Source organism: Vibrio sp. JC009 (genome assembly GCF_029016485.1).
Taxonomy (GTDB): domain Bacteria; phylum Pseudomonadota; class Gammaproteobacteria; order Enterobacterales; family Vibrionaceae; genus Vibrio.
Genome location: NZ_CP092106.1, coordinates 1,956,723 through 2,014,393, shown reverse-complemented (window position 1 = coordinate 2,014,393; position 57,671 = coordinate 1,956,723). Strand labels below are relative to the sequence as shown.

The following is a 57,671-nucleotide window of genomic DNA, read 5'->3' as shown; positions in this document are numbered from 1 at the left end:
CGCGAAAGAGCAGGACGTGCTGCTGTCGCTGCATATGAAGGCGACCATGATGAAGGTTTCCGATCCGGTTATCTTTGGTCATGCGGTAAAAGTCTACTACAAAGACGTATTTGCCAAATACGGCGAGCTTTTTGATGAGCTTGGTGTGGATGTGAACAATGGTATTGGCGATGTTTACGCTAAGATTGAATCACTTCCGCAGGAGCAGAAAGAAGAGATCGAAGCGGCGCTTCAGGCTGTCTATGAAACTCAGCCAGCACTGGCTATGGTTGACTCAGATCGTGGTATCACCAACCTTCATGTTCCGAGTGACATTATTGTCGATGCTTCAATGCCTGCGATGATTCGTGCGTCGGGCCAGATGTGGGGCCCGGACGGCAAACAGAAAGATACCAAAGCAATGATTCCTGACCGCTGCTATTCAGGCGTTTATCAGGCGGTTATTGAGTTCTGTAAGGAAAATGGTGCCTTTGATCCGACGACCATGGGCAGTGTGCCTAATGTTGGTTTGATGGCGCAGAAAGCAGAAGAGTACGGCTCACACGACAAGACCTTTATCATACCGGAAGCGGGTAATGTTCGTGTCATTGATCAAGCAGGTACTATCCTGATTGACCAGCCGGTGGAGCAGGGCGATATCTTCCGTATGTGTCAGGTGAAAGATGCACCGATTCTGGACTGGGTGAAGCTGGCGGTTTCACGGGCAAGAGCAACGGGTGTACCAGCGGTATTCTGGCTTGATGAAAACCGTGCGCACGACGCAGAGCTGATCAAGAAGGTAAATGCATACCTGCCTCAGTTTGATACTGACGGTCTTGAAATCAAAGTTATGTCTCCGGTTGATGCAACACTGTTCTCTCTGGAGCGAATCAAGCAGGGACTGGATACCATTTCCGTAACAGGCAATGTTCTGCGTGACTACCTGACGGATCTGTTCCCGATCCTTGAGCTGGGCACATCAGCTAAGATGCTTTCTGTGGTGCCTCTGATGAACGGTGGCGGCCTGTTTGAGACCGGTGCCGGTGGCTCTGCGCCTAAGCATGTTCAGCAGGTTGAGAAGGAAAACCACCTGCGCTGGGACTCATTGGGTGAGTTTCTGGCACTGGCGGCTTCTCTGGAGCATTTAAGCAGTGTGACCAAGAATGCCAAAGCGAAAGTACTTGCAGATGCGCTGGACAAAGCGACAGGCAAATTCCTGGATAACAATAAGTCACCTTCACGCAGGGTGAACGAGCTGGATAACCGTGGCAGCCATTACTACCTGGCGGCTTACTGGGCTCAGGAACTGGCTGTTCAGTCAGAAGATGCTGCAATTGCTGAGCAGTTTGCGCCTGTTGCAGAAAAACTGGCTGCAAACGAGCAGGTGATTGTTGCTGAGCTGAATGATGCTCAGGGCGTGAAGGGGGAAATGGGTGGCTACTATGCACCAAGCGATGACCTGACTTCAGCGCTGATGCGTCCGAGTGCAACGCTAAATAGTATTGTTGATGCTGTTTAATTGCCTGCTTTGTGGCTGCTATTCTCGCAGCTAAATAATATCATCCCCGCGGAAGCGGGGATCTACTTTCTACGTATGATATTCCGGATCTATCCAGCTCCGCAGCCAGGACATAAGGCTTCTTGCTTGTCTTGGACAGGTACATGGCCTTATCAGCCTTGCTGATCAGTGTTGCCAGATCTCTGTCGTCAAAGGGCATAATACCGATACCAATGCTGACTCCGACATTTAACTCCCGGTTGAGTTTTTCGATATAAATCGGCTTTTCAATTATCTCATGTACTTTACTTCCGACCACGGTAAGCTTCTGTTCATAATTATCCGGGTTGTTAATGCCAAACAGCAGTAAAAACTCATCCCCACCAAGGCGGAAGCTAAGGTCACCGGTACGCATCTGTTTTTTTAGCCGCCCTGCAATTTCTATCAGCAACTCATCACCGACATCATGACCAAAGGTGTCATTAATCGCCTTAAAACCATTCAGATCCAGATAAGCCACACCGAATACAGGCGAGCCGTTAATTTCCGTATTATGGTTGCTGGTAATATTTTCAAGGTGGCGTTTGTTAAATAGCCCGGTCAGAGAGTCCGTGCATGCTTCACTGGCGAGTTCGTTAATCACGGACTGAACGGAGGAATAGTCCTGAATAGTGGCAATGCCGCACTGTTTCCCTTTGAACTCTATGTTAGCGATAGAGATCCGGGCGTTGAACTCATGACCTTCGGCATTGAGACAAGGCATTATTTTCCTTGCCATCATAACCTTAGCCCGGGACTGGTTCCTGATAAAACCGGCTACCTTTTGACTATGATTATGGCTCTGGATACCTGTTGCCATCAGGTTATCTATTTTCAGGGTTAGCAGAGTACTCTTATCGTAGCTAAAGAGCCGGGCACATGAGCTGTTGGCAAATAGGATATTTGATTTATCATCAACAATAAGGATGGCATCAGCAAGGTAATCTAAAAAACGTTCAATTTCTGTATATGTATCCACACTACTTACCTGATTTAACAAGCTTATTAAACAAATGATACATATTGGCATCACCAATAACAATGTTGCTTGTCTCAAAAGGAATATGTTTCACTGCGTAACCCGTATACGCAAAGAACCCGCCGGCTGGCGGGTTCCTGTCTGTAAAATTAACGTCTATTGGCAGCGTTATTTAGCTGGCTGGGCCTCAACCGGTACCACAGAGCTGGCGTGGAAACCTTTAGGTCCTTGTTCAACTTCGTATGTGACGGTTTGTCCTGCTTTCAGAGTTCTGTATCCATCCATCTGAATCGTTGAGTAGTGTGCAAAAATATCACCGTCCTCACCTTCAGGGCAAATAAACCCGAATCCTTTAGCGTTGTTGAACCATTTAACTGTACCTGTAGCCATGCTTTACATCCTTCTGCATTTTTTAACTGATGTTGCTACCAGCAAGCCAACCCAACTGACTTACTGAGAATCGAGTGAATACAAATTCAGGCGCTGCCAAATTCCTAGTCACTACAGAACACAATTTAGTCAATCAATATGCACAGTCAATAGACAAAGAGGCTAAAAAGCAACATTTCTCTAAAGAAATCAGTTTTGAGATTAACAAATTCCTAACTTTGTGATCCATTATGCAAACCTATGAAACAAATTTTATTCTGTTCAAACCTGGTTAGGTATTGAGCACTTAGAAGCAGTGTGCACTCAAGATGGTAATGTTTGATTTGCAGGGATACAATTAGTGCATTAGTCTCTAAGTTAAAGAAAAGTTATTTTTCAAAGTGCTCAGCAGAGTGCTGTGATCGGTTTTGAATAACTTTTCGTATAGAAGATGTAGAAATGGGCAAACAATACGAATGGATAACTCCGGATTCTGACTTACTGGAGCTAGAAAAAACTAAAGTCAAGCCACCATCGCTGTATAACGTCGTACTGAATAACGATGACTATACGCCAATGGATTTTGTAATTGATGTACTTGGGCGTTTCTTTTCAATGGATTTGGAAAAGGCAACTCAAGTCATGTTGAAAGTTCACTATGAAGGGAAGGCAATTTGCGGCACTTATTCCGCAGAGATTGCAGAAACAAAGGTGATGCAAGTAACCATGTACTCAAGGGAAAACGAGCATCCGTTGTTATGTACGATGGAAGAAGCTTAAGACGAGTAGCCATCTCATAGGGTGTTCACTGCGGAGGTACCTATGCTTAACAAAGAATTAGAGACGAGCTTAAATGGCGCATTTGCGCGGGCGAGAGATAAGCGACATGAATTTATGACAGTGGAGCACCTTCTGTTGGCTCTGCTGGACAATGATACTGCCCGCGAAACACTCAGAGCATGCAATGCTGACATTGATGTGCTTAAGTCCGAGCTCGATAAGTTTATCGATCAGACCACACCTCTTATCCCAGAAACCGATGAAACCCGGGAAACCCAGCCAACACTGAGTTTTCAGCGGGTTCTGCAGCGCGCTGTTTTTCATGTTCAGTCCTCAGGTAAAAACGAGGTATCGGGTGCGAATGTGCTGGTTGCTATATTCAGCGAACAGGAGTCTCACGCCGCTTATCTGCTGAAAAAGCACGATATCAGCCGACTGGACATAGTCAATTATATTTCCCACGGCATTACCAAAGGTCCGGGCGACAAAGAAGAGGACTCTTCCTCTGATATGTTCAGCAATGATTCTTCTTCGGATGAAACGCCGGCAGAAGAGCGTCTGGAAAGCTTTGCCACCAACCTGAATCAGGTTGCTAAGCAGGGTAATATAGACCCGCTGATTGGCCGTGACAAAGAGCTGGAACGTACCATTCAGGTATTATGTCGCCGGCGTAAAAATAACCCATTGCTGGTGGGTGAAGCGGGCGTGGGTAAAACCGCAATTGCTGAAGGGCTTGCCTGGAGAATCGTTGAAGGTCAGGTGCCTGAAGTGATTAAAGACAGCGTTATCTATTCGCTGGATATCGGTTCACTGCTTGCGGGAACAAAATACCGTGGTGATTTCGAGAAGCGCTTTAAATCGATTCTTAAGCAGCTCGAAAAAGAAGATGACGCCATTCTGTTTATCGATGAGATCCACACCATTATTGGTGCTGGCGCGGCTTCCGGTGGCCAGGTGGATGCGGCGAACCTTATTAAGCCACTGCTAAGCAGCGGTAAGCTTCGCTGTATCGGTTCAACCACTTATCAGGAGTACAGCAACATCTTTGATAAGGAGAGAGCGCTGTCACGCCGTTTCCAGAAAATCGATGTGGTTGAACCGTCGCTGGATGATACAACCAAGATCCTGATGGGGCTGAAACCGAAATACGAAGCGCACCACGAAGTGCGTTACACCAATAAGGCGCTGCGTGCGGCTGTTGAACTTTCAGCTAAATATATCAATGAAAGACACCTTCCGGATAAAGCCATTGATGTTATCGATGAAGCCGGTGCCAGAAGCCGTCTTGCTCCTGCGAGCAAACGTAAGAAGACAGTTGGTGTGGGTGATATTGAAGCCATGGTGGCTAAGATGGCCCGTATTCCTGAAAAGTCCGTATCTTCTTCAGACAAAGATGTGCTTCAGTCTCTGGACAGAAAGATGAAGATGCTGGTATTTGGTCAGAACAATGCCATCGATGCCCTGTCTGAAGCGATTAAGCTGACACGTGCCGGGCTAGGTGCAGATAACAAACCTGTCGGCTCCTTCCTGTTTGCAGGCCCGACCGGTGTGGGTAAAACCGAGGTGACCGTTCAGCTTGCAAAATTGCTGGGCATTGAGCTTCTGCGCTTTGATATGTCTGAATATGGTGAAAGACACTCCGTAAGCCGTCTGATTGGTGCGCCTCCGGGTTATGTGGGCTACGATCAGGGCGGTCTGCTCACCGATGCCGTTATCAAGCATCCGCACGCAGTTGTGCTGCTGGATGAGATTGAGAAAGCACACCCGGATATCTTTAACCTGCTGCTTCAGGTGATGGATAACGGTACGCTGACAGATAACAATGGCCGTAAGGCAGACTTCAGAAATGTTATTCTGGTGATGACCACCAACGCAGGTGTGGCTGAGACAGTTAAGAAGTCTATTGGTCTTATTCAGCAGGATCACAGTCACGACGCCATGTCGGAAATTAAGAAAGTGTTTACACCGGAATTCAGAAACCGTCTGGACAACATTATCTGGTTCAATAGCCTGGATGAAGAAGTGATTCATCAGGTGGTGGACAAGTTTGTTGTTGAACTTCAGGCGCAACTTGACCAGCGTGGAGTATCGCTTGAGATTTCTGAAGAGGCTCGCCACTGGCTGGCTCTGAAAGGCTATGACAAGTCCATGGGAGCCCGTCCGATGGGCCGTGCGATTCAGGAGAACCTGAAGAAGCCTCTTGCGAATGAGCTGCTGTTTGGTTCACTGGTGGACGGCGGTACGGTCCGTGTCGAGCTTGAGGATGATGAGCTGCGCTTTCATTATCTGAATAAGCAGGAAGAGGCGGTTCACTAATACCAATACCAGTAATTAGCTGTTCAGTGATTGCGCAGGAAAAATCGCTAAGAGCAAGGCAAAATTTGCAGTAACTAGTGGGTCTAATTACAAAAATTTTAACGCAGCTATTAGCGATTTTGACAAGCAAGGATGAACAGATAATTGCTGGGATTGGTATAAGGTTCGTGCAGGCAATAAAAAACGGAGCATTAAGCTCCGTTTTTTGTGTCCGGTAAATCAGTATTGATTAACGAGCACGGAAGACGATGCGGCCTTTTGAAAGGTCGTATGGAGTCATCTCTACAGTTACTTTGTCACCAGTAAGAATACGGATGTAGTTTTTACGCATTTTACCAGAGATGTGAGCAGTTACTACGTGGCCGTTTTCAAGTTCAACGCGGAACATAGTGTTTGGCAGAGTGTCAAGGACAGTGCCTTGCATTTCAATTACGTCTTCTTTAGCCATTTAATCCTCTTTAGAAATTAGGCGCTTATCAATGGGCTTAGTGCCACTGATGTGTAATACAATAAAAGTTGGGGCGTATTCTACCCTTGCCACAGGTGATTTACTAGCCTTTGATGACGATGAAAGCGAACTTTGTAATTCATCGCCGGGCATTCGTCTATTTGATAGCCTAAATAGAGCCATTGTTTGAGCTGTTTCTGGCAGAATTCAATTTGGCACAAAACCCCAAGTGTACCAAGGGAAAGCGGATAATCCGGGTCAAAAAAAGTGTAGAAGGCACTGGCACAATTGTCCATCACATCGGTAACCGCAATCAGGATTAATTTTTCTTCATCATAGAGGTGAAGAAAGCGGGTATCTAACCAGTCGCAGTGAGCAAATTTAAAAAACTCTTTCTCCTTTGGCGGATACATCGAACCGGAGGAATGTCGTTTGGTGATATAACGGCTGTAAAGATCAAACCAGTTTTCATCCATCTCAGTTTTTAATTCCCAGCGCAAATGCTTTGCTTTGCTCAGCAGCCGTTTCTGGCTTTTTGATAGTGCAATGTCGCCGATAGAGAGTCTGATAGCCTGACAGGCGCTACAACTGGTGCAGTGTGGGGTATAGATGGTTCCGCCACTGCGCCTGAATCCGTTTGCCAGCAAAAGCTCATAGCCCTGATTACAGTGCAGCACCTCATCCAGAGCCACCGCCACTCTCTCTTCCTCGCTTTCCAGATAATTACATGGATTAGTGGTAGAGAGGCCTATTCTTATCTGCTGCACTTCAGGGATCATTGCGTATTCTCTTTGGATAGACTCAGCCACTGTCTGCTAAAACAGCCTGGTGTGAGTCTGTGTTCTTTTAATTCTTTAAGCTTTTTCAGGTATTCAGAGCGGGCAATTTCCTGCGCTCCCAATGACGCTGTATGTGGATTAATGATCTGACCGTCAACCAGCTCACCTCCGCAACGGGTAAAATGCTGACAGAAAAGCCACATGGCTATCTTTGAGGCGTTGGTTTTTTTACTGAACATAGATTCGCCGCAAAAGACGGAGCCCACAGCAATACCGTACAGGCCGCCAATCAGCTCTCCATCTTCCCACACTTCTACCGAATGACAAAAGCCCATCTCAGACAGTTTCTGATAGGCCTTTACCATATCGGAAACAATCCAGGTCTCTTCCAGCGGTCTTGATTCTGAACAGAGTCTTATCACATCCTTGGTTGCGTGATTCACGCTGACCTTATAGTTCGATTTCCGGTAAAACTTTTTCAGACTTTTCGAAGGCTTATATTCATCTGGAAAGAATACCGCACGCGGAGACGGGCTCCACCAGAGAATAGGTTCACCCGGTGCATACCAGGGAAATATGCCTTTGCCATAGGCACTTATTAACCGCTCCGGAGACAGGTCTCCACCCATAGCCAGAAGTCCGTTGGGATCTTTTAATGCTTCGTAGGGTTCCGGAAATTTAAGGGCGTTGGCGTCTAACTCTGGTAGATAAATGGTCATATCAAATGAAATTACTGCTCGGTTAGAGAAAGTATATACGCCACAGGCGTGATAGGACTAGCCTTAAGTATTATTTTTAGTTAGTCTGCGTGTACGAAGAATTATATAGCTCGTCATAGGGAAAACGGGCTTCTATAGGATAATAAGTTTCAATGGAAAGCTTAACGCTACAACCAATTCATCAGGTAAATGGTGAAATTAATCTGCCGGGCTCAAAGAGTGTATCAAACCGCGCATTGCTGCTTGCTGCTCTGTCTAAAGGCACAACCCGCCTGACTAACCTTCTGGACAGCGATGATATCCGTCATATGCTGAATGCGCTGACAAAGCTTGGTGTGACTTACAACCTGTCTGACGATAAGTCTGTTTGTGAAGTTCAGGGGCTGGGTAAGCCGTTTGTGGCTTCGCAGGCTCAGGAGCTGTTCCTTGGTAATGCCGGTACAGCGATGAGACCACTTGCAGCAGCACTGTGTCTGGGTGAAGGTGAGTTTGTTCTTACCGGTGAGCCACGAATGAAAGAGCGTCCGATTGGTCACCTTGTAACTGCGTTAAAAGAAGCGGGTGCTGACATTGAGTACCTGGAGAATGAAAACTATCCGCCTCTGAAAATCAAAGGCACGGGACTTAAGTCCGGTACGGTTTCAATTGATGGTTCAATTTCCAGTCAGTTCCTGACGGCATTTCTGATGTCTGCTCCTCTGGCTGAAGGTGAAATCACCATTAAAATTGAAGGTGAGCTGGTATCTAAGCCGTATATCGACATTACCCTGCATATCATGAAACAGTTCGGTGTGAACGTAATCAATAACAACTATGAAGAGTTCGTTATTCCTGCGGGCCAGGGTTATGTTTCTCCGGGTGATTTTCTGGTAGAGGGTGACGCTTCTTCTGCATCTTACTTCCTTGCAGCGGCTGCAATCAAAGGTGGCGAAATTAAGGTTACCGGCATTGGCAAAAACAGTATTCAGGGCGATATTCAGTTCGCTGATGCACTGGAGAAAATGGGCGCTGAAATCGAGTGGGGTGATGATTACGTTATCTCGCGCGTTGGTGAGCTAAAAGCCATTGATATGGACTTTAACCATATTCCTGATGCGGCAATGACCATTGCAACAACCGCGCTGTTTGCCGAAGGCACAACGGCGATTCGTAACGTGTACAACTGGCGTGTTAAGGAAACAGACCGTCTGGCTGCGATGGCGACGGAACTTCGTAAGGTTGGCGCGCAGGTTGAGGAAGGTGAGGACTATATTATCGTTACACCTGCCAAAGAGCTGAAGCACGCTGCGATTGATACTTACGACGACCACCGCATCGCAATGTGTTTCTCGTTAGTAGCGCTGAGCGATACGCCTGTGACTATCAATGATCCTAAGTGTACTTCCAAGACATTCCCGGATTACTTTGAGCAGTTGGAAAGGCTGAGTAAGTAAGGTCGTTTATATCCCCTTAACTTGCGGCCTATTATGCATAAGTTGAAGGGAATAAAGAACCGCTCCTCCCCTTAACTTCGGAAGGTTGGTTTTTCGAAGGAGTTACATCGAAGGGGAGGTTGGGTGGGGTTGTTTCGATAAACTGTAACTTATTGATTAAAATAAGTTATAACCAACCCCCTCTAACTCCCCCTTCTATTAACTTCATCAGCCACTTAGGTTTTTCACTTAAGGGGGAGAATGTTTTGTTGAACGCTTGGAGATTGGCACTAAGAACTTTTAGTTACGCCAAGACAGTGAAAACTACTTCCCTTCCAGCGTAAATTCTTTCGACAGGTGATGAGCCAAATATTTAAACATATTAAATACCGCCGTCGTCTGAGGCGTCGGCAGACCTTTCTCATCTAAAAAATAGTTACCTTTAAACACCAGTACATCGTCTTTCTCTTCTACCGAATCTGCGCGCATTCCCTCTATATAGTCTTCATGTTCCTGAATAATCTGGTTCGCGATAATAATCAGATCTAGTTCGGAAATTACTTTTCTCTCACTCATTATTAGTTCCTGCTTTTTGTGATGGGGGGTAGTTTATTGGTTTTTTTTGGGGGAGTCGATAGTAGGCTTGGCTATGGGGCTATGGGGCTATGGGGCTATGGGGCTATGGGGCTATGGGGCTATGGGGCTATGGGGCTATGGGGCTATGGGGCTATGGGGCTATGGGGTGTAGATGATTTGCTATTGGAGTTGGTTTTGTGACTTGTCGCAGAATTCGTGGGTTGTTGTTGTGTACATTTGTCTGGCCATGGATAAGATGTGCTGCCTGAAATCTGGGGTTGCGAGATTGGTGATAACTCGACCAAACAAAATATTTAATTTAAAAACTGGTTGACACTGCAATAAAACTCGCTCAATAGTAAAAAAAGAAGAATGTATTGCATGGCGTGAAAGATAGCCATCGGAAACTGAGGACGTCTGGTTCAATTATGGGTAAGTCACTCGTTATAGTGGAGTCGCCGGCAAAGGCTAAAACTATAAACAAATATCTGGGAAAAGACTTTATTGTTAAGTCTAGTGTCGGCCATGTGCGCGACCTTCCTACCGCCGGCCAAAGCAGCGGGCAGAAAGCAGCAGCGATTTCTACAAAAGGTATGAGTCCGGAAGAGAAGGCTCGTATCAAGAAAGAGAAAGAGAAAAACGCGCTAATTAAAAAGATGGGTATCAACCCATACGACGGTTGGGATGCGAATTATCAGATTCTGCCAGGCAAGGAAAAAGTGGTTGCCGAGCTGCAGAAACTGGCGAAAGACGCGGACAACGTCTATCTCGCAACCGATTTGGACCGCGAAGGAGAAGCTATCGCCTGGCACCTTCGTGAGATCATCGGTGGTGATGAAGAGCGATATAAGCGCGTTGTTTTCAACGAAATTACTAAAAATGCCATTCAGCAGGCTTTCCAGACACCTGGTCACCTGAATATGGATGGCGTGAATGCGCAGCAGGCGCGACGCTTCCTGGACAGGGTTGTGGGCTTTATGGTCTCACCTCTGCTATGGAAAAAAGTGGCGCGTGGTCTTTCTGCCGGGCGTGTGCAGTCGGTGGCGGTTAAGCTGCTGGTTGAGCGTGAGCGTGAGATTAACGCATTTATCCCGGAAGAGTTCTGGGATATCCATGCTGATACCAAAACTCAGGACAAAACCGATTTCCGTCTGCTGGTTGCTCAGAAGGATGGCGGTGCATACAAGCCATCTAACGAAGATGAAGCAAAGCAGGCTCTGGCGACTCTGGAAAAAGCCGCTTACGAAGTCTGCAAGCGTGAAGACAGACCGACTTCAAGTAAGCCATCTGCGCCTTATATCACCTCCACACTGCAACAGGCAGCAAGTACCCGCCTTGGTTATGGTGTGAAAAAGACCATGATGCTGGCTCAGCGCCTCTATGAGGGTGGTTACATCACTTATATGCGTACTGACTCCACTAACCTGAGCAGCGAGGCTGTAGAGGCCGTACGTGGCTTTATTGGTTCTGAGTTCGGAGACAAGTACCTGCCGGCGAAGCCAAACCTGTATGGCAGTAAGGCGGGAGCTCAGGAAGCGCACGAAGCGATTCGCCCATCGGACGTGGACGTAAAAGCGGATGATCTGCAGGGTATGGACGCGGATGCGCACAAACTGTATCAGCTAATCTGGAACCAGTTTGTTGCCTGTCAGATGACGCCTGCGAAGTACGACTCAACAACAGTGAGCGTAAAAGCAGCCGAGTATACGCTGAAAGCCAAAGGCCGTATTCTTAAGTTTGATGGCTGGACTCGTGTACAGCGTCCGGTTGGTAAGAACGAAGATCAGATTCTTCCGGCAGTTCAGGTGGGTGATAAACTTGACCTGCAAGCGCTGGATCCTAAGCAGCACTTCACCAAGCCACCGGCACGCTTTACCGAAGCGGCTCTGGTTAAGGAGCTTGAGAAGCGTGGTATCGGCCGTCCGTCAACTTACGCATCTATCATTTCGACCATTCAGGATCGTGGCTACGTTAAGGTAGATCAGCGCCGTTTCTACGCTGAGAAGATGGGCGAGATTGTGACAGACCGCCTGGATGACAGCTTTAACGACCTGATGAACTATGACTTCACCGCTCGCATGGAACAGCAACTGGACCAAATTGCCGAAGGTGATGCGAACTGGAAAGGCGTTCTGGATGATTTCTTTAGTGACTTCACCGGTCAGTTGGAAACCGCTGAGATGGATGAAGAGCAGGGCGGTATGAAGCCAAACAATATCGTACTGACTGATATTGAGTGTCCGACCTGTGGTCGCCCAATGGGCATCCGTACTGCTTCAACAGGTGTATTCCTGGGCTGTTCTGGGTATGCTCTGCCACCGAAAGAACGCTGTAAGACAACCATTAACCTGGGTGACGAAGAAGGCATCATCAATGTTCTGGAAGAGGATGTTGAAACAGCGGCACTTCGTGCTAAGAAGCGTTGTCCTAAGTGTGAAACCGCAATGGATGCTTACCTGATTGATGACAAGCGTAAGATGCATGTCTGTGGTAACAATCCAAACTGTGACGGTTATGTGGTTGAGTACGGTGAGTTCAAAGCGAAAGGCTATGATGGTCCGGTTGTTGAATGTGACAAATGTGGCTCGGATATGGTTCTGAAAAACGGTCGCTTTGGTAAGTATATGGACTGTACCAGCGAGACCTGTAAGAACACCCGTAAGATTCTGAAAAACGGTGAAGTGGCTCCTCCTAAGGAAGACCCGGTTCACTTCCCTGAACTGCCGTGTGAAAATTCAGACGCTTACTTTGTTCTGCGAGATGGTGCTTCCGGCCTGTTTATGGCAGCAAGTAACTTCCCTAAATCGCGTGAGACAAGAGCGCCACTGGTTGAAGAACTTGTAAGATTCAAAGACCGAATCTCTCCGAAGTTTATGTACCTGACAGAGGCGCCGACGGAGGATCCAGATGGCCGTCCGACGGTAGTTCGCTTTAGCCGTAAGTCTAAAGAGAACTATGTGCGTTCCGAGATCGATGGTAAACCATCAGGATGGACAGGTCTGTACATTGACGGCAAATGGGAAATTACGGATAAGCGTAAGAAACCTAAAAAATAACGTCAACAGGACTCTACGGAAGGCAGCCACAGGCTGCCTTTTTTGCGACCAAGCAGAGAGCAATATTTATCCAAACCAACAAAAATAGAGCCGGTTCGCGAGTTTTACTTGATTTGAACGGCTATAGTTATGATAAGCTCATCAGCCATTTACCAATTAGATAAAGTTATGTCAGAGAGTCTGTTGTTCCACAAAACCTATATTCATCCAACCAGTAAAGAATGGGTGGTATTTGTGCATGGAGCCGGCGGCAGTTCTTCTATCTGGTTTAAGCAGATAAAGGCCTATAAACAACACTTCAACCTGCTGCTGGTGGACCTTCGCGGACACGGGCGCTCTTCTGATTTTATCAAGGGTATTATCACTAACCGCTACACCTTTAAAGAAGTCACCATGGATGTACTTAAGGTACTGGACCACCTTAAGATCCATTCTGCACACTTTGTCGGAATGTCTCTGGGGACCATTATCGTGCGCAATATTGCGGAGTTGGCCACCGGAAGGGTTCGTTCCATGGTTCTTGGCGGAGCGGTTACCCGGTTAAATACCCGCTCTCAGGTTCTGGTCAGGCTTGGTAATCTCAGTAAACATATTGTCCCTTACATGTGGCTCTACCGCCTGTTTGCCTACATTGTTATGCCGCAGCGCAACCAGAAGGAGTCCAGGCTCCTGTTCGTTTCAGAAGCGAAAAAGCTGTGTCAGAAAGAGTTTAAGCGCTGGTTTATTCTTGCTGCAGAGGTAAATCCTTTGATGCGTTATTTCAAGGATAAAGAACTGCCTATACCGACGCTTTATCTGATGGGGGATAAGGACTATATGTTTATCCAGCCTGTGCGGGAGATGGTTAATTCGCATAGTCAGAGCTTTCTGCGTGAGATCCCCCAGTGTGGTCATGTTTGCAATGTAGAAAGACCGGACGAGTTTAATAAGCACTCTATTGAGTTTATCCAGCGGGTTAGCGGCTAGATTAGTTAAGCCTTCTGGTGGATTTAGGGATACTTCTGTTTAACCGGTTGATATCCCTTTTCTTGGTAAAATAGGCCTCAACCTGAAGCATCACCCCTGGGTTGATTTTGTAGTCGTATGTTCTGGGAAACTCGATCTCCGGAGTTACGTAAAGATAGAGCCAGTCTTTATAAAGCTTTTGACGCCACGATGTCGATATCCAGTAGTTTGTTATTTTCTCATCCTCATCCGGGTTGGCAGACAAGCCTATGGCGTGTTCCAGCAGGTGCCGGTCATTAAGCCGGTCGGAATAGACAAACTGTTGCAGTAACTCCCAGCTATGGTCTTCATGCAGGTATTGAGCACTGGATGTGGCGGTAATAATATCGGATTCATCTTCGTTCACGGCGTAATAGAAGCTAAGCTCGCTAAGGGTGCCGGAACCAATGGAATGAAAATGGAAAACGCGTTGCTTGAATTGTCCTGTCCAGTTTTCTGACAGCTCTTCCACGCGACGAATCTCTCCCCGGATGAAGGGATCGAAAGGAAGTTTTATTTTTATCCCAATATCCAGATCGCTTGTCCAGAACTTATACTGCTCTTGCGGTAAATCGACACCGGCAATGGCTCCGTCAACAGAGTCATTGGCCGTTTTGGCTGCTGTGTCTCTCTCTTTACTTTCCAGTGATTCATAATCATCCGGCTCAGTTTCCAGAAGCAGTTTCCAGTTTTTCCGTATATGAGGTAAATGAATACGCGCTTTTATTCTGCCGTCAGAACTATAATCATCCCGGTGTGTGTACACTGAGGTGGCATCGATTTTGACGTAACTTCTGTTGGTAATGATTTCCTCATTTTCATCTTTTGCCAGATGATGGTCCAGAAAGGAGCTGAAATCGTGCACTGTATCAGATATATAAGTTTCAGTTAGATCTACCCAGGACTCCGGTTCCGCCAGTAATATCTCAGGTGAGTATGAAGTATCAGCAGCTTCACTGATTTCAGCTTCAGCTGCCGTTAACGGGGAGTAGGCTATACTGAATGATAGAAACAGAACAGAAACTTTGCGCCGTGCAGACAAAATGCTTCTGGTCTCAGCCCAAACTTGTAAGTTGCGGTGAATAAAAATCCCTTTAGTACAGCGCAATATATTTCCTTATATTGATAGACGATTTTATATAAGTATAAATAACATAATGAAATACTGTAACTAGTGGAACATTTATTTGCCTTTAGTGTCAAAATTGAGTAACAAAACTGAGCGATAACTAGTGGTTGTCACCAGTAAATTTAGGTCAATGGGTCTTACGGATATGTTAAGAAACACAATAAAAAAAATTGGGGTATTGTCTCTGATAGCAGCTCCATTTCATGCAAGCGCCATTGCTTATGATGCGTTTAACGGGGAGTTTGTCGTCGGGTTTGGTCCGCTGACGTTGGGCCATGCCACCATGCTTGCCAAGTGTGAGAAACAGAACTGTAACTACGAAACGAATGCAAAGGGCTCCTTTATGTGGATAAAGGCTGACCTGAAAGAGCGTGGTTCATATATCAGAAACGGTGATTTACTGGTTCCGGTACAGACCAGTTACAAACAGAAAGTCGGCTCCAAGAAAAAGGCTTATGACTGGGATTTTTCACAGAAACAGTTTGTGAATGGCAAAAACAATAAAAAGGAAGAGTTCGAAAAAGATGCTGAAGGTGCATACCCTTATGTGCCACTCTTGTATCAAATTACCTTAGATCTAAAAAATGGCGGCCCCAAGGAGCAGTATGATTATCTGTCCAAGCAGAGAGCAAAGCAGGTGCACATAAGGGGTTATAAGAAAACTCAAATTGAAGAGGGCACCTTACACTTCTTTGTGGCGAAAGGTAAAGAAGACGAAATGGAGTGCTTCTTTTTACAAAAGGGCGACAATATCTGGCTTGAGAAGCTAAAATACGGAAGCTTTAAGCTATTAAGAAAAAACGGCGTCTTACCTAAAAATATTAAGTAAGACCCGCATATTACCCCTGCTGTACGCCTTTTCCCGGTTTAACTCTGGCCATAATCCACTTTGCCAGAATAGGGAACAGGCCCAGCAGGGCAAAAGAGATCAGCACATTTGGCGAGACAATACCTGAAAGGCTGTCTATTGTTGCCAGTTGAGTACCAGCGTTAAGGTAAACCATTGTGCCGGGAAGCATACCCAACTGACTGACCAGATAAAAACGCAGGGTTGAAATCGGTGTCAGTCCCATAAGCAGGTTTATCAGGAAAAATGGAAACACAGGGATCAGCCTTAGCGAGAAGAGGTAAAATGAGCCGTCCTTTTCGACACCCTTATTTATTGCATGCAGTTTTCCGCCAAATTTAGTCTGAACCCAGTCTTTCAGCAGATAGCGGCTGCTGAGAAACGCAAATGTCGCTCCCAATGTACTTGCAAACGAGACCAGCAAAAGGCTTAGTGAGAAGCCAAACAGCGCCGCTCCCAGCAATGTTACCACTGCCGCTCCCGGAATAGAGAAGGCTGTAACCACCACATAGGCCAGAAAGTAGATAAGTGCAGCTGAAACTTTGTTGGCTTCAATATACTCCGCTAACAGCGCCTGTTGCTGTTTTGCATTTTCCAGAGTCAGGTGTTGACCAAACTGGGTGGCAAGGGTGATGATAACAAGCAGAAGCAGCAGGCCGATAATCAGTTTTTTATTCATAATATCTTCCAGATCATAATGGAGCATTATAGCTTTTTTAGGTCACATGGATATAAGGACAGGGGCGGAGCGGTTTTTATTTCATAAAAAAATAAAAACCGCTGTTTGGTGACAGCGGTTTTATGTTCAGTTAGCTGAGAAGTTGAAACACTAGTCCAGCTTACTCATCAACTCATCTCTGCGTTCTTTAGTAATCACAGACCAGTGCTTGCCTTTTAGTGCGCCTTCCAGCGCCCAAAGCAGTTCAAGGCTAACGGTTGAGTTTGTCTGTTTGATCGCTTTAAATGCGCCAACAGAGCCAGCTTGTCTTAGTTCGGCTACGGAATTAATCCCGGCCTTTTTTAGCATGCGTTCTGTGCCCAGACGCAGGTTTGGAAGGTCTTTCAGGCGGGTTGGTTTTTCCTCTGCCTGGTGTGCCTTTTCTTCCTTAGCGAGATTTAGGGCATGCTCAGCAATTTTCAGGATGTCGTTAGTGTCATCCCAAAAGTCCTGCGGAAGTGCGAAGTATTTTGTAACAACCGGGAATCCACGCTTCTTATAAACATAAGGCTTATAGCCAGCAGCTTTGAATTCTTCAATTGTAGAATCGTTTGAGCGAATATGAAGGGCATCATTTACGACAAGAGCAAACATCGTCTCATCAACAAAAATGCCAAATCCACCAAACATTGAACGTGATTTGACTTTACCAAAATGTTCGAAAAGTCTGAGTGAATCTTTTAATACTGGTTTATCCATGGTGCTTGTCTCGGGTTAAAAATTGCTTCAACCAATTTGTTTCCGAGAAAATTAGCAAATCTATGTGATCTGTTGTCAGAAAACGGTAAAACTCGCGTTTTCTGAATGCTAATTTGCTTTCGGCAACCCCGCTGCCTTTCTATTAAAATCAGTTGGTTAAACTAATTATAGGCTAAGGCCGGTGGCTTTGCGTCCCATTTTTTCAAATGGTTTGCCTTGGTCGTGACCTAATAAATATAGTAAAAAAATGAACAAAGATCACGCTATTTGATGGTTAACGTGATCTTTGTTCAAAAAAGATAGGTAATATTGGGTGAGATATTTAACAGAAACTCTTTTTATTTAACAACTCAGTTACGAACCAAAACACTCTTACGCGAGATTATTTCAGGGTGCATCTCAAAAATACGACGCTCATGCTCCTTGTTTTTGATTCTCTCCAGCAGAATTTCAAACGCGGTTTTACCTACACGGCGTTTTGGCTGGTGCACAGTCGTTAGCGGTGGAGAGTAGTAGGCTGCAAGGTCGATATTGTCATAACCGATCACAGAGATGTCTTCCGGAATGCGAATGCCTTTTTCCTGCAGGCGGCTCATCAGCCCTAGCGCCATAATATCGTTGAAACAGAAAACGGCTGTTGGTCTGTTTTCCATCGCCAGAATCTTATCAGCGGCTTCAACGGCAGTATCACACTCAAAGTTACCTTCAAGAATGTTCTTTTCGTTAAACTCAATATTAAACTCGTCAAGAGCGCGCTTATAACCCTGAATACGCTCAATGCAAAGCGTTCTGTCTCTGAAACCGCTCAGGCAGAAAATATTTTCGTGGCCCCGCTCTATCAGATATTTGGTCGCAAGGTAGCCACCCTCTTCTGAGTTATCGATAATCTTATCTGACAGTGATTCGCCATGGCCCCAGTCCATAATCACTTTAGGAATATCAGTCAGGCCTTCAATCATTTCCTGAAGCTCAGGAGTCAGGTCGCTACAGAGAACAAAAATGCCGTCAACGCGCTTTTCTGCCAGCATTCGGATGTAATCACGCTGTTTCTCGTAGATACCGCCGGTATTACACAGGATCAGCGTATAGCCCTGACGGTAGCAGTAGCTTTCAAAGCCATCGACAACTTCAGCAAGGAAAGGGTTAGTTGACTGAGTTACCAGCATGCCCACGGTACGGGTTGAGTTACACTTAAGGCTGCGTGCAACAGCACTTGGTGCGTAATTTAATTCTTTAACCGCTTCCATTACTTTTTGCTGGGTGGTTTCAGCAACAAAACGGGTTTTATTTATAACGTGGGATACAGTAGTGGTAGATACACCTGCCAGGCGTGCTACGTCTTTAATTGTGGCCATAAATTTGTCCTGTGTATGCTGCCAACATCAAATGGTTTGTGTTTATTATAGTATTATCAACAGTAGGTTGAGTTGTGATTAAAACACAAAAACCGCTATTAAAAGTGATAGCGGTTTGCAGCAAGATTCATATTTTATCGATTGCGGCCCCGATTTTAGACCTATTTGCTTCGGCAGACAACGCCCTAAACGGGCGTTTCTTCACAAATATACTTAATGGGTACTATTCACCGCCTAAGTATGTACAATCCAGTTTGCAGAAGTCCACAAGAAAGGCTGCGACGCTGGCATAAAAACCAAATTCATCAAACTTCTGGCACTTCTCGCTAAATTGAGGGAACCAGCTCAGCATATATTTTTCGATAAAGGCTTTTTGCTCAATAAGCGCGTCATTAATATGTTCCAGCTTTTCCAGCTCGTTGGAACGGATAATCATGTTGCCCAGGAAGTCTAATTCCAGAGCAATATGGTCAGCTGGCTCATTTAAGCCTTCCTGAATGGCGATGCCTTTTTTCTGCATCAGCTCGGCCATTTCCTGAGCGGGTTTATCGTTCAAAAGGCCAGAGTCACCGATATACAGTGAAGCATAAGGTAGTGCTCCGCCCTTATCTGATTTCAGGAACAGGTCACAAAAGTCAGCAGCAAGCTCTAGTTGTGCGTCTTCTCTGTCCTGCAGGCGGTTCAGTGCATCTGTCAGTCTGTCGACTGATGGTTTTAAGATCTCATTTTCACCAAGGCCGGATAAAAATGAACGTATTTCCGGTGTCTGATAAGCATCAAGCTCTTTTTGAGTTAGTTCTTTGGCAAAAAGGCTGGATAACCACCAATAAATTTCCGCTCTCTTTTCGTTAAACGCTTTTGTTTCTTCCATCACTGAATTCCTACCAAGTCTTATTAATATATTGATTATAAGTGTAAACAAAAAATATGAATAAAACTAACCACTAATATGAAAAAATGTGACACTTTATATTTAAAAATTAACGCAACTTCAGATACTTGCGTTGAGTCAATAAACAGTAATGTTTTTCACAGTTCCGGCAATATGAACTAGAATTGTTAATAGTTATGAATAGAATCCCATTAATAACTCTGGACTGAATGAAAGCGGTGATTATGAGCAGCCATGTATTAGTAGTAGAAGATGATATTGTGACCAGAAGCAAGCTTGTGGGTTACTTTCAGAATGAAGGTTACCAGGTAAGCGAAGCGGACAGCGGTGAACAGATGCGGGATGTACTGAGTGAAAATGAGGTAGATCTTGTGATGCTGGATATCAACTTACCCGGAGAAGACGGACTGATGCTGACGCGTGAGCTGAGAAGCCAGTCAGATATCGGTATCATTCTTGTCACCGGACGTACTGATAGCATAGATAAAATCGTCGGGCTGGAAATGGGGGCTGATGATTATGTCACCAAACCGTTTGAACTAAGGGAGTTGCTGGTTCGGGTGAAGAACCTGTTGTGGCGTATTTCTCTGGCTAAGAATCCAAAGGAAGATACCCCTGATTTGGATTCGGGCAATATTATCTGTTTTGGTGACTGGACATTTGATATTCAGAGACGCTCGCTGACCCGTGACGGTGTACCTGTGAAGTTGACTAAGGCTGAGTATGAGCTGTTAGTGGCGCTCTCTTCTTATCCGAATACTGTGCTTAGCCGTGAGCGTATTATTAATATGATTAGTCACCGAGTAGATGCGCCTAACGACAGAACCATTGATGTTCTGATCCGCCGTATGCGGGCTAAGATGGAGTATGATCCTAAGAATCCTCAGATCTTTGTTACTGTGCATGGGGAAGGGTATATGTTTGCGGGGGATTGAGTTCCCCCCCTTAATTCTCTGCCAGTTCTGTCATGCTGGCTTCCAGCTCTTCTGTGTCTACCAGTTTATCCCTGATTTCGCGCCACCAGATGCCAAGCTTTTCATGCCAGTAACGTTCTGACTGCTCCAGATAACGGGCTTGTGGGGTGTATTTTACCCAGGTCTGTTTTATCTCGGTCTGGGCCAGGTAGTTGGTTGGTGCCGGGATTGGCTTTAAGCCAGCTTCGTTAAACTCCTTCAGTGCTCTTGTCATATGACTGGCAGAAGTGACAAGAACCAGTTTTCCCTGTTTCACAAAAGCGGCAGCCTGTCTTGCTTCTTCCCAGGTGTCCTTTGCTGTTTCCAGCAGAACAATATCAGGTTTGGCAACACCTAGTGCCAGAGCCACACGGGCCATCATCTTAGCGTGACTGAACTCTGCTCCACCTGCGTAGCCGGATAAGATGAGTTTTGCATCAGGATACATGCGTAAAACCCGGATCCCTTCAGCCAGTCTCATCAGAGCAGTCCGGCTGAGTTCGGAAGTTGGTGGTATCTGATCGTCAACAACATGACCGCTGCCAAGCACCATTACGTAGTCAACCGTTCCTTCTACGGGGAAAAAGGCGGTGTGTTCTCTCTCCATCGGCAGCAGAAGTTTGGTAGAGACAGGTTGGAAGGAGATTAAGAAAATTCCGGTAAGGGAAGCGAAAACAAAAAGCACACCAAAGCGGTGCCTGGTGGTAAACATTATCAATGCTAAACCAAAAAAGCCTATGATCAGCAAGGCTGGAAGTGGCATAGCAAGGGACGATATTACTTTTTTCAGCTCAAACATTGCTCAATAGTCCGAAAAATCATCACTTAATTATAAAAAAAGAGCATAACTCTTTATTCCTGATATTCCTATGACAGAATAAGCAGCACGATTGGACATGATAACCTAAGCTGACGTGACTGAAGACCGAAATTTCGACGACATCGCACACAAATTCGCAAAAAATATTTATGGATCAGAGAAAGGAGCCATAAGGCAGACCATTGTCTGGGAGGATTTGACGGCTGCGCTAACGCATTTAGATAAGGGTGAAAAGCTGGATATTCTGGATGCCGGAGGCGGTCTTGCGCAGATGTCTCAGAAGCTGGCCGAGCTTGGTCATAAAGTGTCGTTATGTGACATTTCTTCAGAGATGCTGCAACTGGCAAGAAAGGATATCGATGCCCATGGCCTTTCATCACAGTACCGTTATATTCATTCACCGGTGCAAAGGGTGGGGGAATATCTTGATAACAATGTCGATATGGTGTTGTTTCACGCTGTAATGGAATGGCTGGCATCACCGAAAGAGGCACTGGATATTGTGCTTGAACAGGTGAAACCGGGCGGTATTGCTTCTGTCATGTTTTATAATCATCATGGTCTGGTACTGAAAAATGTGATTTGCGGCAATATTCCCCATGTTCTGGAAGGGATGCCGCACAGAAAGCGTTTCAAGCTTCAGCCTCAGAAGGGCTTAATGCCGGAAGAGGTTTATAAGTGGATTGAAGACGCGGGATTTGAAATTTGTGGTAAGTCGGGTATCCGCTCGTTTCAGGATTATATTGGCAATATGCAGTATATGGGTGATTACGAGTTTGACGATGTTCTGGAGCTGGAAAAGAGGCTCTGCCGTCAGGAGCCGTACTTGTCACTGGGCCGGTACATACACGTATGGGCTAAAAAAGCTATCTGATTTCGGGGACACCGGAAGCAGGCAGGTATTGAACACAGACACACATTAACCCATCCATGGGGTTCGACCTTGCCATCCCTGGCAAGGACGGTCTGCTTATCAATACCTGCCTGCTTCCTAAATAACCCACGGAGAAAGAAAAAGCAGACAGAGACTGATCTGAGTATCAATAGGTGTCTAGTTTTTAAGATTCTGAACAAATTTCAGATGGCTGTAGAGAGAAAAAACAGGATTAACAATGAGTGAATTAGCTCAGGATGTTGCTGAAAAGCCAATTGATGAATTGGTCGGTTGGGTTCAGCAGCATGACTTTTCACTGAACCTTTCCAGCGAGCGTTTAGCATTTTTGATAGCTATCGCGGTAATGAGTAAGGAAAGGTTTGATGAAGAACTTGGTGAGGGCGAATTGCATGATGCATTTAAGATCGTCACCAGACAATTTGAAACCACAGGCGATGCCTCGGCCTTCAGGGCGAACAATGCGATAAACGAGCTGGTAAATCAGCGTTTACTGAGCCGTTTTACCAGTGAAATGACCGATGGTGCGAGTATCTACCGTCTGTCGCCATTAGCTGTTGGTATCTCTGATTACTATATCCGTCACAGAGAATTTTCCAGGCTGAAGCTTTCCATTCAGCTTTCCATGGTTGCCGATGAAATGGCAAAAGCGATTGAAGCTGCACGGGAAGGTGGTACAGAGGCGCACTGGCGAAAGAATGTTTACGGTGTGCTGAAGTTTTCAGTCGCCGAAATTTTCGATCAGATTGATCTGAACCAGCGGGTCATGGATGAGCAGCAGCAGGATGTTAAGCAGCAGATTGCCGATCTTTTAAATAAGGACTGGCGGGATGCGATTAATAACTGTGAATCCCTGCTGTCTGCCACATCAGATACCCTGAAAGAGCTGCAGGATACCCTTCAGGCCGCAGGTGATGAGATGCAGGCGCAGATCATCGATATTCAGGAAATCATCTATGGCGATTCTGAGCTGGAGTTTATCGAAGAGCTGCTGTTTGGTCTGCAGATGAAGCTGGACCGGATTATCAGCTGGGGCCAGCAGTCTATCGACTTGTGGATTGGTTATGACCGCCACGTACATAAGTTTATCCGTACGGCCATTGATATGGATAAAAACCGGGCATTCAGTCAGAGACTTCGCCAGTCGGTGAAGGAGTACTTTGATGCGCCCTGGTATCTGACCTACGCCGATGCTGACAAGCTTACCGATCTCCGGGACGAAGCGCTTTCGCTCCGTGATGATGAAGTGACCGGTCAGGCTCCGGCTGAAGTTGAATATGAAGAATTTGAACAGGTTAATGATGAGCTGACTCAGCGCATTTCAGGCATGCTGAGTGTGCATAAAGAGCAGGGGACGCCAATCGATCTTGGATCGGTTTTGCGTGATTACCTCGCAACACACCCTCAGGCTTATCATTTCGATTTAGCCAGAATTGTTATCGACCAGGCCGTGCGTCTGGGCTACTCCGAGTCCGATTATATGGCGGTTCAGCCAGACTGGAAGGCAATTAACGATTTTGGTGCAAAGGTACAAGCAAATGTCATCGACAAATATTGAGCAATACATGCCGGTTAATCTGGCAAAAGCGATTGCAAACCCTCTGTTCCCTGAACTTGACAGCATGCTGCGCGCAGGCCGTCACATCGCGACAGAAGATTTAGATAACTACACATTTTTAAGTGATTTTGAAACTGAACTGGCGCATTTTTATCAGCGCTACAATATTGAACTAATCCGTGCTCCAGAAGGCTTTTTCTATCTGAGACCCCGCTCAACCGCTCTGATTGGCCGCAGTGTGCTTTCTGAGCTGGATATGCTGGTGGGTAAAGTTCTCTGCTTCTTATACCTGAGTCCGGAGCGAATCGCTCATGAAGGTATCTTTACCAATCTGGAGCTCTATGAAGAGTTGCTGGGACTGGCAGATGAAAAGAAACTGATGAGACTGGTGACCAACCGTGCCACCGGCTCTGACCTTGATAAAGAAAAGTTGTATGAAAAAGTGCGTACTTCTCTGCGCCGCCTGAAACGCATTGGAATGATTATCTCCATTGGTGAAGAGGGTAAGTTTAAAATCAGTGAAGCCGTGTTCCGCTTTGGTGCCGATGTTCGTGTCGGTGATGATGTGAGAGAGGCGCAGCTAAGACTGATCCGTGACGGTGAAGCGGTTGTTGAACAGGCAAATGAAGCAGAGGAAGAAGCATGATTGAAAGAGGTAAATATCAGTCACTGAGCATGATCAACTGGAACGGCTTTTTTGCTCGTACCTTTGATATCGATGATCTGGTGACCACACTTTCAGGTGGTAATGGTGCCGGTAAATCCACAACCATGGCCGCATTTATTACCGCTTTGATCCCGGACCAGAGTCTGCTGCATTTCCGTAACACAACAGAAGCGGGCAGTTCACAGGCATCACGTGATAAAGGTCTGTACGGTAAGTTGCAGGCGGGCGTCTGTTATTCCGCGTTGGATGTGGTGAACTCCAAAAAGCAGAGACTGCTGTTTGGTGTAAAACTGCAGCAGGTGGCAGGCCGTGATAAGAAAGTGGATATCAAACCCTTTGTGATTCAGGGGCTGCCAAGTGCTGTTAAACCAACCGATGTGCTGATTGAGAAGCTGGAAAACGGTCAGGCAAGAGTTCGCTCAATTAACGAAGTTAAGCAGATCGCCGGTGAGTACGAAGGCGTACAGTACAAAGCGTTCAATTCCGTGGTTGACTACCATTCGCGTATGTTCGAGTACGGCGTATTGCCGAAGAAACTGCGTAACAGTGGTGACCGCTCTAAGTTCTACCGTCTGATTGAAGCCTCGCTTTACGGTGGTATTTCAAGCGCCATTACCCGTTCTTTAAGAGATTATCTGCTGCCGCAGAACGGTGGCGTTAAAAAAGCATTTCAGGATATGGAATCGGCGCTGCGCGAAAACCGCATGACGCTTGAGGCGATCAAGACGACTCAGTCAGACCGTGATCTGTTTAAGCACCTGATCACTGAGTCTACAAACTATGTGGCTGCGGACTATATGCGCCACGCCAATGACCGCAAAAATAAGCTGGATAATGCACTGGCTATCCGTGGTGAGTTGTTCGGGTCAAGAACCACACTGATTGCCCAGAATGAATTGCTGAACCGGGTAAAAGAAGAGCTTGAGCAACTGGTGGAGCAGGAGTCCGATCTGGAACAGGATTACCAGGCGGCTTCTGATCATCTGCAACTGGTTCAGAATGCCCTGCGTCAGCAGGAGAAGATTGAACGCTATCAGGAAGATCTTGAAGAGCTGAGCGAACGCCTTGAAGAGCAGGTGATGGTGGTTGAAGAAGCTCAGGAACGTGTGATTGAAGCGGAAGAGAATGCCACCATTTCTGAAGAAGAGGTGGACAGCCTGAAGTCTCAGCTGGCTGACTATCAGCAGGCTCTTGATGTTCAGCAGACACGTGCATTGCAGTACCAGCAGGCGGTTCAGGCTCTGGAAAAAGCCAGGCAGCTACTGGCGGATGACTCTCTGAGTGCCGAAAATGTTCAGCAGCAGCTTGCCAGCTTAAAAGAGCAGGAGAGCGATAAAACAACCAGTCTGCTTGCGGTGAAACATAAGCTGGATATCAGCTCCAGCGCAGCAGAGCAGTTTGAAAAAGGCTTTGCTCTGGTTAAGAGCATTGTGGGCGATATTGCCCGTGATCAGGCATCGGAATTTGCCCGTCAGGCAACCGCTCAGGCTCGCTCCGCTGAAAACCTGCTGGAAAATGAATCCCAGTGGCGGGCTCAGTACCGCGATCTGGAAAGGGATATCAGTACGCAGCGGGCGGCAAAAGAGCTGGTGAAGGAGTACCAGAAGAAACACAATATCGATATTACCGGTCTGGGCGCACTGGAAGAAGAGCGTGATAAGCATCTGGCTAATATCGAGCTTATCGAGGCTGAGCAGGAAGAAATCCGTGAGCAGCGCAGTGATAAGCGCCGTGAAGAGCAGAGTCTTCAGGCTGAAATAAAAAGACTGGAATCTATTGCACCTAAGTGGATTCAGGCCAGCGATGCACTGGAGAATCTGAAAGAGCAGAGCGGTGCCGATCTGTACGACAGTCAGGCTGTGATGTCAGAAATGCAGAAGGTTCTGGAGAATGAAAAGCATCAGTCTCTGGAAAAAGAAAAGCTGGCTGCAAGACGAGGCGAGCTTGAGAAAGAGATTGAGCAACTGGCATCTCCGGGCGGTTCTAACGATCCTCGCCTGAAAGGTCTTGCCGATACCATTGGCGGTGTACTTCTGTCTGAAATCTACGATGACATCACTATTGACGATGCGCCGTACTTCAGTGCTATGTATGGCCCGGCGCGTCACGCGATTGTGGTTTCTGACCTTACCGGCATTAAAGAAAAACTGGTTGAACTGGATGACTGCCCGGAAGATCTCTACATTATTGAAGGCGATGTGGATGCCTTTGATGACAGCACATTTGATGCCGATGAGTTAGAAGGCGCAGTTTGTGTTCAGTTTAACGAGCGTCAGATGCGCTACTCGCGCTTTCCTGAAATTCCACTGTTTGGCCGCGCTGCACGCGAGCAGAGACTGGATATTCTTCGGGAAGAGCGTGAGGATGTGGTTGAGAAATACGCTAAAGCTTCTTTTGACTCTCAGAAACTGCAGCGTCTGTACCAGAGCTTTAATGATTTTGTTGCCAGCTATATTCAGGTGGCCTTTGAAGCAAGCCCTGAGCAGGCTCTGATAAAGCAGCGTGAGTTGCGTAACAACCTGTCCCGTGAACTGCGCGACTTAGATGAAAAAGAGCAGCAGCAGAAATCTCAGATGGCGTCCAGCAGGCAGGCGATTGTCGCTCTGGATAAGATCTCTCCGCAGATTCGACTGATTGAAGATGACATTCTTGAAGCCCGTTTTGAAGAGATGGGTGAAAAACTCAATGAGCTGTCTGAAGCGAAAGTGTTTACTTCTCGTCATGGCAAGGCAGCAAAAGAGCTTGAAGGTTTGATTGCCGCGCTTGATGCGGATCCTGAGCAGTTTGAAGAGCTGGAAAAAGAGTATCAGCTTGCCGATGAGCAGCTGCAGTCCATTAAAGCTAAGCTGTTTGCGCTGGAAGATGTGTATGAAAGACGTCACTACTTCTCCTATTCCGATTCAGTTGCTTTGCTTAACCAGAGCAGTGAGCTGAGTGATCAGCTAAAAGAGAAGCTGGTCAATGCAGAAAGAGCGCGTACACGTTCAAGAGATCAGTTTAAGCAGACTCAGGAGCAACTGAGTCAGTACAATCAGGTTCTGGCATCGCTGAAGAGCTCTCATCAGGCAAAATCTGAAACCGTGCAGGAATTCCGTATGGAGCTGCAGGAGTTCGGTGTTCATGCGGACGAGGGTGCTGAGGAACGAGCGCAGAGCCGTCGTGATGAACTTTATGAGCGTCTGCATACATCACGTTCGCGTAAAAGTGAGTGCGAGAAAACCATCACTTCCACTGAGCTGGAAATGAAGGGCGTAGCGAAAAAAGCCAGAAAGCTGGAAAAAGAGTACCGCGAGCTGCGAACCTTTGTTGTCCTTGCTAAAGCTGGCTGGTGTGAGGTGCTGCGTCTGGCGAAAGACAACGATGTTGAACGCAGACTGCATAAGCGCGAACTGGCTTATATGAGTGCTGAAGAGCTTCGTTCTATGTCGGACAAATCGTTAGGTGCGCTACGACTGGCTGTCGCTGATAACGATGATCTGCGTGATGCACTTCGTGCGTCAGAAGACAATGCTCACCCTGAGCGTAAGGTACTTTTCTATATTTCGGTATACCAGCATCTGAGGGAGCGTATTCGTCAGGATATTATCCGTACCGATGATCCGGTTGAAGCCATCGAAGAGATGGAAGTTGAACTGGCAAGACTGACAGAAGAACTGACTCAGCGCGAAAACCGTCTGGCAATCAGCTCTGAATCTGTTGCAGCCATTATCAAGAAGACGATTCAGCGAGAGCAGAACCGAATCCGTATGCTGAACCAGGGGCTGTCGAATATCCACTTTGGTCAGGTAAACGGTGTTCGCCTGAATGTGAATGTGCGTGAGAGTCATGAGATTTTGCTAAGTGGTCTGGCTGAACAGCAGGATCAGCATCAGGATCTGTTTGAGAATTCGCGCTTTACCTTCTCAGAGGCGATGACCAAGCTGTTCCAGCGAGTGAATCCGCATATCGATATCGGTCAGCGTTCGCCGCAGGTATTTGGTGAAGAGCTGCTGGATTACCGTAACTACCTCGAACTGAGCATTGAGGTTAACCGTGGTACGGATGGCTGGCTTCAGGCTGAGTCTGGTGCTCTGTCTACCGGTGAGGCAATTGGTACCGGTCAGTCCATTCTGCTGATGGTTGTTCAGAGCTGGGAAGAGGAATCGCGCCGCCTGAGAAGCAAAGATATTGTTCCGTGCCGTCTGCTCTTCCTTGATGAAGCAGCCCGACTGGATGCCAAATCTATCTCTACACTATTTGAGCTTTGTGATCGTCTGGATATGCAGCTTCTGATTGCCGCACCTGAAAATATCAGCCCGGAGAAGGGCACCACCTATAAACTGGTGCGTAAGATATTTAAAGACCATGAGCATGTTCATGTTGTTGGCTTGCGAGGGTTCGGTAACTCAGGCTCTAATGAAAAGGAGCTGAATCCGGCTCCGGAGCCGGGTAAAGCGGTTCAGGCTTCTTAAAGGTAATAAAGGCGCTGATAAAGGCGCCTTTATTTTTGCGCGCTTGTCTTGTTGTACTAGTTAGCGAGAGCGCGATCACGAACTCGGTATTTTCCTGTTATTCCATATACTCAAAAAGTTAGCGGCGCGATACTCTGTCCGGGTATCAAATATGTAGAAAGGAATAATAAAATGAAGAACAGTTTTGAGCATACTCTGCCTAACGAAGAGGGGTATTTTGGCGAGTATGGTGGCAGCTTTATCCCGCCGCAGCTTGAGTCCATCATGCAGGAGATCAACAAAGAGTATCAGGTGTGCAGGCAAGACCCTGAATTTCAGGCAGAACTGGCTCGTCTGTATAAGCACTTTGTGGGCCGTCCAAGCCCGATATTTCATGCTCAGAACCTGTCCGAAAAATATGGTGTCGACATTTACCTGAAACGTGAAGACTTAAACCATACCGGTGCGCACAAGATTAACCACTGTCTGGGTGAAGCACTGCTTGCTAAAAAAATGGGCAAGAAGAAGATCATTGCGGAAACCGGTGCCGGTCAGCACGGTGTTGCTCTGGCAACCGCTGCTGCACTGGTTGGGCTTGAGTGTGATATCTATATGGGTGAAGTGGATATTGCCAAAGAGCATCCGAATGTGGTTCGTATGCGTATTCTTGGTGCAAATGTTATCCCGGCGACTCATGGCAGAAAGACACTGAAAGAAGCGGTGGATGCTGCATTTGAAGCGTATCTGAAAGATCCAATTACTCAGCTGTATGCAATCGGTTCAGTGGTTGGCCCGCACCCATTTCCTATGATGGTTCGTGATTTCCAGTCGATTGTCGGTAACGAAGCGAAGATTCAGTTTGAAGAGATGACGGGCAAGCAGCCTGATAACCTTGTGGCTTGTGTGGGTGGTGGTTCAAACGCACTGGGTCTGTTTACGGCTTTCCTTGATGATGAAAATGTTGCAATCCACGGCGTTGAGCCTGCGGGACGCTCTCTTGATGAAGTGGGTGAGCACGCGGCAACACTGACTCTGGGCGAGCCGGGTGTGATGCACGGCTTTAAGTCTTACATGCTGAAAGATAAAGATGGCGAGCCTCAGGAAGTATATTCAGTGGCAAGTGGCCTGGATTACCCGTCTGTTGGGCCTCAGCACAGCTATCTGAAAGATCTTGGCCGTGTTAGCTATGGTACGGTAAACGACAAGGAAGCGATTGATGCCTTCTTTGAGCTTTCCCGCCTGGAAGGTATTATCCCGGCCATTGAGTCTTCTCACGCTGTCGCTTACGCCTTTAAGCTGGCTAAAAATGGCTTGAAGGGCAGTGTGCTGATCAACCTGTCTGGCCGTGGTGACAAGGATATTGATTTTGTTGTTGAGCAGTACGGTGATCAATACGGCATTGAATCACTGATTTAAATAGACTCGGTGATAAAGAAATCAGGGCGAACCAGATGGTTTGCCCTAATCATATTAAGTGATGAATTCGCTTGTGAGTTATTCAGCTAAAGTTAACTCACAAAACGTTCTCTCAAACTTCCCGTCTTGATCGTATTTTGATGTTCCGGTCAGGCTAACTGTTAAAGTTTCGTTATCTTTGGTCCTGATTTTTAGTGGTACTTCGTTGACGTAACCAAAGTCTTTCAGGTAAGGAAAATTTTTCTCGACACATAAAAGCGACTCCATCGCAAGAAACTGCATAAAGTGCTTTCCAATTACTTCTTCTCTCTCATATCCGGTCAATTCGAGCCATGCAGGGCTGACATCAATCACTGAACCACTTAAATCAAGCGACTGGACCACTTTATCAGCGCTGTTTAAATCCATGCAGTGAGTTCTGGTATTAATATAGGTTTCTCTTGCCACAACAGTCATACAAACTCCTTCTACGTTGAGTTAGTATACATAACTAATGTGAAAGTTAATATGAAAAATATCACAAGAAATTAACAATGCCACAATAAGTTTTCTAACAGTTGAGAAAACCTAACATTTCTTTAGGCCATCTGTTGCATTCGGATATCTGAAGACATAGCCAAGAGAGCGGATTTTTTCAGCAGATATGCGCTTATCCGGGATGTCTGCAAGTGGAGGTAATGAGAGTGCTTCATGGTAGGTGCCTACAGCCGCGCGGTAAAATTCTGCTTTGCTGACAGTATCGGGAGAGGTCGCGTTGATGATCTGATCACTGAGTTCTTTTATCGCGAAGCAATTGACTCCAATGGCATCATCCAGATGAAGCATATTGGCCGGAGCGGAGCTGCTAATTTGCTTTAACTTGTTTACAAATCTTGCCGGGTGCCGGTCCGGGCCAAAAAGACCGGAAAAACGCACGATGACATACTCCAGCCCTGAGTCGATCACTTTCTGTTCTGCTTTTAGCATGGTAACCGCATTTTCAGTAAATTCAGGATTACCCTGCGCCAAAGTCAGAGAGGCGTCTGTTTCAGAAAGTGTGGCATTTCTGGATGGATAGACGGTAGTCGAGCTGATCATAATGATTTTGGTCACCTTTGCCTGTTTGGCTGCGGTAACCAGTTTTGACCAGTAGGTGGCGTATTCGCCTCCTAAACCCTTTCTGAAGCCGGGAGGAAAAGCACCAATGACCACATGGACGCGATTTTTGCGGAGCTGCGTAGTTAATTCATCTATAGCGCAATGATGCGATAGGTCACAGATAAAACCGGCCAAGCCGGATGAGATCGCTTTATCCAGAGAGCTCCGGGAACGGGTACTTACGGTGACGTTGTAACCTTGTCTAATCAAAGAGTGCGCCAAAGGTTTTCCAACCCAGCCGCACCCTATAATGGCTATATTTGTCATCGTTTACTGTGAAGAGAGGATCCGTAGTACACGATCAGCATGCTCGGCTGTTTCAATACCTTCGTCAGTCAGATAGCCGCCATCGGGTAAGGTACACAGACCTTTGTCATAAAGCCTTTTCACTGCAGCCTGCATTTCTTCTGACGCATCCTGATGAACTTTAATACCGGTAGCGGCACTACTGATATCAAATTGCAGCAGAAGGTTGAGCTCAGACAAAATATCAGCGGTAAATTTCATAATGTATTCCTTCGGTAGTTCTTTTACATCCACCATAAGTCCCTGACAGCATAAGAACAAGAAGTTGAGACCAGTTCTGTTACATAGAAACAATTTGGTTAAATGAGAAGCAGTTTAGCCTGGCCTGTTTACTACTTATTTAGTATTTTGTGAGCTGTTAAATAAAATATTCAGTATATATTTCTGAATATTTTCTGATAGAGTAAATAGCATAATAATTCCACCAGGGCATAATTCGCCCGACATTAAATATTAAAGAGATAGGCTGATGAAATTTGTAAAAACTATGGTAGTAGCGGGGGCTTTTCTTTCCTTAGTTGGCTGTCAAAGCACTTCGGATGAGCCAAAGCAGTTGGAGCAAACCAATAGTGAAGCACAAAAAGAGACTTCTTTTGCTGCATACGAGAAAGCGAAATCAGATTACGAGTCGTGGCTGACAAAGTTGCAGGATGCAGTGAGTCTGAAAATTTATTCAAAAGATCTATACAAAAAAATGCTGGTTGAGTGGGATGATGCGGTTGATGTTTATGAAGATATCGCTAAAGACCCCTCAGTCACAACCAAAAGCTACTCTGTATTTTCATCCGGCACTTATATTGAACATTTTGAAAAATACCTGAATGGCGTAGAAGAAAATTACACTAAGTTGCAGGAGCTGAAAGTGGTAGCCGATGAGGTGCTGGGAGATGCTCAGGCTCAGATGCGTTACCTTGATGAGATCGGGGCAGGAAAAGTATACCCGTCCGACTATAAGAAACTGGCTTCTCAATATTCTGATCTGTTTGAAGATGTAGAAGATGGCGATATTGACGATGCGCAGTCAGGTCAGGTTAAGTTCCTTAATAGTGCCAAAATGCTTGAGGAAAAAGTGGTGCTTAAGCAGTACATTGAACCTCTTAAGAAAGAACTGGCTGAGCTTCGTCGTCAGGACTTTAATGATGTTGCTCCGATAAGTTACGCTAAAACAAAGGCAGAGATTGCGGCAGCGGAGCAGACCGTACGGGCAAATACCCGCGATGTGGAAGTGATTAAGCTGGCAGTACAAGATGCACAGTTTGAACTGGACCATGTAAAAAGCGTTGCTCTGGAAGTAAAAAAACTGGCCAGCGTTGAAGATGATAAATTTGAGTCCTTTGTGCTTGAGTTTGAAAACAAGCTGCTAAAGCTTTCCAAGGCACTGAGCAATTCGGATTATCGTGATAACTCGTTGCGTGAGCAGGCAGAGCACATTCTGTCTGATGCCAATGAGATCAACTCTGAGCTGGAGGTTTCGCGCTTAAACCATGAAGAGAGTGTTAACCTGCTGAGTGATGAAAACAAAGAACTTAAGCTGAAGGTCAAACAAGAGTCGGATAAATTGACCCAGGCTCAGTCAGAGAAATCCATGGTGATGATGCAGCTTGAGCAGTCGCAGAGTCAGATTTCAAATCTTGAGTCTTTACTTGAGGCGTACAAATCCAAACTGGTCGCGGCTGAAGCCAAACCAGAGTCAGAGAAAGAAACGGTCATAGAACAGGAAACGGTTGTAGAAGACGTTGCGGGTGATGGGCCTGGCACCGTGGCCGAAGAAGTTGTAACGGAAAGCTGAGTTGATAAACAAAATCTGTTGAGAAAAAACAGCGTTCTTTGAGGCGCTGTTTTTTATTGCGCGTTTATTGATATGCTTCACAAAAACAATTTTTATCGTTAACACAAAAATTGCTTGAAAAAGCTGCGCGATAGGTAGAATATGCGCGCAATTTTAATATTACAATATGTGTTTTCGATGCTATGAACCAGTTTGATTCTTTATTACCCCCTCAAATGGCCGAACGCGCAGCAGAAGTTGGCGTAGGCAAAGCAACCAAGGACCCGATGAAGTCCTTCTTGTTGGCAATTACTGCCGGTATTCATATCGGTATTGCTTTTGTTTTTTATACCACCATCACTACTGGAGCTGAGGATCTGCCCTGGGGGCTTATTCGTCTGGTTGGTGGTCTTGGATTTAGCCTTGGCTTGATTCTGGTTATTATCACAGGTGGTGAGCTCTTTACCAGTTCGGTTCTGACTTTGGTTGCGCATGCTTCACGAAAGATTAATTCAAAAAGTCTGGTTCTGAACTGGGTGGTGGTTTATCTGGGTAACCTGGTTGGCGCTCTGTTACTTGTCGGGATTATGCTGACGGCAAAGCAGTACATGTTTGACCACGGTGAAGTGGGCATTAACACCATGAAAATTGCTCAGCACAAACTGCACCACAGTTTTTTCCAGGCTGTTGCCCTTGGTGCCATGTGTAACATTCTGGTTTGTATTGCGGTATGGATGACATTTAGTGGCCGCAGTCTGAATGACAAAATCATGGTGACGATTCTGCCGGTTGCTATGTTTGTTTCTGCCGGTTTTGAGCACTGTATTGCGAATATGTATCAGGTGCCTATGGCGATTGGAATCAAGACCTTTGCCTCTCCGGAGTTCTGGCAAATGACAGGGGCCAACCCGGCAGATTTCGCTGATCTGACGATGACGACATTCGTTGTTAACAACCTTATCCCGGTTACGCTAGGTAATATAATGGGGGGCGGGATATTTGTTGGTATGGGTTACTGGCTTATCTATCTGCGCGAATAAGCGCTCTATACCAAGTGTTGCAAAAGCCCCGGCCTGAAAACCGGGGCTTTCTTTATCACACAGCTCTGTCGGTTGCTCAATCAGCCAGTCACGATTTTCTTCGCCAGCTTTGGCTACTATATGACGTGTTTTCGCCGGCACTTCATATCCGTTTGTGGTTATCATCTCTTTATCCACCGTACTTAGTTAAGGAACCTGATAACAGGGCTCTGTCCCTGAACCATGGGGAACTTAGCATGCCGACTATTGCAGATTGGTGAAAAAAAGATGTTGTTTCTTTGTCTCTGATAAAAAGTTTTCCACAATAACTGTGGATAAATGTGTGAAACCCTTCTAAAACTGGGCTACTCAGCGGTTGCAAGCTATTTTTCCAGAAAGTTGACGACTATTTTGCCTTCCTTTGTTATTGCACGTTTTAGCGACAGTTGCAGAGATACCGCCACAGAAATGCTCATCATGACAAAGATGGCGATCAGAATGACCATCTGATACTTGATGGCAACCATAGGCGATGCTCCGCCAAGGATCTGACCTGTCATCATTCCCGGCAGAGTAACAATGCCTGTGGTTGCCATAGAAGCCATAATTGGGGCCAGTGACTTTTTGATTGCGTCTCTGACAAAGCTTGTGCAGGCGTATTGAGGGCTGGCACCAAGAGAAAGCGCAGCTTCGTATTCGCTGCGTCGTTCGTTAAAGGCACTGAACAGGTTTTGCAGCGCGACAATGTTACCGCTAAGGCTGTTGCCAAGCAGCATGCCTGCAACGGGGATCAGATATTGTGCGTTGTATACCGGGCTGGGTTTAATGACGGCAGAAAACAGAATCAGAAGCAGGGGAGCCAGTCCAACGAATAGTCCTGCGGTCACAGGGACAAAAAGCGCTTTTTTGGGAAGATTGGTTTTTCCTATGATGGCGCTGCTGCCTACCATGGTCATCACCGCTATCCAGAATATATTCAGGGCGGCATTGTTGAGTGAAAAAACAACTTCCAGGTAGAGTCCTACCAGAGATAACTGAACAGCCATGCGAGAAAGGCTGACAGCGAACTCCTTTGTCATTTCTAAGCGATAGTAGGAGTTAATCGCAAATGGGATAAGGAGTGTCAGGGAAAACAGTCCAAGGTTTAGCCAGGAAATATCGATTGCTGATTGCATTGATGGTTATCGTCCAAATTGATTCAGGCTCCATTATAGCCGAAGGAAAACGTCATAATAAGCACAACATACAGTTAACACTCTTGATGGTGATATGTACTTTTTTTCACCAAATCGAGCCGGGTTGAAGAGCATTTTATCTTGTGAAATACGTTTATGGATAACACATAACTAACATATCGATCATTTTATTAATATTACAGAATATTAATAAAATGACACATTTCTTCATATAAAAACTTAATAAAACACATCTCCGTTTGATATCAAAGATTCCTTATCTAGTGGCACGTTAAGGCGCTTTTTACATTGAACCACACACTTTCTGTGGTCTAAAATTTCATCCAGTAATAGAAATGTAGATTAGGTTCGGGGATCAGTTTCTGGGCCGATAATATCGAATCAAGGTAAGTATGTATGAAAAATGTTAACGCAGCTGATAGTGAAGGAACACGCTCGTTAGAATGGAAATCGTTTCTCATCATTACAGTGCTGCTGTTTCCGGTACTGAGTGTGGCGCTTGTTGGTGGATATGGATTCATCGTCTGGATGATGCAGGTTCTGTTTATGGGACCTCCGGGTACCCACGGTTAATTTAATCCTTTTTGTAAACAGTTTTTAGAGAAACAGAAATGACCTCCACTATCAAAAATATCTGGAAAACCATGAACCGTCCGGCTGCGCATATCAGCCTTGGTGTGCTTACACTGGGTGGTTTTATCGCCGGCATTATCTTCTGGGGTGGCTTTAATACTGCTCTTGAGGCAACCAATACAGAAGAGTTCTGTATCAGCTGTCACGTTATGGAAGATAACGTTTATAAAGAGCTTCAGGAGACGATTCACTGGTCTAACAGCTCAGGTGTTCGTGCAACTTGTCCTGACTGTCACGTACCGCACAACTGGACGGACAAAATGGCTCGTAAGATGCAGGCTTCGAAAGAAGTATTCGCCATGGTATTTGGCGGCTATGACGAACCTGGAAAGTTTGAAGAGCGCCGTGGCGAACTGGCTCAGCATGAGTGGGACCGCTTCTCTGCAAACGGCTCGCTTGAGTGTAAGAACTGCCACAACTATGACTCAATGAACTGGGACACAATGTCTCAAGCTGCTGTTCAGCAGATGAAACCTGCGGCAGAGAAAGATCAGAGCTGTGTTGACTGTCACAAAGGTATCGCGCACAAACTACCGGAAGACTACAACAGTGCAGGCGATATGATGGGTACGCTGGAAGCGCTGTCTAAAAAGGCAGAGTTCACCACCGGCAAAGAAGTGGTATCAATCCGCCACCTTCCACTATTTGAAGACGCAGCAATGACGATTGAAGCAGGTACTCTGAAACCAGCTTCAGGCATGAAAGTTTTGGCTGAAGAAGGTGACGCAGTTCAGATTGAACTGAGCGGCTGGCGTAAGGCCCGTGGTTTTGCCCGTGTGATTCAGGAAGAGTTTGGTCTGAATATCGGTGTTGCTTCTCTGACTAAGAAGGCGGCGAAGAACAAGCAGATCATCAAGAAATTTGAGAAGAAGGTTGATGATTTGACTGGCCTGCCATGGCAGCGAGTGACCGCTAAGGTATGGGTGAAGAAAGAAGGCCTGATCAACGGTATTGACCCTATCTGGGAGCAGGCTGAGCAGGCTTATAAAACGAATTGTTCTACGTGTCATACAGAGCCGGAAGAAGCTCACTTTGACGCGAATACATGGCCGGGTATGTTCGATGGCATGCTGGCATTTGTAAACTTCGATGCAGATACAGAAGCATTGATATTGAAGTACTTACAAAAACATTCTTCAGATTTTGCTGAAAATAGCCATTAAGCTTAAAGGAGTAAAACAATGACAATTACACGCAGAAGCTTTATTAAAGGCGCCGCAGCTACTTCAGCTGCGACTGTAATTGGTCCAAGTTTGCTTGTATCTGCCTCTGCTAACGCAGCTGATGCAAAAGGTGCTTGGAAAACCTCTGGTTCACACTGGGGTGCATTCCGCGCTCAGGTAGTGAACGGTAAAGTAAACGAGATCAAACCGCTTGAGCTGGATAAATACCCTACAGACATGCTTAACGGTATCAAGGGCATTCTTTACAGCCCGTCTCGTGTTCGTTATCCGATGGTTCGTCTGGACTGGAAGAAAAAGCACAAGTACGCTGCGGACACTCGCGGTAACAACCGTTTTGTTCGCGTAAGCTGGGACGAAGCACTTGATCTGTTCTACAACGAACTAGAACGTGTTCAGAAAGAGTACGGTCCATGGGCTCTGCACGCAGGTCAGACTGGCTGGCGTCAGACTGGTCAGGTTCACTCTGCCGGTAACCACATGCAGCGTGCTGTTGCGATGCACGGTAACTTCATCAAGAAAGTAGGTGACTACTCAACAGGTGCTGGTCAGCATATCCTGCCTTACGTTCTTGGTTCTACCGAAGTTTACGCACAGGGTACTTCATGGTCTGAAATCCTGAGCAACAGTAAGAACATTGTGCTTTGGGCAAACGACCCGGTTAAAAACCTTCAGGTTGGTTGGGCAACTGAAACTCACGAGTCTTATGAGTATCTTGACCAGCTGAAAGAGAAGGTTGCTAAGGGTGAAATCAACGTTGTTTCTGTTGACCCTGTTAAGAACAAGACTCAGCGCTTCCTGAAAAACGACCACATGTACATCAACCCGCAAACTGACGTTGCGATGATGCTTGCGGTTGCGCACACGCTATACAAAGAAGAGATCTACGATGCAGATTTCGTAGACACTTACTGTCTTGGTTTTGAAGAGTTCATCGCTTACGTTAACGGTGAAACTAAAGATAAGATTGAGAAGACGCCTGAGTGGGCTGCAGAAATCTGTGGCATCAGTGCTGACAAGATCCGTGAATTTGCACGTATGCTTGTTAACGGCCGTACTCAGCTACTGTTCGGCTGGTGTATCCAGCGTCAGGAGCACGGTGAGCAGCCATACTGGATGGGTGCTGTACTTGCAGCAATGATCGGTCAGGTAGGTCTGCCGGGCGGTGGTGTTTCTTACGCTCACCACTACAGCTCAGTTGGTGTTCCTTCAACTGGTTTTGCAAGCCCGGGTTCGTTCCCTCGTAACCCTGATCAGGGTACTAAGCCTAAGTGGGACAACGGTGACTTTAACGGTCACAGCAAGGTAATCCCTGTTGCTCGTTGGGTTGACTGTCTGCTTGAGCCTGGCAAAGAGATTAACTACAACGGTAACAAGGTTAACCTGCCTGGTTACAAGATGATGGTTATCTCTGGTTGTAACCCATGGCACCACCATCAGGATCGCAACAAGATGAAGAAGGCGTTTAAGAATCTTCAGACTGTTGTGACTATCGATTTTGCATGGACGGCGAGCTGTCGTTTCTCTGATATCGTTCTTCCTGCATGTACTCAGTGGGAGCGTAACGACATCGACGGTTACGGTTCTTACTCGAAGCGTGGCATGATCGCAATGCACAAGCTGGTGGATCCTCTGTTTGAATCACGTTCTGACTTTGACATCATGACTGACCTGACTAAGCGTTTCGGTCGTGATAAAGAGTACACTCGTGGTATGGACGAGATGGGCTGGGTTAAGCACCTGTACGCAGAATGTGCTAAGAAGAACAAAGGTAAGTTTGATATGCCTTCGTTCGAAGAGTTCTGGGAAAAAGGTTACTTCGACGCTGGTAAAGGTAAGCCTTGGGTTCGCCACGCAGCATTCCGTGAAGATCCTGAAACAGATGCACTGGGTACACCTTCTGGCTTTATTGAAATCTCTAGCCGTAAGATTGGTAAGTACGGTTACGAGCACTGCCAGGAACACCCAATGTGGTTTGAAAAATCTGAGCGTTCACACGGCGGCCCAGGTTCTGACAAGCACCCACTATGGCTTCAGTCCTGCCACCCTGACAAGCGTCTGCACTCTCAGATGTGTGAATCTGAAGAGTTCCGTGCAACTTACGCTGTACAAGGTCGTGAGCCTGTATACATCAACCCGACTGATGCTAAAGCGAAAGGTATCAAAGACGGCGATATCGTACGTGTATTCAATGACCGTGGTCAGCTTCTTGCTGGTGCAGTGGTTACTGATTCATACGCTCCTGGCGTTGTACGTATCGAAGAGGGTGCATGGTACGGTCCTCTGAACGAGAAAGAAGGTGCTCTGGATACTTACGGCGATCCAAACACACTGACTCAGGATATCCCATCTTCTGAGCTGGCTCAGGCAACTTCTGCTAACACTTGTCTTGTTAGTATTGAGAAGTTCACTGGCAAGGTACCGCCTGTTACGGCATTCGGTGGTCCTATGATCGTGGAAGGCTAATCGCCTGAAACACTGAAATCGAAACCGGCCTGAAAATGGCCGGTTTTTTTATGCCTGTTACTTTTTTCTTTATGAGGACAGGCGCCTTAATTGGAACAACCCTACCAGCTTCTGTTTGGCTTATGGGGACAGGCACCTTAATTTAGCCTTTGAGGGGCGAAGCAGGTAGGGGCATTCCTGCGTAAAACCGCCGCGAGTACGTCCATGTAGGCTCCAATTTTTCTTCCCTGAAAAATAGGTTTTACTCCGGAACAACCCTACCAGCTTCTGTTCGGCTTATGGGGACAGGCACCTTAATTTAGCCTTGAGGGGCGAAGCAGGTAGGGTCATTCCTGCGTAAAACCGCCGCGAGTACGTCCATGTAGGCTCCAATTTTTCTTCCCTGAAAAATAGGTTTTACTCCGGAACAACCCTACCAGCTTCTGTTTGGCTTATGAGGACAGGCACCATAATTTAGCCTTTGTGGGTCGAAGCAAGTAGGGTCATTCCTGCGTAAAATCGCCGCGAGTACGTCCATGTAGGCTCCAATTTTTCTTCCCTGAAAAATAGGTTTTACTCCGGAACAACCCTACCAGCTTCTGTTTGGCTTATGAGGACAGGTACCTTAATTTAGTCTTTGTGAGTCGAAGCAGACAGGGGCATTCTTGTGAGTATCAAAATCCGCCTCGGCGAGGTTCAATCTCATCGATATAAATAGTTGGTTTAGATATTTTCAAATACTCCCCTGCTAATAATTTCGCCTCCTCAACCTCTGACTCTGTTAGATCTGGTCTGTTTATCTCGTTTGTTAATACATATCGATAAATTCTCAGGTTTCCGGGTGGATTAAACTTACTGTTATTTTCATAATGGTCAGCGACAATAGACCATGCTGCTCCCTCAATTACGTTTTTTCTATCATAGTCAGACTCTGTGAGAAATAGTTCAATAATAGCTGATGTTCCAGCTAAAGAATTACCGAGTATAGGTAAATACCTTTTTGTTATTTTGTTTTTGACACCAGTGTCAAGTTTTGGGTCTAAGCGGACTGTATTTAGTGAAGGAAGATAATTATTGTTGACAGCAATTAGTATCATTTTTCTGAGTAGTTCTTTTTGTGATTCAAAATTCGGGTCAAGTTTGTAAAATAGTAAATCTTCTTCATTCAACCCATGGTATGAATCTATTAATTTAACTAATGGTACATAGTAATTCTGCTTTATTGCTTCAAATGCAATATTTTCAAGCTTTTTATGCTCCTCTTCTGTTGCCTCCCATCTGTGAGGAATAAGAGCAAAAGCTGCTTTTATATCACCCTCATCAGCACGTTCTTTTAGGATTTTTCGGCCAAGTTCTCCCCATTTCTTATCGCAGTACAGCCCCATCATTAACTGGCATTCATAGTTATCTTCATCCAGCCTTAAGGCTGCATATGGGTTACCAAGCTCAGCGGCCTTAATAAAAAGCTCTGCACCTGTGCGACTGCTATTAACACTTAAGGCGTAAGTTATCTCTGCCAGCCAGTACATTGCATCAGTATCGCCTTCACTGACCAACTTTTCTAGTGGCTTTCTGGCATCGTAGCTTCTCCCTTGTTGGATAGCTAATACAGGTTCAAACAGGGGATCTCCGGGTTTGTATGTGCTGGATGCATAAGGATCAGGATTTATAAGGACACCTTTTTCAGCGAGTGCATTTAGTTTAGTCAATAATTGAGGTCCCTTAGAAGTTCGTAACTCAAAACCGCTGGGATATTTTAAGTAGAGGTTATATCCAAAAAGCGATAGAGCTGCTAGAACAATAATAACTAACATGCATTTTGAAATTACAGTTAAATATTTCATTGTATTTCCCATTTAATTTCTACAAAGTTATTGTTGTTTGTGCTCTTGGTTTCTATGAGTTTTTTTACGTTGTTTCTATATTCGATTATATTTAAGTTATCCGTAGGGTTAGTTACCTGATAAGCAATGTACTCCTTTTTATTTTTATAATTGATAAACTTATAGCCTTTAATTCTTTGGCAAAGAGTCTTCGAAGTATCGTTAAAGTTGCGGAAGACTTTGTTTCTTTTTCGGTTATAATTTGGGTTGTCATCTATTATTGCCAAGTTCAAGATAAAACTGGTTATATGCTCCCAACTTTCAGTGAAACGTTGCCATTTCACATAATAACTCTTACAGGTTTCCTGATTTCCACCCATAAGAATCAGTGCTTTTTCAAACTGGCTACACCTGTGTTCGGTGTCTTTCCTATTTCCAGAAATCGGTGTTATCCATTTCATTATTGTTACTAATGCTTCGGCCTTAATTATCTCATTACCCAAACGTTTTTCTTTATCTATGATATCCTCTCGAAACCATGGCGCTTCAACTATATTAGTCAGACATAAGAACAGTTTCGCCAGTGTCTCTGGGGGAAGCTTTCTTACCCATTTCCTCTGCTTATCTTGTTTGTTTTCCAAGATATGTTCGGCAATCATGGGAGCATACTCCTCCTGCAACGCCTCTGTTTTATATTCACCGTACGCTACAGCAGGCAGTAGCAGTACATCAGTTACGGTAATCCCCAGAGCCATAGCAATCGTCATGCACATATTCAGTTCTTCAAAGCTTCTGTTTCGGCCGTTTTCATCCAATTCACCAAAGAAGCTGACATAGCGAAAGCCAGATTCTTTCAATACGCCTAATGCACACTCCAGAAATCGGTCCACATTCAATGGGTCTAAACCAAAGGCTTATGAGGACAGGCTCCTTAATTTAGCCTCTGTGGGTCGAGGCAGATATAGGCTCATTCCTGCGTAAAACTGTCGCGAGTACCTCCCTGTAGGCTCTGATTTTCCTTCCATAGAAAACAGTTTTTACTCCGGAACAACCCTATCTACTTCTTGTGAGCATCAAAATCCGCCTCGACGAGGCTCAATTTCATCGATATAAATAGTTGGTTTAGATATTTTCAAATACTCCTCTGCTAATAATTTCGCCTCCTCAATCTCTGACTCTGTTAGATCTGGTTTGTTTATCTCGCTTGTTAATACATATCGATAAATTCTCAGGTTTCCGGGTGGATTAAACTTACTGTTATTTTCATAATGGTCAGCGACAATAGACCATGCAGCTCCCTCAATTACGTTTTTTCTATCATAGTCAGAATCTTTAAGAAAAATTTCTTTAATAGCCATTGTTCCGGTTAAGGAGTTGCCAATTATGGGTAAATAACGTTGGGTAATTTTATGTTTTAAAGTGGTTTCAAATTTTGGATCAAAACGAATAGTATTTAATGAAGGAAGATAGTTATTGTTGACTGCAATTAATATCATTTTTCTAAGTAGATATTTTTGTGATTCATAATTCGGTGCAAGATTATAAAAAAGTAAATCTTCTTCATTCAACCCATGGTATGAATCTATTAATTTTACTAGTGGTGCATAGTAATTTTGTTTTATTGCTTCAATTGCTATATGCTCAAGTTTTTTATGATCTTCCTCAGTCGCGTACCAAAAGTGAGGTATAAGAGCAAAAGCGGCTTTCATATCGCCATTGTCTGCACGTTCTTTTAAGATCTTTCTGCCAAGTTCACCCCATTTTTTGTCACAATATAGCCCCATCATTAACTGACATTCATAGTTATCTTCATCTAGTCTTAATGCTGCATAGGGGTTACCAAGTTCAGCCGCCTGAACAAAGAGCTCTGCACCAGTACGGCTGGTATTAACACTTAAGGCGTAAGTTATCTCTGCAAGCCAGTACATGGCATCAACATTGCCTTCGTTGACCAACTTTTCTAATGGTTTTCTGGCATCGTAGCTTCGTCCTTGCTGAATAGCTAATACTGGCTCAAATAGAGGATCACCTGGTTTGTATGTGCTGGACGCATAAGGATCAGGATTTACAGGGACACCTTGTTCCGCGAGTGCATTTAGTCTAGTTAAGAGTTGTGGGCCCTTCGAAACGCGTAACATAAATTCGCTGGGATATCCCACATAGATATAGTGCCCAACATAGAAAAATATGAATAGTAAGAGAAGTATAAAAACAGACTTTAAAATAATCATTAAATATTTCATTTTATTTCCCATTCAATTTCTACAAAGCTATCGTTATTTTTACTCTTGGTGTCTATAAGTGTTTTGATATTGTTCCTATGCTCTACTATATTTGAGCTGTCTGTTGGGTTGCTTGTTTTATAAGCAATGAACTCTTCTCCGTTTTCATAATTAATAAATTTATAAGCTCTAACTCTTTGGCAAAGAATTCTTGATGATTTATTAAATTCTTCAACAACTTTGTTTTTTCTGTCAGTATAAGCTTGGTTGTCACTTATTATTGCCAAGTTCAAGATAAAGGCGGCCATATGCTCCCAACTTTCAGCAAACCGTTGCCACTTAATGATATAGCTTTTACAGCTTTCCTGATTTCCCCCCATCAGAGCCAGTGCTTTTTCAAACTGGCTGCACCGGTGTTCGGTGTCTTTCCCATCTCCCGAAATCGGAGTTATCCACTGCATTACCGTCGTTAATGCCAGTGCTTTTGTTACCTCATTATTAAGGCGTATTACTTTGTCTTTAATATCCTCTCGAAACCATGGCGCTTCAACTACATTAGTCAGACATAAAAACAACTTAGCCAATGTTTCGGGAGGAAGGTTTCTTGCCCATTGTTGAGTTTTTTGATCTTCCTGGTTGCGAAGAATATGTTTTGCAATTACCGGAGCATACTCCTCCTGCAACGCTTCAGTTTTATATTCACCGTACGCTACAGCAGGCAGTAGTAGTACATCAGTAACGGTAATCCCCAGAGCCATAGCAATAGTCATGCACATATTCAGTTCTTCAAAGCTCCTGTTTCGCCCGTTTTCATCCAACTCACCAAAGAAGCTGACATAGCGAAAGCCAGATTCTTTCAATACGCCTAATGCACACTCCAGAAATCGATCCACATTCAATGGGTCAAAACCTATGGCAAGTGAACCCGATGCGCCGGGACCACAAATCGCTTTTGCAGAGGCGATTAGATATATCATTCCGTCCTGAAAGCAGAGACGGAGCTCTCCGGTAAAACCAACCCCGGCACTGACGGCAAGGTGGGATTTCAACTGTCCAAGTTTTAGCAGAGGTGAGCTTGTATTTAGCACTGGCGCTACCGGCGGCTTCCAGTAAACTTCAGAGTTCAACCGGCCTCCGGCTTCTACTCCGGCAAAGGCATCCACTTTTGCCGTGGTCTGTAAGGCGGTTGATTTTGGCAGCTTCAGACTTGTATCGCGAAAATATGCGTCTATGGCAGAGGCCTGATTAAAATCTTCGCTGGTGTAGGCACAGCCTTTGACTCCAATGCTGTTGTTATTTTCTGCGGGTCCGAAGGCAATATTTCCGGATAGCTGGCAACTGGCTGCAGCCAGCCCGTATACAGTGACATCCAGCTTTACAAAAAACTGGCCCGCATCGTAGTGGTTCTCCTGAGATTTCTTTTCATCGGGCTTTCTGGTGACGTAAGGAATATTAAATTGATAACCTTCGGCTGGACGTTTTGTACTGTTTCCAATAGCGGGAAACCAGCAACTGAAACTAAGTTGGGCGCTGAGCAGAGATAGTGATGCGCCGATGGATGCCTCAGAAGACAAATCAAGTTTAGGAGACAGGCTTTTAATCTGACGATACGGAAGGTTAAGTGAGCCGGTAGCCCGGTTTGTCAGCCGGAAAAACTGAGCCTGGGCGTTGGCACTGTAGGCAGACTGGCCATCTGGCCCCATTCCATTCTGCCAGTGATAGCTGTCACTCCAAAATGCCTGTGAATCAAAACCGGCTATTTCTTTACTCAGGTTTATAGGGTTCGACGCAGGTTTTGTCAGGCTCTTTAGTGCCTCTTCCAGAGAGGAACCTTCACTGACATCTGAAGCGGCAAGAGTTACTTCCAGAGTGACATCTTTTACATGTCCTCCGGTTATGTCTCTATCTTTTGGACCGGGCATATACCAGCACGGCCCCCGCACCCAGCTAACCTTTCCTTCTGATATCAGGCTGCATTCAACGGCCTGAATATCTGAAGCTCCCGCTCTGTTGATAAATGCTCCGGCTCTTTTTTCTGTTGGTTTGTGCATGGTCTCATCCCAGATAAGATGGAATGAAGCCGGTATGGCCTCTTGTTTAAGAAAGTTTTTGGTCAGTTGGCCATCATTCGCATTTTGTATCGCAATGTTCTTTAACTGATTGATACGGGCCAGAGCGACTTTTTTTACCCAGAGCAAATTGTGAAACAGATTCGGAATGGAGACATTTTTTCCGATAACAGACTTCATTTCGCTTAACCAGCGGCTTAGGGTTCTGTCGATAAAAGCGATTAGTGCAAGAGTAGGGTAGTAAGCCCATTGAGAGGCGCTACATTCGGTTGAATTTATCATGCGCTCTATCTGTTCTGAGTCACTTAGCGTGGAATTCAGGTTTATGCATAATTCCTGTAATAAGTCATGAACTAGCTGACGTTCATCTTCTATATCAATGCATAACGAAGTGTCTTCTCTCCATCTTAGATACTTGGGGTACTTATTTTCCGAGGTTAGGATTTTAGGACCCAGATGCTCCACTTTTGTTCCCGTTAGCTGATCAGGTGTCAGGCATTGCTCTTTCAGGACGTAGCCAAGAGTGTTCAGCTTAAGCAGGTTCCCTGTAAACCCGGAAGCATTTGATATTGAGCGTCGTAAGTTGGGTTTTATTTCCGGGTTACCAGGTGCCTGATAATATGACTCTGCCTCCTGTGGTACTTGTTCGTTCCAGAAATGGGTAAACTGTTTAAGTGCTTTCTTATGTGGTTGCCGGGCTATTTCTGATTCCTGCCAGGGACGCTCCAGAGTTATATACTTAAGGTAATAGGCGATGTTTCGTTGCTTTTCACTGGTGAAAAACCTTTGCTCCTGATCAAAAACAAATCTGGTTCCATCATTGGTATCGATGTCTCCGGCAGACCTTATAGCCTTGTTTTCCAGGCTTCGGATCTCTGTTTCAATATGTTTAACTACAAAGGCTTTGACTTTATGCCGGGCTTTGTCCCTAAGTTCTTCTTCCCGGACTATTTCTTCTATAGAACCTGAGTTTGTATAGGTGAATGAAAAATCGAAGTAGTCGGCTTGTCCTCTCATGTGCTCCGTTGCAAGCCTGCCACTAAGAAGTCTTTGATAATTTAACTCTTCCTGCTGAGCGACAGCCTGAATAAACTTGAATTCACCTCCTGAATAATTCTTGGCTGCGCCTGTACGTATGGTTTTCAGGCACCAAATCAGATATCGCAGCCTTTCTCTGTCCTGCTGCTCGGACAAAAAGTGTTCGTGAGCTTTGACTTCGAATTTAGACAGGATTCCAAGTTTATTAAGATTGTTGAATGTTTCCTGCTGATTCACAGTAACACTGCTTTCCAACAGTTGTTGTTCATCCAGTATCACCATTTGTGCCTCTTTAGTCAGGGCATACCAGGCTTTTTCTCCGGTCTTTGGGTGTGCCGGAACATAAAGAATATCAACATATTCAGGATGGGCTGAAGAACACAGGTCTGCAGCGCACTTTAGTTTTTCAGGGGTGGCAGGCAGAGGAATCCTTTTACCTTGCTCCACCGAAAACGGATTGTCGAATTCGCCCGGTAAGTTGAGGGTGTCGCCGGCATATATCAGGTCGATATCTTTAATTTGATCGCTGTTTAGCTGCTGAAGAAGTTGGATATCAAGGTCGAACTTTTCTGCAATTAGACTCAGGCAATCACCTGTTTTGATTGTGTATGAATTTGCCATACTGGTAACTACCTTATTTGTTTGACCAGACAGGGGGAGAGGAGACTGTAGGGCATGCTTAAGGAAAGCCTTTCCTGGCTACTTTTTGTTGTAGAGATCGAACGGATTTCACGATTGCTCTCAACCCAACTTAGTAAGTCACAGGGGCCAAGCAGACATTCAATATCCTGCGGGAGCAGGTTGTTATTATGTTCTTCCCAGAATGCACTGCTGTAAAACCTGAAAAATACCGGGTTACCGTTAATAAGAACCGTCAGAAGTGCGTGAAGATGACTTAATACATGCTTTGGAGAAACACACCTTTTAAAAGAAAAGAGTACACTGCTGCTTCTTATTCCTTTGTCCGATTGCCATTTTTCCAGCATTTCTCTCGTGCCTGTAAAATTGAATACAACCGGGCTGAGTGTTTCCAGATGAGAGAAAGGACTGTTTGAAAACAGCTTAAATAACTCAGGGAAAGGTTCGTATTTATAAGCGGTCTGAGTGATATCCGGTACACGAAGAGTATCAGTAACCAGCCAGTGTCTGAATTCATTGTCAGAGAAAAGATAATCAACGTCCTGCATGCGATCCCTCCTTCTGGCAAGGGCAATCGGATCGCGGACAGCTTCCGTCAGCTTGTTTCTGGCACATCTTTGCAATAGCTGCATCTATTGCGGATAACCTTACCAACCCTTCCGCACAGACAAGTTGGGGAGAGGCACTGAAGTTTTCGATTTCTGCAGGAGGTTCTGTCTGTATTAAACCAAAAGGTAAGCTAGCTATTTTTTCTGAAAAACCAGCTCCGGAGCCTGCACAACCACCTGAGTTAAGATTAATAGCAGGGCCGCTTATATGGATTCCGGCCGGATCAACTTTTACAAAACAGCTTCCTACTTTCAACGTTAGTTCTGAGCCGGACTCTAAAACGATTTTTGTGCCACTTTTCAGGTGCACTTCTGTACCGGCTTCTAAAGCGCAAAGTGATGTTGTTTTTTGTTCGAGGTTACCCCCGACAATAAGGGTCTGGTCTTTGTTAACTTTGTACCTGCTTTCTCCTTGTACTGTGGTGTGTTGGTTATTTTTGGTCAGAATAAAGCTGTCGTTCTTAATTACCTTGTGACTATTCTGACCAATGTGGCAGATGAGATCGTTTTTAATCTCCGCCTGGTAATCCCTTTGTGCCCGCAGGTAGATTTGCTCTTGATCTGATTGGTCTTCAAAACTCAGCTCATTAAAGCCTTCTCCCTGATGGGTTTTGCTTCTTAGAACGGTTTTCGTTTTATGGTCAGGAAGTTTATAGGGAGGGGGATTAGTCGCATGAAATGTTCGCCCTGTGATAATAGGCTGGTCCGGGTCGCCATTTAAAAAGGAAACAATGACTTCGTGTCCGACCCTCGGAAGCACCATTTCGCCGTATTGGCTCCCGGCCCAGCTTTGGGAAACTCTTACCCAGCATGTGCTATGGTCGTTATGCTCTGAGTATCTGTCCCATGGGAAATGTATTTTCACTCTGCCGTATTTATCACAATAAATCTCTTCTCCTTCAGGCCCAACCACAGTCGCTATCATTGGACCATCTACCAGAGGCTTTGGTTTAGGTGTTGCCCGCCACTGGTTCTGAGCAGGAATAAGCAGTAATTCATTATGGTAAGTCGTTGACTCGCTTCCGCCTTCTTCTTCTAACGCTTGAGGTTGAGTACCACGATGAGTTACCGATACGACTGTCCAGGTGCGACGTTTTTTTGAATCTAATTCGTTGTGTAGTTCAAATCTTACCCCGGCTCTTAATGCCGGATGGTTACTTGTTCCTGCTGCTGTCCGGGCTTCACGTCTGAGATATTCAAGGCGTATCCGGCTAAATACTTTTCCGTTGTGGTCATCCTTGTATCGCCCGGGAAAATCAAAATATTCGTAGTCTGAGCGTTGATATTTCAAGTTGTCAGCAATGGCTGAGTGAGAAAAATTATAGCGGGGCTTTTTAAAGCTATGGTCATTTAATCTGGTATGGCTTGGCTGACTTTGAGTACGTTCGCTAAGAGAAAAAATATAAGGTGAGTCAGCCGTACCGCCAGAAATTGGGTTGTAGAGAACAGGAAAATCAAGCTTAGGTAGTGCAGATTTGTCGTCGCTAAACAGCAGAGAGTGTTTACCTTTCTGAAAAGTAAAACGGTAAATCAGGCCTTCTTCTGCGGCTATTCGATGGAGAAACTCCAGATCCGTTTCACGGTACTGAACACAGTACTCCCGGCTACTATACTCCCGTCTCAGATCAAACCTGTAGTCTGTAATGTTCATTTCCCTAAGTAATATAGACAGAATTTCCGGAACGGTTTTAAGCTGAAATATGCGGCTGTTATGACGCAGAGATAAGCGTTCCAGTGCCGGAACCAGAGTCAGGGAGTAAAAGGTATGGTGGTGGCCGGTATCTCTGGCTCTGAAAGAGCGGACAATGCCGTTTATTGTTTTAGTAGTTTGACCATCGCTGAGCATAACCAGTTCAGCTGATTGGTCAACAACGGATGCGATATCTATTTTGGGGTGGCGGCTGGCTAACTCAATTTTGTAACTGAAACCATAACAGGGAGTATTCCAGTTATTGCTGTCAGACAGAGATTCGTGCCCTTCGTAGCTGCGTACTAAAAAGCAGTCAGGATCCAGCCCATTAACCAGGAGCTTAAAGTGAAGCTTAGCCATTTATGTCTCCTAATAGAGTAGGGATCTATTGTTTGCAAATTGACTCTCTAAAGAGCAAAGGTAATACCAACAAGGAGGTGCTATATAAATCAAATGGTTAACCTAAAGTGCTGGCCGGTATGTCAATGCTTAGGGCGAAAACTTGCTTGTATTGGGTAAGTTTTTGTTTGTGTGAGCAATAAGTTGCCTGAAAGAATTCTTATTATTGGCAATGACAAATCTGATTTTTCCTGTAAAGTATTCAGCAACTGAAAAAGAGGGGCGCAAGCCTTGTAACGGCTGAGTTAACGTCCTGATTAAACCCCAATAATTACACTTGTATAGGAAGAAACATGATTCAAGTAGTTGGTCATAAGAACCCGGATAGCGATAGTATTTGTGGTGCGCTGGTAGCGGCTGAGTTATTGAAGGCTCGTGGTCTGGAAGCGAAAGCGGTTCGCCAGGGTGAGCTTAACCGTGAAACTCAGTACATTCTGGAACAAGCTGGTGTTGAAGCGCCTGAAATGTGCACAGGCGTTGCTGGCGAGAAAATCTGGCTGGTGGATTATTCTGACGTAGCTCAGGCTCCGGATGATATCAACGAAGCTGAGATTCTGGGTATTATTGACCACCACCGTCTTGGTGATGTGATGACAGTAAACCCGCTGGAAGCTTGGATCTGGCCTGTTGGCTGTACTTGTACAATTCTGTTTAATCTGTTCAAGATGGAAGAAGCAGAGATTACTCGTCCTCTTGCAGTTATGATGATGTCTGCAATTCTTTCTGACACTGTTGGTTTCGCGTCTCCGACTTGTACTCAGAAGGACAAGGATGCCGTTGCTGAGCTGGCTAAGTTTGCGCAGGTGAGCGATGTTGAAGAGTTCACTAAGAACCTTCTGATTGCTAAGACTGATATTGAAGGTCTTTCTGCTGCACAGCTTGTAGAGAAAGATCTGAAAGAATACCCGTTTAACGAGCGTCAGGTAGTGGTTGGTCAGGTTGAGCTTGCGACTCTTGAGCAGGTTGACGGTATGATTGAAGCGCTTGAAGCAGATCTTCAGCGTCGTTGTGACGAAGACGGTCTTGCGTTTGCTTCTGTAATGCTGACGGATATCACTACAGCAACAACTCGCCTGCTTTACAAAGGTGAGTGGGCGCAGAAGCTGGTTAAGCATGAGAAAGATGGCATGCTGATGATGGAAAATACACTAAGCCGTAAGAAGCAGGGTTGGCCTTGGCTTCAGGGAGAGCTGGCTTAATCGCTTTTTTGGTGTAATTTAAAGGCGAAGGTGCTTACTCCTTCGCCTTTTTTTATTAATGATAAATAGTGAACGATGTGAGTTTCGGGGGGACCGAAGCAAATAGGGTTATTTCTCCGTAAAATCGCCGCGAGTACGTCCTTGTAGGCTCCAATTTTTCTTCCCTGAAAAATAGGTTTTACTCCGAAACAACCCTATTTACTTCTACAGTAACCACCGGGTAGAAACTGACAAGCTGGAATAAAGGCGGATAAAGCTATGGCTGAAAAACTAGAACAATCCCGTATTGACGAGATCAATAAGTTTAATGAAGAGCAGCGTTTTAAATACTGTATTAAGGAGATTGTTGCGAACCGTGAAGTCTGGATTCTGACCGATGAGCATGGTTGTGTCATGCTGAATACGGAAGATGAAGACTGTGTTCCAGTATGGCCAAATAAAGAGTTTGCCGAGGAGTGGGCGACCGGGGAATGGGAAGAGTGTAAACCTGAGTCTATTTCTCTGAATAAATGGCATAGCCGCTGGACTTATGGTCTGGAAGATGACGAGCTGTCGGTGGTTGTTTTTCCTAACGCTAATGAGGAAGGGGTTGTCCTCTATCCGGAAGAATTTGATTTCGAGCTGAAAAAGCAGGCGAGGTAGACTCATTTTATTAGCTGAACGTTAAAGCAGTTCTTAGTTTCTGATAATAAAAGCCGAGGGTGTTCATATCACCTTCGGCTTTTTGTATTATTAAATTTGTTGATGGTGATCACGTATTTTGGATTTATCGTTTTTCGCAAGGTTAAGAAAAGAAATATAAGATAGGTTTAATATATTAACTTGTTGTAAGCCTGAGTATTTTACTTCCATTTTTGAGTCAGTATTGGAATGATAGGGACAAATAAGTTGCGGTTGATTGCATATAATAATATCAATAATTGGAGGGCCTTAGCCTTGTTTTTTCGCTGTCTGCTATATGTTTGCGTACTTGTTAGTACTTGTCTTAATTTCGCTAATGCCGGAGATGAAAAGCGTCCGTTCAGAGTACTCCATGTGATGAGCTATCACAGTTCCTGGGCATGGAATGTTGATCAGTTTACCGGATTTAAAGATGGGCTTGGTGACCTTGATGTGGAGTATAAGGTGGTGGAGCTTGATACCAAAAGAGACAGCTCTCCTGAGGCTATTGAGGCAAAGGTGGCTGAAGCGAAGAAGCTGATCTCTGCCTGGAAGCCGGATCTTCTTTATACCAACGATGATAATGCACAAAAATATCTGGCGCAGGATTACGCCAACACTTCTTTGCCGATTGTGTTTAGTGGTGTAAACCGGGATCCTTCTGAATATGGATTTCTGGGCGCTAAAAATGTTACTGGTGTGATGGAACAAGAGCACTTTATTCCGTCAGTTAATCTGCTTCGCTCTCTGAAAAAAGATATCAGGAAAATTGCCGTGGTTATTGATACGGGGCCAACCTGGAAGGGCGTTGTGACCCGAATGAGAGCGGGTGTAAAGCATATCGACGATATGGAGATTACTGACTGGATACTGGCCCGGACACTGAGCGATTACAAAGAACAGATTCTGAACCTTCAGGGTAAGGTGGATGCCATCGCGTTACTGGGGATATTCAATATCAAAGATGAGCAGGGCAATGATGTTGATTATGAAGAAATTCTGAAATGGACTGCAGAAAACAGCCAGCTACCGGATTTCTCATATTGGGAAACCAGAGTGGAGAGGGGAACTTTATGTGCGGTTACGGTTTCCGGATACGAACAGGGTTATCTGGCCGGACAGATGGGTCATCAGATTCTTAAAGAAGGAGTGTCTCCGGCTGATATTGGTATGCGCCCGAGTGACAAAGGGCAGCCTATGATTAGCCTGCGACGGGCGAAGGCGCTTGGTATTATGCCTGATGTAGAGTTGCTGCTAAATAATATGGTTAAGAAAGATTACGCCTGGGACAATTAATGATAAGTACAATGCGCAATAAAATCGCTTTTGTCTTTACTGTTAGTCTGTTTCAGATACTGCTGATAGTGATGTTTGTTGTCTCTTCAGAAGTAAGTAAAAGCTATCGGACTCAGTATATTCAGAGTGGTAAAAGCGCCGCCTATCAACTGGCATTGAAAACAGAAGAGCTTTTGCAGTTGGGATTGTATCCGGAAGAATTTGCCGGATACGATAAGCTTTGCCAGAAAGCCATTTCCGGTTTCGAAGAGATTATTTATGCGGCATTGCTGGATTCAGATAACAATCCGCTCTTTCAGGCCGGGAAAAGTATGGCATGGGATACCGGGAAGCCCTCCAGCGAGTTTTCCATTCAGGTGCCTTTGAAAGGAGCTACGGCAAAAGGTAGCTCAGTTCTGGTTTTGGTTGATGAGAGCCTGGTGGAGACCAGTACATACCAATTTATGCAGAATATTTTTATCTATTCCAGCGTAGTGATTGTTCTTGGTATCGGAATTGTTTTGCATTACCTCTCTGTCAGTCTCGGTAAGCCAATAAACGCACTGGTTACCCGCATTGAGGGAATTAAGCAGAGTAAGAACAGCGGTAATATGGGAACTTTGCCTGACCGCAGAGATGAAATCGGGGTGGTTGCCGAAGCAATCGAAGGTTTGGTGCAAAGATTGTCTCACAGTCAGGGCATGTTAGTGCGTTCAAATGCTGAGTTAAGTTCTTTGTCTGAAAATATGGAAAGCCGGATTAAAGATCGTACCAAAGAGTTGGTAAGGGCTAACCAAAAGTTAAATATCATCGCACATAAGGATAAACTGACAGGGCTTCCTAACCGGTGGAGCTTTGACAGAGTGTTAAATGCGCGTTTATCAAAAGCGAAATCCAGCCTGGATAACTTTGCGGTTGCAATGCTTGATTTAGATGGTTTTAAGGTGGTTAATGACAGATATGGACACGCTGCCGGTGACTATATTCTGATGACGATAGGTGAGCGCATTCGTCTCCTGTTTAAGGATGATGGTGATGTATTCCGGATTGGAGGTGATGAGCTGGTTTTTCTTTTTGAAGGTTACCTGAATCAACAGGCACTGGAAATTGAAATCAAGAAAATCAGAAAAACGGTTCTGGCTCCGGTCTATTATCAGAATGAGATACTTTCTGTGGGAGCGAGTGTTGGAGTCGTGCGTCTGGAGCGTCTTGGAGACTGTTCAGCGGCAGAGCTATTGTCCCTGGCTGATGAGGCGATGTATAAGTCGAAGCAGAATAAACAGGATTATGTTTTTAGTGATAAACATTCATTTTACGAATCAGTACGTGAATAAGTTTGTCTGTCAGGAGATCTATTGAGTAGTTGATTGCAAAATTATTAATAAGCACTTATCTTATTAATGATCTATCGCATTTAGGTGTAGGATATTATGAAGCAGAAGCAACAGTGTCTGATAGCCGTGTTAGTCATGACGCTGTGGCTGATAGCTCCTGCCTATGCTGCTACCGGGAAAGGAAACAGCGAGCCCCGGATATTGCTGCTTTACTCCTACCATCCTACTTTCCCTACTTCCGGAAAAATTATCGAGGGGTTCAGGCAAGGGCTGGGTGATCTTCAGGTAATTATCGAAGTTGAGTATATGGACACCAAAAGGCACTACGATGATGCCTATTTGGATCTTTTCCACCGTTCTCTGCGTTATAAATTGCAGCACCGTGACCCGATAGATTTGGTAGTGACGGCAGATGACAATGCACTGAATTTTATGCTTAAGCATGGCGAGGCGTTATTTCCTCAAACGCCGGTTGTTTTTCTCGGAGTTAATAATAAAGAACTGGCCATGCAGATGGACTCAAATCCTGATGTGACCGGGGTGGTTGAAGCGGTTTCCATAGAGGAAACCATTGCACTGGTAAGATCATTCAGGCCTGGAACCGATACGCTACATATTATTGTCGACGGAACCATCTCCGGGCGTTCAGATCTGCGCTCTGCACTCGCATTAAAGAGAAAGTTTCCTGAGCTTCAGTTTAAAGTTATCGACCTTGCTGGCTTAAGTTGGGCTGTATTTACCGAGCACATTCAGGCTATTCCTTCCAAAGATGCGATCTTACTGCTTTCTGCTTTTCGTGACCTGCTTGAGGAAAGCCTCTCTTTTGAAGACTCGCTTGAGCTTATTAGTATGTCTGCTCAGGCACCGGTTTATCACCCCTTTGAACATGGCCTGGGCGATGGGGCACTGGGTGGCATTGTTATCAGTCATTATGAGCAGGCCCGTCAGGCGGCGCTGATGGCTACTCAGATTCTTACTGGTACTGAGGTTAAAGATATTCCTGTTCTGGATAAAAGCCCGAACCTTCCTATTTTTGATAAAAGGCTTCTGGATAAATTTGATATTCCGCTGGACCGGCTACCGCGTAAATCTCAGATTAGGTACAACCAACCTACGCTCTTTGAAATTTACTGGGTGGAAACCTTAGTTGTGGTGGCCATTATTGGTCTCTTGCTCTCTATTATTGCCATTCTGGCGAATCAGAACCGGCTGCGTAAGGCTCTGACTTATTCTTTGAGGGAAAGTGAGTTTAAGCTAAGGACCATACTGGACAATGTGGATGCTTATATCTATATGAAAGATGCCAAAGGGCAGTACCTGTTTGCTAATCAGAGGCTTCGGGCATTTCTTGGTCTTTCTTTAAAGGAGATCATTTCAAAAAATGATAATGAGCTGTTCGACCCGGATACAGCAGGAAAAATCATTCATGCGGATCGGAAAGTGCTCTCCAGTGGTGAGCTGTACCGGCAGGAAGAGAATTTTCATCTGGCTGAAACGGGAATGGATCAGGATATTCTTACCACGAAAATTCCTTTGATTGATGAGCATGGTGATATTTATGCTATCTGTGGTATCTCTCTGGATATCTCGGAGCAGAAAGCTTATGAATTAAAACTTGAGAACATAGCGCACTACGATCAGCTTACCGGGTTGCCAAACCGGGTGCTTTTCTATGATCGTCTGCAACAGGCGATGAGAAGTTGTGTCAGAAAGGGAACTCAGCTTTCCGTGCTCTATTTCGATCTGGATGGATTTAAAGAGGTAAACGATAACTACAGCCACGCCTTTGGGGATGAGCTGTTAAAAGTCATTACTGAGCGAACTCAGCATGTCATCAGAGAAAGTGATACTGTCGCCCGTCTTGGTGGCGATGAGTTTATTGTGTTATTGGTAGAGTCCAGCTCCCCTCTTAATGATGTTGAGATTTCACAGCGGATCCTGCAGCGGATTTCTGAGCCCGTTGAATTCGAAGGAACCGTTGTTTCGGTGACCGCAAGTATAGGTATCACCCGTTATCCTCAGGAGATACAGCTTGAGGCTGACCATCTGCTGAGGCAGGCTGACCAGGCAATGTATATCGCCAAGAATGATGGCCGGAACCGTTATCACTTTTACAGTGCGGATCTGGAAGATAAAGCTGAGCGCAAACAAGAGCTGATAAATGAAGTATCAGACGGGTTAGGTAAAGAGGAGTTTGTTCTTTTCTTCCAGCCTAAGGTTGACCTGACAAATGGTGAATTAATAGGAGCGGAAGCCCTGATAAGGTGGCAGCACCCGGAAAAGGGCTTGCTTGCGCCCGGTGCCTTCCTTCCGGATATCGAGCATCATAAGGTGATGTATCAGCTTGATGAGTGGGTAATAAGCGAAGCGCTGAATCAGTTGCAGAAGTGGCAGGAGTCTGGCTTTGAAATACCTGTGAGTGTCAATGTCAGCCATCTTTTCTTCAAGCAGGATAATCCGGCGCAGGTGCTAAGGGAAATCCTGAAAAACTACCCGGATGTCTGTTCGTCACTGCTTGAGATTGAAATCGTAGAAACCCAGGCTCTGGACAACCTTAAAGAGGTGGCGTCCATTATGCGCAACTGCCAGCGTCTGCCGGTGCATTTTGCGCTGGATGATTTCGGGACAGGGTATTCCTCCCTGACTTACCTGAAACAGTTGCCTATCGACGTGCTAAAGGTCGATAAAAGCTTTGTGATTGACATGCTCGAGGATGAAGA

General features: G+C 45.4%; 44 protein-coding genes, 1 pseudogene and 1 riboswitch (2 of these 46 cut by a window edge). Of the genes and pseudogenes, 23 read left to right on the top strand and 22 right to left on the bottom strand.

Annotation, left to right across the window (positions count from 1 at the left end; genetic code table 11):
• Positions 1-1,498 carry the 3' portion of an NADP-dependent isocitrate dehydrogenase gene (locus tag L3Q72_RS08965; RefSeq protein ID WP_275129606.1) on the top strand. It extends 731 nt beyond the left edge of the window, so the window shows 1,498 of its 2,229 coding nt (coding positions 732-2,229); its start codon lies beyond the left edge, outside the window; its stop codon occupies positions 1,496-1,498.
• 40 nt (positions 1,499-1,538) lie between these two features.
• Here the strand turns inward: L3Q72_RS08965 and L3Q72_RS08960 are convergent, their stop codons facing one another.
• Positions 1,539-2,495, bottom strand: a complete 957-nt coding sequence (locus tag L3Q72_RS08960) for a sensor domain-containing diguanylate cyclase (RefSeq protein ID WP_275129605.1) — start codon at positions 2,493-2,495, stop codon at positions 1,539-1,541.
• A 168-nt stretch (positions 2,496-2,663) separates the two neighbouring features.
• On the bottom strand, positions 2,664-2,885 hold the full coding sequence (gene cspD / locus L3Q72_RS08955) for a cold shock domain-containing protein CspD (RefSeq protein ID WP_275129604.1): 222 nt from the start codon (positions 2,883-2,885) through the stop codon (positions 2,664-2,666).
• A gap of 438 nt (positions 2,886-3,323) precedes the next feature.
• Between cspD and clpS the strand changes: the two genes are divergently transcribed.
• Both clpS and clpA read left to right on the top strand, forming a co-directional pair.
• On the top strand, positions 3,324-3,644 hold the full coding sequence (clpS, locus tag L3Q72_RS08950) for an ATP-dependent Clp protease adapter ClpS (protein ID WP_275129603.1): 321 nt from the start codon (positions 3,324-3,326) through the stop codon (positions 3,642-3,644).
• Positions 3,645-3,686: 42 nt separating this feature from the next.
• Positions 3,687-5,960 (top strand): ATP-dependent Clp protease ATP-binding subunit ClpA, encoded by a 2,274-nt coding sequence (gene clpA / locus L3Q72_RS08945; protein ID WP_275129602.1) that lies wholly within the window; start codon positions 3,687-3,689, stop codon positions 5,958-5,960.
• A gap of 229 nt (positions 5,961-6,189) precedes the next feature.
• Here clpA and infA read toward each other — a convergent pair whose 3' ends face one another.
• The 3 genes from infA to aat all read right to left on the bottom strand — a co-directional run bounded on the left by infA (position 6,190) and on the right by aat (position 7,906).
• Positions 6,190-6,408: a translation initiation factor IF-1 gene (gene infA, locus L3Q72_RS08940; RefSeq protein ID WP_001040192.1), complete on the bottom strand. Its 219-nt coding sequence runs from the start codon at positions 6,406-6,408 to the stop codon at positions 6,190-6,192.
• An 80-nt stretch (positions 6,409-6,488) separates the two neighbouring features.
• The gene (locus tag L3Q72_RS08935; RefSeq protein WP_275129601.1) at positions 6,489-7,187 is read right to left on the bottom strand and encodes an arginyltransferase; all 699 of its coding nucleotides are present in this window, start codon (positions 7,185-7,187) and stop codon (positions 6,489-6,491) included.
• Positions 7,184-7,906 carry a leucyl/phenylalanyl-tRNA--protein transferase gene (aat, locus tag L3Q72_RS08930; protein ID WP_275129600.1) on the bottom strand — a complete coding sequence of 241 codons (723 nt, stop codon included), beginning with the start codon at positions 7,904-7,906 and terminating at the stop codon, positions 7,184-7,186. Before aat ends, L3Q72_RS08935 begins: the two co-directional genes overlap by 4 nt.
• A 152-nt stretch (positions 7,907-8,058) precedes the next feature.
• On the opposite strand from aat, the gene aroA reads away from it, so the two are divergent.
• Complete coding sequence (aroA, locus tag L3Q72_RS08925) at positions 8,059-9,339, top strand: 3-phosphoshikimate 1-carboxyvinyltransferase (protein ID WP_275129599.1); 1,281 nt, start codon at positions 8,059-8,061, stop codon at positions 9,337-9,339.
• 303 nt (positions 9,340-9,642) lie between these two features.
• Here the strand turns inward: aroA and L3Q72_RS08920 are convergent, their stop codons facing one another.
• A complete protein-coding gene (locus L3Q72_RS08920) occupies positions 9,643-9,894 on the bottom strand; it encodes a YciN family protein (protein ID WP_275129598.1) in 252 nt (83 codons plus the stop codon).
• Positions 9,895-10,322: 428 nt separating this feature from the next.
• Here L3Q72_RS08920 and topA point away from each other — a divergent pair, with 428 nt between their 5' ends.
• Both topA and L3Q72_RS08910 read left to right on the top strand, forming a co-directional pair.
• The gene (gene topA / locus L3Q72_RS08915; protein WP_275129597.1) at positions 10,323-12,950 is read left to right on the top strand and encodes a type I DNA topoisomerase; all 2,628 of its coding nucleotides are present in this window, start codon (positions 10,323-10,325) and stop codon (positions 12,948-12,950) included.
• A gap of 168 nt (positions 12,951-13,118) precedes the next feature.
• Entirely contained in the window at positions 13,119-13,916 is a 798-nt protein-coding gene (locus L3Q72_RS08910; RefSeq protein ID WP_275129596.1) for an alpha/beta hydrolase, read from the top strand.
• A 1-nt stretch (position 13,917) separates the two neighbouring features.
• Here the strand turns inward: L3Q72_RS08910 and L3Q72_RS08905 are convergent, their stop codons facing one another.
• Positions 13,918-14,976: a hypothetical protein gene (locus L3Q72_RS08905; RefSeq protein WP_275129595.1), complete on the bottom strand. Its 1,059-nt coding sequence runs from the start codon at positions 14,974-14,976 to the stop codon at positions 13,918-13,920.
• Positions 14,977-15,208: 232 nt separating this feature from the next.
• Here L3Q72_RS08905 and L3Q72_RS08900 point away from each other — a divergent pair, with 232 nt between their 5' ends.
• The gene (locus L3Q72_RS08900; protein ID WP_275129594.1) at positions 15,209-15,892 is read left to right on the top strand and encodes a hypothetical protein; all 684 of its coding nucleotides are present in this window, start codon (positions 15,209-15,211) and stop codon (positions 15,890-15,892) included.
• A gap of 10 nt (positions 15,893-15,902) precedes the next feature.
• On the opposite strand, the gene L3Q72_RS08895 is transcribed toward L3Q72_RS08900, so the two are convergent.
• The 4 genes from L3Q72_RS08895 to torD all read right to left on the bottom strand — a co-directional run bounded on the left by L3Q72_RS08895 (position 15,903) and on the right by torD (position 19,553).
• The gene (locus L3Q72_RS08895) at positions 15,903-16,589 is read right to left on the bottom strand and encodes a TVP38/TMEM64 family protein (protein ID WP_275129593.1); all 687 of its coding nucleotides are present in this window, start codon (positions 16,587-16,589) and stop codon (positions 15,903-15,905) included.
• Positions 16,590-16,739: 150 nt separating this feature from the next.
• Positions 16,740-17,327 (bottom strand): TfoX/Sxy family DNA transformation protein, encoded by a 588-nt coding sequence (locus tag L3Q72_RS08890; RefSeq protein ID WP_275129592.1) that lies wholly within the window; start codon positions 17,325-17,327, stop codon positions 16,740-16,742.
• Positions 17,328-17,445: 118 nt separating this feature from the next.
• Positions 17,446-17,553: riboswitch (cyclic di-GMP riboswitch) on the bottom strand.
• Positions 17,554-17,677: 124 nt separating this feature from the next.
• Positions 17,678-18,682, bottom strand: a complete 1,005-nt coding sequence (gene purR, locus L3Q72_RS08885) for an HTH-type transcriptional repressor PurR (protein ID WP_275129591.1) — start codon at positions 18,680-18,682, stop codon at positions 17,678-17,680.
• Between the two features lie 223 nt (positions 18,683-18,905).
• Positions 18,906-19,553 carry a molecular chaperone TorD gene (torD, locus tag L3Q72_RS08880; RefSeq protein WP_275129590.1) on the bottom strand — a complete coding sequence of 216 codons (648 nt, stop codon included), beginning with the start codon at positions 19,551-19,553 and terminating at the stop codon, positions 18,906-18,908.
• A 245-nt stretch (positions 19,554-19,798) separates the two neighbouring features.
• Here torD and torR point away from each other — a divergent pair, with 245 nt between their 5' ends.
• Positions 19,799-20,509, top strand: a complete 711-nt coding sequence (gene torR, locus L3Q72_RS08875) for a two-component system response regulator TorR (RefSeq protein ID WP_275129589.1) — start codon at positions 19,799-19,801, stop codon at positions 20,507-20,509.
• 10 nt (positions 20,510-20,519) lie between these two features.
• Here torR and elyC read toward each other — a convergent pair whose 3' ends face one another.
• Positions 20,520-21,326 carry an envelope biogenesis factor ElyC gene (gene elyC / locus L3Q72_RS08870; RefSeq protein WP_275129588.1) on the bottom strand — a complete coding sequence of 269 codons (807 nt, stop codon included), beginning with the start codon at positions 21,324-21,326 and terminating at the stop codon, positions 20,520-20,522.
• Positions 21,327-21,441: 115 nt separating this feature from the next.
• Here elyC and cmoM point away from each other — a divergent pair, with 115 nt between their 5' ends.
• From cmoM to trpB, 5 genes and pseudogenes are all read left to right on the top strand, one after another.
• Complete coding sequence (cmoM, locus tag L3Q72_RS08865) at positions 21,442-22,221, top strand: tRNA uridine 5-oxyacetic acid(34) methyltransferase CmoM (protein ID WP_275129587.1); 780 nt, start codon at positions 21,442-21,444, stop codon at positions 22,219-22,221.
• Positions 22,222-22,459: 238 nt separating this feature from the next.
• Entirely contained in the window at positions 22,460-23,797 is a 1,338-nt protein-coding gene (gene mukF, locus L3Q72_RS08860; protein ID WP_275129586.1) for a chromosome partition protein MukF, read from the top strand.
• A pseudogene (gene mukE / locus L3Q72_RS08855) lies at positions 23,778-24,410 on the top strand (chromosome partition protein MukE); the annotation flags it as partial. The gene mukF and the pseudogene mukE, both read left to right, overlap by 20 nt.
• 29 nt (positions 24,411-24,439) lie before the next feature.
• A complete protein-coding gene (mukB, locus tag L3Q72_RS08850) occupies positions 24,440-28,915 on the top strand; it encodes a chromosome partition protein MukB (protein ID WP_275129585.1) in 4,476 nt (1,491 codons plus the stop codon).
• A gap of 171 nt (positions 28,916-29,086) precedes the next feature.
• Positions 29,087-30,310, top strand: coding sequence for a tryptophan synthase subunit beta (trpB, locus tag L3Q72_RS08845; RefSeq protein WP_275129584.1), 1,224 nt, complete (start codon positions 29,087-29,089; stop codon positions 30,308-30,310).
• A 78-nt stretch (positions 30,311-30,388) separates the two neighbouring features.
• On the opposite strand, the gene L3Q72_RS08840 is transcribed toward trpB, so the two are convergent.
• The 3 genes from L3Q72_RS08840 to L3Q72_RS08830 form a co-directional block, all read right to left on the bottom strand.
• Positions 30,389-30,766 carry a PAS domain-containing protein gene (locus L3Q72_RS08840; protein ID WP_275129583.1) on the bottom strand — a complete coding sequence of 126 codons (378 nt, stop codon included), beginning with the start codon at positions 30,764-30,766 and terminating at the stop codon, positions 30,389-30,391.
• Between the two features lie 111 nt (positions 30,767-30,877).
• The gene (locus L3Q72_RS08835) at positions 30,878-31,714 is read right to left on the bottom strand and encodes an NAD(P)H-binding protein (protein ID WP_275129582.1); all 837 of its coding nucleotides are present in this window, start codon (positions 31,712-31,714) and stop codon (positions 30,878-30,880) included.
• A 3-nt stretch (positions 31,715-31,717) separates the two neighbouring features.
• On the bottom strand, positions 31,718-31,954 hold the full coding sequence (locus L3Q72_RS08830; protein ID WP_275129581.1) for a TIGR02647 family protein: 237 nt from the start codon (positions 31,952-31,954) through the stop codon (positions 31,718-31,720).
• Positions 31,955-32,222: 268 nt separating this feature from the next.
• On the opposite strand from L3Q72_RS08830, the gene L3Q72_RS08825 reads away from it, so the two are divergent.
• Both L3Q72_RS08825 and focA read left to right on the top strand, forming a co-directional pair.
• Positions 32,223-33,542: a hypothetical protein gene (locus L3Q72_RS08825; protein WP_275129580.1), complete on the top strand. Its 1,320-nt coding sequence runs from the start codon at positions 32,223-32,225 to the stop codon at positions 33,540-33,542.
• A 182-nt stretch (positions 33,543-33,724) separates the two neighbouring features.
• A complete protein-coding gene (gene focA, locus L3Q72_RS08820; protein ID WP_275129579.1) occupies positions 33,725-34,561 on the top strand; it encodes a formate transporter FocA in 837 nt (278 codons plus the stop codon).
• 362 nt (positions 34,562-34,923) lie between these two features.
• Here focA and L3Q72_RS08815 read toward each other — a convergent pair whose 3' ends face one another.
• Entirely contained in the window at positions 34,924-35,715 is a 792-nt protein-coding gene (locus L3Q72_RS08815; protein ID WP_275129578.1) for an ABC transporter permease, read from the bottom strand.
• A gap of 417 nt (positions 35,716-36,132) precedes the next feature.
• On the opposite strand from L3Q72_RS08815, the gene torE reads away from it, so the two are divergent.
• Genes torE through torA form a run of 3 tightly spaced genes read left to right on the top strand, consistent with a single transcriptional unit; the run spans position 36,133 to position 40,016 of the window.
• On the top strand, positions 36,133-36,309 hold the full coding sequence (gene torE, locus L3Q72_RS08810) for a trimethylamine N-oxide reductase system protein TorE (RefSeq protein ID WP_275129577.1): 177 nt from the start codon (positions 36,133-36,135) through the stop codon (positions 36,307-36,309).
• A 38-nt stretch (positions 36,310-36,347) separates the two neighbouring features.
• A complete protein-coding gene (torC, locus tag L3Q72_RS08805; RefSeq protein WP_275129576.1) occupies positions 36,348-37,532 on the top strand; it encodes a pentaheme c-type cytochrome TorC in 1,185 nt (394 codons plus the stop codon).
• An 18-nt stretch (positions 37,533-37,550) separates the two neighbouring features.
• Positions 37,551-40,016: a trimethylamine-N-oxide reductase TorA gene (gene torA / locus L3Q72_RS08800; protein ID WP_275129575.1), complete on the top strand. Its 2,466-nt coding sequence runs from the start codon at positions 37,551-37,553 to the stop codon at positions 40,014-40,016.
• A 653-nt stretch (positions 40,017-40,669) separates the two neighbouring features.
• Here the strand turns inward: torA and L3Q72_RS08795 are convergent.
• From L3Q72_RS08795 to tssI, 6 genes are all read right to left on the bottom strand, one after another.
• Positions 40,670-41,839 carry a hypothetical protein gene (locus L3Q72_RS08795; protein WP_275129574.1) on the bottom strand — a complete coding sequence of 390 codons (1,170 nt, stop codon included), beginning with the start codon at positions 41,837-41,839 and terminating at the stop codon, positions 40,670-40,672.
• Positions 41,836-42,708, bottom strand: coding sequence for a hypothetical protein (locus L3Q72_RS08790; RefSeq protein ID WP_275129573.1), 873 nt, complete (start codon positions 42,706-42,708; stop codon positions 41,836-41,838). The genes L3Q72_RS08795 and L3Q72_RS08790 overlap by 4 nt, the downstream gene beginning before the upstream one ends.
• 183 nt (positions 42,709-42,891) lie before the next feature.
• Positions 42,892-44,061 (bottom strand): hypothetical protein, encoded by a 1,170-nt coding sequence (locus L3Q72_RS08785; RefSeq protein WP_275129572.1) that lies wholly within the window; start codon positions 44,059-44,061, stop codon positions 42,892-42,894.
• Positions 44,058-47,768, bottom strand: coding sequence for a LysM domain-containing protein (locus L3Q72_RS08780; RefSeq protein WP_275129571.1), 3,711 nt, complete (start codon positions 47,766-47,768; stop codon positions 44,058-44,060). Before L3Q72_RS08780 ends, L3Q72_RS08785 begins: the two co-directional genes overlap by 4 nt.
• Positions 47,769-47,776: 8 nt before the next feature.
• Positions 47,777-48,334: a DUF4123 domain-containing protein gene (locus L3Q72_RS08775; protein WP_275129570.1), complete on the bottom strand. Its 558-nt coding sequence runs from the start codon at positions 48,332-48,334 to the stop codon at positions 47,777-47,779.
• Positions 48,321-50,444, bottom strand: coding sequence for a type VI secretion system tip protein TssI/VgrG (tssI, locus tag L3Q72_RS08770; protein WP_275129569.1), 2,124 nt, complete (start codon positions 50,442-50,444; stop codon positions 48,321-48,323). Before tssI ends, L3Q72_RS08775 begins: the two co-directional genes overlap by 14 nt.
• A gap of 332 nt (positions 50,445-50,776) precedes the next feature.
• Here tssI and L3Q72_RS08765 point away from each other — a divergent pair, with 332 nt between their 5' ends.
• The 5 genes from L3Q72_RS08765 to L3Q72_RS08745 form a co-directional block, all read left to right on the top strand.
• Positions 50,777-51,682, top strand: coding sequence for a manganese-dependent inorganic pyrophosphatase (locus tag L3Q72_RS08765; RefSeq protein WP_275129568.1), 906 nt, complete (start codon positions 50,777-50,779; stop codon positions 51,680-51,682).
• A gap of 258 nt (positions 51,683-51,940) precedes the next feature.
• Positions 51,941-52,324: a DUF2750 domain-containing protein gene (locus L3Q72_RS08760; protein WP_275129567.1), complete on the top strand. Its 384-nt coding sequence runs from the start codon at positions 51,941-51,943 to the stop codon at positions 52,322-52,324.
• Positions 52,325-52,720: 396 nt separating this feature from the next.
• Entirely contained in the window at positions 52,721-53,638 is a 918-nt protein-coding gene (locus L3Q72_RS08755; protein ID WP_275129566.1) for an ABC transporter substrate binding protein, read from the top strand.
• On the top strand, positions 53,638-54,951 hold the full coding sequence (locus L3Q72_RS08750) for a GGDEF domain-containing protein (protein ID WP_275129565.1): 1,314 nt from the start codon (positions 53,638-53,640) through the stop codon (positions 54,949-54,951). Before L3Q72_RS08755 ends, L3Q72_RS08750 begins: the two co-directional genes overlap by 1 nt.
• Positions 54,952-55,047: 96 nt before the next feature.
• On the top strand, positions 55,048-57,671 hold the 5' portion of the coding sequence (locus tag L3Q72_RS08745) for an ABC transporter substrate binding protein (RefSeq protein WP_275129564.1). Its footprint extends 250 nt past the window's final position; 2,624 of the gene's 2,874 nt are visible here — the first part of the coding sequence; its start codon is at positions 55,048-55,050; its stop codon lies off the right edge, out of view.

What these genes read in the sequence shown, in the direction of transcription:
- L3Q72_RS08785 (WP_275129572.1), bottom strand. Translation starts at nt 44,061, where the DNA reads ATGAAATATTTAATGATTATTTTAAAGTCTGTTTTTATACTTCTCTTA.
- L3Q72_RS08795 (WP_275129574.1), bottom strand. Translation starts at nt 41,839, where the DNA reads ATGAAATATTTAACTGTAATTTCAAAATGCATGTTAGTTATTATTGTT.
- L3Q72_RS08835 (WP_275129582.1), bottom strand. Translation starts at nt 31,714, where the DNA reads ATGACAAATATAGCCATTATAGGGTGCGGCTGGGTTGGAAAACCTTTG.
- L3Q72_RS08935 (WP_275129601.1), bottom strand. Translation starts at nt 7,187, where the DNA reads ATGATCCCTGAAGTGCAGCAGATAAGAATAGGCCTCTCTACCACTAAT.
- tssI (WP_275129569.1), bottom strand. Translation starts at nt 50,444, where the DNA reads ATGGCTAAGCTTCACTTTAAGCTCCTGGTTAATGGGCTGGATCCTGAC.
- L3Q72_RS08755 (WP_275129566.1), top strand. Translation starts at nt 52,721, where the DNA reads ATGAGCTATCACAGTTCCTGGGCATGGAATGTTGATCAGTTTACCGGA.
- L3Q72_RS08890 (WP_275129592.1), bottom strand. Translation starts at nt 17,327, where the DNA reads ATGGATAAACCAGTATTAAAAGATTCACTCAGACTTTTCGAACATTTT.
- aroA (WP_275129599.1), top strand. Translation starts at nt 8,059, where the DNA reads ATGGAAAGCTTAACGCTACAACCAATTCATCAGGTAAATGGTGAAATT.
- L3Q72_RS08815 (WP_275129578.1), bottom strand. Translation starts at nt 35,715, where the DNA reads ATGCAATCAGCAATCGATATTTCCTGGCTAAACCTTGGACTGTTTTCC.
- clpS (WP_275129603.1), top strand. Translation starts at nt 3,324, where the DNA reads ATGGGCAAACAATACGAATGGATAACTCCGGATTCTGACTTACTGGAG.
- L3Q72_RS08780 (WP_275129571.1), bottom strand. Translation starts at nt 47,768, where the DNA reads ATGGCAAATTCATACACAATCAAAACAGGTGATTGCCTGAGTCTAATT.
- torC (WP_275129576.1), top strand. Translation starts at nt 36,348, where the DNA reads ATGACCTCCACTATCAAAAATATCTGGAAAACCATGAACCGTCCGGCT.
- torA (WP_275129575.1), top strand. Translation starts at nt 37,551, where the DNA reads ATGACAATTACACGCAGAAGCTTTATTAAAGGCGCCGCAGCTACTTCA.
- clpA (WP_275129602.1), top strand. Translation starts at nt 3,687, where the DNA reads ATGCTTAACAAAGAATTAGAGACGAGCTTAAATGGCGCATTTGCGCGG.
- L3Q72_RS08830 (WP_275129581.1), bottom strand. Translation starts at nt 31,954, where the DNA reads ATGAAATTTACCGCTGATATTTTGTCTGAGCTCAACCTTCTGCTGCAA.
- L3Q72_RS08895 (WP_275129593.1), bottom strand. Translation starts at nt 16,589, where the DNA reads ATGAATAAAAAACTGATTATCGGCCTGCTGCTTCTGCTTGTTATCATC.
- trpB (WP_275129584.1), top strand. Translation starts at nt 29,087, where the DNA reads ATGAAGAACAGTTTTGAGCATACTCTGCCTAACGAAGAGGGGTATTTT.
- torD (WP_275129590.1), bottom strand. Translation starts at nt 19,553, where the DNA reads ATGGAAGAAACAAAAGCGTTTAACGAAAAGAGAGCGGAAATTTATTGG.
- elyC (WP_275129588.1), bottom strand. Translation starts at nt 21,326, where the DNA reads ATGTTTGAGCTGAAAAAAGTAATATCGTCCCTTGCTATGCCACTTCCA.
- torR (WP_275129589.1), top strand. Translation starts at nt 19,799, where the DNA reads ATGAGCAGCCATGTATTAGTAGTAGAAGATGATATTGTGACCAGAAGC.
- L3Q72_RS08840 (WP_275129583.1), bottom strand. Translation starts at nt 30,766, where the DNA reads ATGACTGTTGTGGCAAGAGAAACCTATATTAATACCAGAACTCACTGC.
- L3Q72_RS08825 (WP_275129580.1), top strand. Translation starts at nt 32,223, where the DNA reads ATGAAATTTGTAAAAACTATGGTAGTAGCGGGGGCTTTTCTTTCCTTA.
- L3Q72_RS08765 (WP_275129568.1), top strand. Translation starts at nt 50,777, where the DNA reads ATGATTCAAGTAGTTGGTCATAAGAACCCGGATAGCGATAGTATTTGT.
- mukB (WP_275129585.1), top strand. Translation starts at nt 24,440, where the DNA reads ATGATTGAAAGAGGTAAATATCAGTCACTGAGCATGATCAACTGGAAC.
- aat (WP_275129600.1), bottom strand. Translation starts at nt 7,906, where the DNA reads ATGACCATTTATCTACCAGAGTTAGACGCCAACGCCCTTAAATTTCCG.
- focA (WP_275129579.1), top strand. Translation starts at nt 33,725, where the DNA reads ATGAACCAGTTTGATTCTTTATTACCCCCTCAAATGGCCGAACGCGCA.
- L3Q72_RS08910 (WP_275129596.1), top strand. Translation starts at nt 13,119, where the DNA reads ATGTCAGAGAGTCTGTTGTTCCACAAAACCTATATTCATCCAACCAGT.
- L3Q72_RS08750 (WP_275129565.1), top strand. Translation starts at nt 53,638, where the DNA reads ATGATAAGTACAATGCGCAATAAAATCGCTTTTGTCTTTACTGTTAGT.
- cspD (WP_275129604.1), bottom strand. Translation starts at nt 2,885, where the DNA reads ATGGCTACAGGTACAGTTAAATGGTTCAACAACGCTAAAGGATTCGGG.
- mukF (WP_275129586.1), top strand. Translation starts at nt 22,460, where the DNA reads ATGAGTGAATTAGCTCAGGATGTTGCTGAAAAGCCAATTGATGAATTG.
- L3Q72_RS08900 (WP_275129594.1), top strand. Translation starts at nt 15,209, where the DNA reads ATGTTAAGAAACACAATAAAAAAAATTGGGGTATTGTCTCTGATAGCA.
- L3Q72_RS08920 (WP_275129598.1), bottom strand. Translation starts at nt 9,894, where the DNA reads ATGAGTGAGAGAAAAGTAATTTCCGAACTAGATCTGATTATTATCGCG.
- topA (WP_275129597.1), top strand. Translation starts at nt 10,323, where the DNA reads ATGGGTAAGTCACTCGTTATAGTGGAGTCGCCGGCAAAGGCTAAAACT.
- L3Q72_RS08760 (WP_275129567.1), top strand. Translation starts at nt 51,941, where the DNA reads ATGGCTGAAAAACTAGAACAATCCCGTATTGACGAGATCAATAAGTTT.
- purR (WP_275129591.1), bottom strand. Translation starts at nt 18,682, where the DNA reads ATGGCCACAATTAAAGACGTAGCACGCCTGGCAGGTGTATCTACCACT.
- L3Q72_RS08775 (WP_275129570.1), bottom strand. Translation starts at nt 48,334, where the DNA reads ATGCAGGACGTTGATTATCTTTTCTCTGACAATGAATTCAGACACTGG.
- infA (WP_001040192.1), bottom strand. Translation starts at nt 6,408, where the DNA reads ATGGCTAAAGAAGACGTAATTGAAATGCAAGGCACTGTCCTTGACACT.
- torE (WP_275129577.1), top strand. Translation starts at nt 36,133, where the DNA reads ATGAAAAATGTTAACGCAGCTGATAGTGAAGGAACACGCTCGTTAGAA.